The sequence below is a fragment of the Aeromonas hydrophila subsp. hydrophila ATCC 7966 genome (assembly GCF_000014805.1).
Classification (GTDB): domain Bacteria; phylum Pseudomonadota; class Gammaproteobacteria; order Enterobacterales; family Aeromonadaceae; genus Aeromonas; species Aeromonas hydrophila.
Genome location: NC_008570.1, coordinates 87501 through 144494, shown reverse-complemented (window position 1 = coordinate 144494; position 56994 = coordinate 87501). Strand labels below are relative to the sequence as shown.

Annotated in this window: 50 protein-coding genes, 1 tRNA gene and 2 rRNA genes (1 of these 53 cut by a window edge); 22 read left to right on the top strand and 31 right to left on the bottom strand. The window is 61.9% G+C overall.

Annotated elements, in window-relative coordinates:
* Positions 1-114: 114 nt before the first annotated feature.
* The 3 genes from glyQ to AHA_RS00635 all read left to right on the top strand — a co-directional run bounded on the left by glyQ (position 115) and on the right by AHA_RS00635 (position 3822).
* The gene (gene glyQ, locus AHA_RS00645) at positions 115-1038 is read left to right on the top strand and encodes a glycine--tRNA ligase subunit alpha (RefSeq protein WP_005339464.1); all 924 of its coding nucleotides are present in this window, start codon (positions 115-117) and stop codon (positions 1036-1038) included.
* Positions 1039-1047: 9 nt separating this feature from the next.
* Positions 1048-3117 carry a glycine--tRNA ligase subunit beta gene (gene glyS / locus AHA_RS00640; RefSeq protein WP_011704155.1) on the top strand — a complete coding sequence of 690 codons (2070 nt, stop codon included), beginning with the start codon at positions 1048-1050 and terminating at the stop codon, positions 3115-3117.
* 144 nt (positions 3118-3261) lie between these two features.
* The gene (locus AHA_RS00635) at positions 3262-3822 is read left to right on the top strand and encodes a hypothetical protein (RefSeq protein WP_139348869.1); all 561 of its coding nucleotides are present in this window, start codon (positions 3262-3264) and stop codon (positions 3820-3822) included.
* Between the two features lie 160 nt (positions 3823-3982).
* Here AHA_RS00635 and AHA_RS00630 read toward each other — a convergent pair whose 3' ends face one another.
* The gene (locus tag AHA_RS00630; protein ID WP_011704154.1) at positions 3983-4489 is read right to left on the bottom strand and encodes an AAA family ATPase; all 507 of its coding nucleotides are present in this window, start codon (positions 4487-4489) and stop codon (positions 3983-3985) included.
* A gap of 225 nt (positions 4490-4714) precedes the next feature.
* On the opposite strand from AHA_RS00630, the gene AHA_RS00625 reads away from it, so the two are divergent.
* Together AHA_RS00625 and AHA_RS00620 are read left to right on the top strand one after the other, a co-directional pair.
* Positions 4715-5119 (top strand): PPC domain-containing protein, encoded by a 405-nt coding sequence (locus AHA_RS00625; protein WP_011704153.1) that lies wholly within the window; start codon positions 4715-4717, stop codon positions 5117-5119.
* A gap of 113 nt (positions 5120-5232) precedes the next feature.
* On the top strand, positions 5233-5712 hold the full coding sequence (locus AHA_RS00620; protein ID WP_011704152.1) for a DM13 domain-containing protein: 480 nt from the start codon (positions 5233-5235) through the stop codon (positions 5710-5712).
* Positions 5713-5802: 90 nt separating this feature from the next.
* On the opposite strand, the gene AHA_RS00615 is transcribed toward AHA_RS00620, so the two are convergent.
* The 5 genes from AHA_RS00615 to norV form a co-directional block, all read right to left on the bottom strand.
* Positions 5803-7029, bottom strand: coding sequence for an aromatic amino acid transporter (locus AHA_RS00615; protein WP_011704151.1), 1227 nt, complete (start codon positions 7027-7029; stop codon positions 5803-5805).
* Positions 7030-7316: 287 nt separating this feature from the next.
* On the bottom strand, positions 7317-8534 hold the full coding sequence (locus tag AHA_RS00610; protein ID WP_011704150.1) for a 4Fe-4S binding protein: 1218 nt from the start codon (positions 8532-8534) through the stop codon (positions 7317-7319).
* 121 nt (positions 8535-8655) lie between these two features.
* Positions 8656-8997 (bottom strand): DUF1971 domain-containing protein, encoded by a 342-nt coding sequence (locus AHA_RS00605; protein WP_011704149.1) that lies wholly within the window; start codon positions 8995-8997, stop codon positions 8656-8658.
* Between the two features lie 51 nt (positions 8998-9048).
* Positions 9049-10215, bottom strand: a complete 1167-nt coding sequence (gene norW, locus AHA_RS00600; protein WP_011704148.1) for an NADH:flavorubredoxin reductase NorW — start codon at positions 10213-10215, stop codon at positions 9049-9051.
* On the bottom strand, positions 10212-11699 hold the full coding sequence (gene norV, locus AHA_RS00595; RefSeq protein WP_011704147.1) for an anaerobic nitric oxide reductase flavorubredoxin: 1488 nt from the start codon (positions 11697-11699) through the stop codon (positions 10212-10214). Before norV ends, norW begins: the two co-directional genes overlap by 4 nt.
* Positions 11700-11869: 170 nt before the next feature.
* On the opposite strand from norV, the gene norR reads away from it, so the two are divergent.
* Entirely contained in the window at positions 11870-13396 is a 1527-nt protein-coding gene (norR, locus tag AHA_RS00590; protein WP_011704146.1) for a nitric oxide reductase transcriptional regulator NorR, read from the top strand.
* 80 nt (positions 13397-13476) lie between these two features.
* Here norR and AHA_RS00585 read toward each other — a convergent pair whose 3' ends face one another.
* Complete coding sequence (locus tag AHA_RS00585; RefSeq protein ID WP_010635556.1) at positions 13477-14184, bottom strand: GntR family transcriptional regulator; 708 nt, start codon at positions 14182-14184, stop codon at positions 13477-13479.
* A 284-nt stretch (positions 14185-14468) separates the two neighbouring features.
* Here AHA_RS00585 and AHA_RS00580 point away from each other — a divergent pair, with 284 nt between their 5' ends.
* Positions 14469-16055, top strand: a complete 1587-nt coding sequence (locus tag AHA_RS00580) for an alpha-glucoside-specific PTS transporter subunit IIBC (protein WP_011704145.1) — start codon at positions 14469-14471, stop codon at positions 16053-16055.
* Between the two features lie 2 nt (positions 16056-16057).
* Complete coding sequence (locus tag AHA_RS00575; RefSeq protein ID WP_011704144.1) at positions 16058-17377, top strand: 6-phospho-alpha-glucosidase; 1320 nt, start codon at positions 16058-16060, stop codon at positions 17375-17377.
* A gap of 69 nt (positions 17378-17446) precedes the next feature.
* Here AHA_RS00575 and AHA_RS00570 read toward each other — a convergent pair whose 3' ends face one another.
* On the bottom strand, positions 17447-18451 hold the full coding sequence (locus tag AHA_RS00570; RefSeq protein WP_011704143.1) for a substrate-binding domain-containing protein: 1005 nt from the start codon (positions 18449-18451) through the stop codon (positions 17447-17449).
* A gap of 435 nt (positions 18452-18886) precedes the next feature.
* Between AHA_RS00570 and AHA_RS00565 the strand changes: the two genes are divergently transcribed.
* From AHA_RS00565 to AHA_RS00540, 6 genes are all read left to right on the top strand, one after another.
* Positions 18887-20008 (top strand): branched-chain amino acid ABC transporter substrate-binding protein, encoded by a 1122-nt coding sequence (locus AHA_RS00565; protein ID WP_016348967.1) that lies wholly within the window; start codon positions 18887-18889, stop codon positions 20006-20008.
* A 64-nt stretch (positions 20009-20072) separates the two neighbouring features.
* On the top strand, positions 20073-20999 hold the full coding sequence (livH, locus tag AHA_RS00560; protein ID WP_011704141.1) for a high-affinity branched-chain amino acid ABC transporter permease LivH: 927 nt from the start codon (positions 20073-20075) through the stop codon (positions 20997-20999).
* The gene (locus AHA_RS00555; RefSeq protein WP_044798805.1) at positions 20999-22267 is read left to right on the top strand and encodes a high-affinity branched-chain amino acid ABC transporter permease LivM; all 1269 of its coding nucleotides are present in this window, start codon (positions 20999-21001) and stop codon (positions 22265-22267) included. The genes livH and AHA_RS00555 overlap by 1 nt, the downstream gene beginning before the upstream one ends.
* The gene (livG, locus tag AHA_RS00550) at positions 22264-23037 is read left to right on the top strand and encodes a high-affinity branched-chain amino acid ABC transporter ATP-binding protein LivG (protein ID WP_011704139.1); all 774 of its coding nucleotides are present in this window, start codon (positions 22264-22266) and stop codon (positions 23035-23037) included. The genes AHA_RS00555 and livG overlap by 4 nt, the downstream gene beginning before the upstream one ends.
* A gap of 10 nt (positions 23038-23047) precedes the next feature.
* A complete protein-coding gene (locus tag AHA_RS00545; protein ID WP_011704138.1) occupies positions 23048-23749 on the top strand; it encodes an ABC transporter ATP-binding protein in 702 nt (233 codons plus the stop codon).
* 3 nt (positions 23750-23752) lie between these two features.
* Positions 23753-24586: an AraC family transcriptional regulator gene (locus AHA_RS00540; protein ID WP_011704137.1), complete on the top strand. Its 834-nt coding sequence runs from the start codon at positions 23753-23755 to the stop codon at positions 24584-24586.
* Here AHA_RS00540 and AHA_RS00535 read toward each other — a convergent pair.
* Positions 24583-25269 carry a LysE family translocator gene (locus tag AHA_RS00535; RefSeq protein ID WP_011704136.1) on the bottom strand — a complete coding sequence of 229 codons (687 nt, stop codon included), beginning with the start codon at positions 25267-25269 and terminating at the stop codon, positions 24583-24585. The genes AHA_RS00540 and AHA_RS00535 overlap by 4 nt on opposite strands.
* Before the next feature lie 70 nt (positions 25270-25339).
* Here AHA_RS00535 and glpE point away from each other — a divergent pair, with 70 nt between their 5' ends.
* On the top strand, positions 25340-25663 hold the full coding sequence (gene glpE, locus AHA_RS00530) for a thiosulfate sulfurtransferase GlpE (protein WP_011704135.1): 324 nt from the start codon (positions 25340-25342) through the stop codon (positions 25661-25663).
* Positions 25660-26493 (top strand): rhomboid family intramembrane serine protease GlpG, encoded by an 834-nt coding sequence (glpG, locus tag AHA_RS00525; protein WP_011704134.1) that lies wholly within the window; start codon positions 25660-25662, stop codon positions 26491-26493. Before glpE ends, glpG begins: the two co-directional genes overlap by 4 nt.
* 139 nt (positions 26494-26632) lie before the next feature.
* On the opposite strand, the gene AHA_RS00520 is transcribed toward glpG, so the two are convergent.
* Positions 26633-29050, bottom strand: a complete 2418-nt coding sequence (locus AHA_RS00520; protein ID WP_011704133.1) for a VolA/Pla-1 family phospholipase — start codon at positions 29048-29050, stop codon at positions 26633-26635.
* Positions 29051-29351: 301 nt separating this feature from the next.
* Between AHA_RS00520 and ubiK the strand changes: the two genes are divergently transcribed.
* On the top strand, positions 29352-29609 hold the full coding sequence (gene ubiK, locus AHA_RS00515; protein ID WP_005307315.1) for a ubiquinone biosynthesis accessory factor UbiK: 258 nt from the start codon (positions 29352-29354) through the stop codon (positions 29607-29609).
* A gap of 129 nt (positions 29610-29738) precedes the next feature.
* On the opposite strand, the gene fre is transcribed toward ubiK, so the two are convergent.
* From fre to trxA, 5 genes are all read right to left on the bottom strand, one after another.
* A complete protein-coding gene (gene fre / locus AHA_RS00510) occupies positions 29739-30437 on the bottom strand; it encodes an NAD(P)H-flavin reductase (RefSeq protein ID WP_011704132.1) in 699 nt (232 codons plus the stop codon).
* A gap of 168 nt (positions 30438-30605) precedes the next feature.
* Positions 30606-32075: a 4-hydroxy-3-polyprenylbenzoate decarboxylase gene (gene ubiD / locus AHA_RS00505; protein ID WP_011704131.1), complete on the bottom strand. Its 1470-nt coding sequence runs from the start codon at positions 32073-32075 to the stop codon at positions 30606-30608.
* Positions 32076-32105: 30 nt separating this feature from the next.
* Positions 32106-33113, bottom strand: a complete 1008-nt coding sequence (locus tag AHA_RS00500; protein WP_115586398.1) for a hypothetical protein — start codon at positions 33111-33113, stop codon at positions 32106-32108.
* Between the two features lie 106 nt (positions 33114-33219).
* A complete protein-coding gene (gene rho, locus AHA_RS00495) occupies positions 33220-34485 on the bottom strand; it encodes a transcription termination factor Rho (RefSeq protein WP_005307308.1) in 1266 nt (421 codons plus the stop codon).
* A gap of 207 nt (positions 34486-34692) precedes the next feature.
* Positions 34693-35019: a thioredoxin TrxA gene (gene trxA, locus AHA_RS00490; RefSeq protein WP_005307306.1), complete on the bottom strand. Its 327-nt coding sequence runs from the start codon at positions 35017-35019 to the stop codon at positions 34693-34695.
* Between the two features lie 113 nt (positions 35020-35132).
* Between trxA and rhlB the strand changes: the two genes are divergently transcribed.
* The 4 genes from rhlB to AHA_RS00470 all read left to right on the top strand — a co-directional run bounded on the left by rhlB (position 35133) and on the right by AHA_RS00470 (position 39408).
* Entirely contained in the window at positions 35133-36422 is a 1290-nt protein-coding gene (gene rhlB, locus AHA_RS00485) for an ATP-dependent RNA helicase RhlB (protein ID WP_011704129.1), read from the top strand.
* Between the two features lie 14 nt (positions 36423-36436).
* The gene (gppA, locus tag AHA_RS00480; RefSeq protein WP_011704128.1) at positions 36437-37927 is read left to right on the top strand and encodes a guanosine-5'-triphosphate,3'-diphosphate diphosphatase; all 1491 of its coding nucleotides are present in this window, start codon (positions 36437-36439) and stop codon (positions 37925-37927) included.
* Positions 37928-38132: 205 nt separating this feature from the next.
* Positions 38133-39113, top strand: coding sequence for a DUF4382 domain-containing protein (locus AHA_RS00475; RefSeq protein WP_164927504.1), 981 nt, complete (start codon positions 38133-38135; stop codon positions 39111-39113).
* A gap of 25 nt (positions 39114-39138) precedes the next feature.
* Complete coding sequence (locus AHA_RS00470) at positions 39139-39408, top strand: Rho-binding antiterminator (protein ID WP_077392356.1); 270 nt, start codon at positions 39139-39141, stop codon at positions 39406-39408.
* Between the two features lie 59 nt (positions 39409-39467).
* Here the strand turns inward: AHA_RS00470 and AHA_RS00465 are convergent, their stop codons facing one another.
* From AHA_RS00465 to AHA_RS00405, 13 genes are all read right to left on the bottom strand, one after another.
* Positions 39468-40214, bottom strand: a complete 747-nt coding sequence (locus AHA_RS00465) for a class I SAM-dependent methyltransferase (protein WP_011704126.1) — start codon at positions 40212-40214, stop codon at positions 39468-39470.
* A gap of 94 nt (positions 40215-40308) precedes the next feature.
* Complete coding sequence (locus AHA_RS00460) at positions 40309-42852, bottom strand: sensor domain-containing phosphodiesterase (protein WP_011704125.1); 2544 nt, start codon at positions 42850-42852, stop codon at positions 40309-40311.
* A gap of 204 nt (positions 42853-43056) precedes the next feature.
* Positions 43057-45099 (bottom strand): oligopeptidase A, encoded by a 2043-nt coding sequence (prlC, locus tag AHA_RS00455; RefSeq protein ID WP_011704124.1) that lies wholly within the window; start codon positions 45097-45099, stop codon positions 43057-43059.
* A 222-nt stretch (positions 45100-45321) separates the two neighbouring features.
* Positions 45322-46341 (bottom strand): porphobilinogen synthase, encoded by a 1020-nt coding sequence (gene hemB, locus AHA_RS00450; RefSeq protein WP_011704123.1) that lies wholly within the window; start codon positions 46339-46341, stop codon positions 45322-45324.
* Between the two features lie 3 nt (positions 46342-46344).
* Positions 46345-47130, bottom strand: a complete 786-nt coding sequence (locus AHA_RS00445) for a TatD family hydrolase (RefSeq protein WP_011704122.1) — start codon at positions 47128-47130, stop codon at positions 46345-46347.
* Positions 47131-47241: 111 nt separating this feature from the next.
* Positions 47242-47997 (bottom strand): twin-arginine translocase subunit TatC, encoded by a 756-nt coding sequence (gene tatC, locus AHA_RS00440; protein ID WP_011704121.1) that lies wholly within the window; start codon positions 47995-47997, stop codon positions 47242-47244.
* Entirely contained in the window at positions 47994-48437 is a 444-nt protein-coding gene (tatB, locus tag AHA_RS00435; RefSeq protein ID WP_011704120.1) for a Sec-independent protein translocase protein TatB, read from the bottom strand. The genes tatC and tatB overlap by 4 nt, the downstream gene beginning before the upstream one ends.
* A gap of 3 nt (positions 48438-48440) precedes the next feature.
* Positions 48441-48689: a Sec-independent protein translocase subunit TatA gene (gene tatA / locus AHA_RS00430; RefSeq protein WP_011704119.1), complete on the bottom strand. Its 249-nt coding sequence runs from the start codon at positions 48687-48689 to the stop codon at positions 48441-48443.
* 40 nt (positions 48690-48729) lie between these two features.
* Positions 48730-50370 carry a ubiquinone biosynthesis regulatory protein kinase UbiB gene (gene ubiB / locus AHA_RS00425; protein WP_011704118.1) on the bottom strand — a complete coding sequence of 547 codons (1641 nt, stop codon included), beginning with the start codon at positions 50368-50370 and terminating at the stop codon, positions 48730-48732.
* Positions 50370-50978, bottom strand: a complete 609-nt coding sequence (locus tag AHA_RS00420; RefSeq protein ID WP_011704117.1) for a ubiquinone biosynthesis accessory factor UbiJ — start codon at positions 50976-50978, stop codon at positions 50370-50372. Before AHA_RS00420 ends, ubiB begins: the two co-directional genes overlap by 1 nt.
* A gap of 8 nt (positions 50979-50986) precedes the next feature.
* Positions 50987-51739: a bifunctional demethylmenaquinone methyltransferase/2-methoxy-6-polyprenyl-1,4-benzoquinol methylase UbiE gene (ubiE, locus tag AHA_RS00415; RefSeq protein ID WP_011704116.1), complete on the bottom strand. Its 753-nt coding sequence runs from the start codon at positions 51737-51739 to the stop codon at positions 50987-50989.
* Positions 51740-51804: 65 nt separating this feature from the next.
* On the bottom strand, positions 51805-52182 hold the full coding sequence (gene crcB / locus AHA_RS00410; RefSeq protein WP_016348946.1) for a fluoride efflux transporter CrcB: 378 nt from the start codon (positions 52180-52182) through the stop codon (positions 51805-51807).
* Between the two features lie 87 nt (positions 52183-52269).
* The gene (locus AHA_RS00405; RefSeq protein WP_011704114.1) at positions 52270-53535 is read right to left on the bottom strand and encodes a cytosine deaminase; all 1266 of its coding nucleotides are present in this window, start codon (positions 53533-53535) and stop codon (positions 52270-52272) included.
* 93 nt (positions 53536-53628) lie between these two features.
* Between AHA_RS00405 and AHA_RS00400 the strand changes: the two genes are divergently transcribed.
* Positions 53629-53883 carry a hypothetical protein gene (locus AHA_RS00400; RefSeq protein ID WP_016348944.1) on the top strand — a complete coding sequence of 85 codons (255 nt, stop codon included), beginning with the start codon at positions 53629-53631 and terminating at the stop codon, positions 53881-53883.
* A 49-nt stretch (positions 53884-53932) separates the two neighbouring features.
* On the opposite strand, the gene AHA_RS00395 is transcribed toward AHA_RS00400, so the two are convergent.
* From AHA_RS00395 to AHA_RS00385, 3 genes are all read right to left on the bottom strand, one after another.
* Positions 53933-54008 (bottom strand) — tRNA-Thr (locus AHA_RS00395).
* A 106-nt stretch (positions 54009-54114) separates the two neighbouring features.
* Positions 54115-54229, bottom strand: a 5S ribosomal RNA gene (gene rrf / locus AHA_RS00390).
* A 119-nt stretch (positions 54230-54348) separates the two neighbouring features.
* Positions 54349-56994, bottom strand: a 23S ribosomal RNA gene (locus tag AHA_RS00385); it runs 243 nt beyond the window's last position.

The window sequence follows — 56994 nt, the reverse complement described above, 5'->3', positions numbered from 1 at the left end:
CCATCACATTAATCCGCTGTAATTTCGCCTATTATCCGACCATGCCAGACGGTATACTCCTTCGGTTCACATTCAGCAAATCTTGCTCTGATTTCATTTCGCGCGAAAAAAATTATGCAAAAATTCGATGTCAAAACCTTTCAGGGCCTGATCCTGCAGCTGCAGGACTATTGGTCCCGCCAGGGCTGTACCATCATTCAGCCGCTGGATATGGAAGTGGGTGCCGGTACTTCTCACCCCATGACCTGCCTGCGCGCCCTGGGCCCCGAGCCCATCGCCTGCGCCTACGTGCAACCGTCCCGCCGTCCGACTGACGGCCGCTACGGTGAAAACCCGAACCGCCTGCAGCACTACTACCAGTTCCAGGTGATCATCAAGCCTTCCCCCGACAACATTCAGGAACTCTATCTGGGCTCCCTGAAAGAGCTGGGCATGGATCCCGAGATCCACGACATCCGCTTCGTGGAAGACAACTGGGAAAACCCGACGCTGGGTGCCTGGGGTCTGGGCTGGGAAGTGTGGCTGAACGGCATGGAAGTGACCCAGTTCACCTACTTCCAGCAAGTTGGCGGCCTCGAGTGCAAGCCGGTCACCGGCGAGATCACCTACGGTCTCGAGCGTCTGGCCATGTACATCCAGGGCGTGGACAGCGTCTACGATCTGGTCTGGTCTGACGGCCCGCTGGGCAAGACCACCTACGGCGACGTGTTCCACCAAAACGAAGTGGAGCAATCCACCTACAACTTCGAACACGCCGACGTGGAGTTCCTGTTCCACTGCTTCGAGCAGTACGAGAAGGAAGCCCAGAATCTGCTGGCACTGGAAAAACCGCTGCCGCTGCCTGCCTACGAGCGCATCCTCAAAGCCGCTCACTCCTTCAACCTGCTGGATGCCCGCAAGGCCATCTCGGTCACCGAGCGTCAGCGCTACATCCTGCGCATTCGCACCCTGACCAAGGCCGTGGCAGAGGCATACTACGCCTCCCGCGAAGCGCTGGGCTTCCCGATGTGTCAGCGCAGTGAGAACAAGCAAGGTTAAGGAACGGACATGGCACAACATACATTTCTGGTAGAGATCGGTACTGCTGAGCTGCCGCCCAAAGCCCTGCGCTCCCTGGCCGAAGCCTTTGCCGACAACCTCAAGAGCGAACTGACCAAGGCCGATCTGGCCTTCGGCGACGTCGAGTGGTTTGCCTCCCCGCGCCGTCTGGCGCTGAAAGTGAGCGAACTGGCCGGCGAACAGCCGAGCAAGAGCGTCGAGAAGCGCGGCCCGGCCGTAGCTCAGGCGTTCGATGCTGAAGGCAAGCCGACCAAGGCTGCCGAAGGCTGGGCCCGTGGCAACGGCATCACCGTTGAGCAGGCCGAGCGTCTGGTCACCGACAAGGGTGAGTGGCTGGTTCACACCGCCAAGGTCGAAGGCCGTCCGGCCAAAGATCTGCTGGGCGAGCTGGTTAGCCAGGCACTGGCCAAACTGCCGATCCCGAAGATGATGCGCTGGGGCGACAAGACCATCCAGTTCGTGCGTCCGGTCTTCACCGTGACTCTGCTGCTGGATGGGGAGCTGGTGCCCGCCCACATTCTGGGTATCGACTCTGCCCGCACCCTTCGCGGCCACCGCTTCATGGGCGAGAGCGAGTTCACCATCGACAACGCCAGCCAGTACCCGCAGATCCTGCAGGAGCGCGGCATGGTGATTGCCGACTTCATGGCGCGCAAGGTCAAGATCAAGGCTGACGCCGAAGCGGCCGCCGCCGCCTTCGGTGGCGTGGCCGATCTGGACGACGCCCTGCTGGAAGAAGTGACCGCACTGGTCGAGTGGCCGGTGGTGCTGACCGCCAACTTCGAAGAGAAGTTCCTGGCCGTGCCGGCTGAAGCGCTGGTGCACACCATGAAGGGTGACCAGAAGTACTTCCCGGTCTACGACAAGAACGGCAAGCTGCTGCCGAAGTTCATCTTCGTCACCAACATAGAGTCCAAAGACCCGAGCCAGATCATCAGCGGCAACGAGAAGGTGGTTCGCCCCCGTCTCTCTGACGCCGAGTTCTTCTTCAAGACCGACCTCAAGCAGACTCTGGCCTCCCGCCTGCCGCGCCTGGAAACCGTGCTGTTCCAGCAACAGCTGGGCACCGTCAAGGCCAAGGTCGAGCGCATCGAGACCGTCGCCGGCTTTATCGCCGAGCGTATCGGTGCCGATGTGGCTCAGGCCAAGCGTGCCGGTCTGCTCTCCAAGTGTGACCTGATGACCAACATGGTCGGCGAGTTCACCGACACCCAGGGTGTCATGGGGATGCACTACGCCCGTCACGATGGCGAAGATGAAGCAGTGGCCGTGGCCCTCAACGAGCAGTACATGCCGCGCTTTGCCGGCGATGCCCTGCCGTCCGGTCTGGTTGCATGCGCCGTCGCGCTGGCCGACAAGTTCGACACCCTGGCCGGTATCTTCGGCATCGGCATGCTGCCGAAGGGTGACAAGGACCCGTTTGCCCTGCGTCGCGCCGCCATCGGTGCCCTGCGCATCATGACCGAGAAGCAACTGGATCTGGATCTGGTTGAACTGGTTGAAGAAGCGGTACGCGTCTACGGCGACAAGCTGACCAACAAGACCGTCGTTACCGACGTGGTCGACTTCATGCTGGGGCGCTTTCGCGCCGCCTATCAGGATGAAGGCATCGGTGCCGACGTGGTGCTGGCCGTACTGGCCCGCCGCCCGACCCGTCCGCTCGACTTCGATCGTCGCGTCAAGGCCGTCAGCCACTTCCGCTCTCTGGATGCCGCACTGGCTCTGGCTGCCGCCAACAAGCGCGTGAGCAATATTCTGGCCAAGGTCGAAGGCGAGTTGCCGACTGCCGTCAAACCGGAACTGCTGGTCGATGCCGCCGAGAAGGCGCTGGCCACCCAGGTTGCCGAACTGCAAGCCGAACTGGCCCCGCTGTTCGCCGCCGGTGACTATCAGGCAGCCCTCACCCGTCTGGCCGCCCTGCGCGAGCCGGTCGATACCTTCTTCAACGAAGTGATGGTGATGGCCGATGACGAAGCCCTCAAGGCCAACCGTCTGGCGCTGCTGAACAACCTGCGCAACCTGTTCCTGCAAGTGGCGGATATCTCCCTGCTGCAATGATTGAGGTTTGTTGGCTAGATCAAAAACGGCGCCGAAAGGCGCCGTTTTTTTAATTGAATTGTCATATTCCCTGATGGGGAATAGCCATTCTTGTGACAATGCACCACACAACAAACCATATATTTATTTGACAGGGTGGAGTAAATGGATTTCTTTCAATCAGACATAGGGAAGGTAGTTCTAGGTGGCATCGTTACCATTAGCGCTCAGATATTTTTATCTCTTTTTACATGGTTTAAAGAGTCACGCGCTGAAAAAAATAAAAAAACAAAAGAAGCGGAGTTTCTCGCTATCAACTTAGTGATTGTTTTAGATGACTTCGTTGGTGAGTGCTTCAACTCTATTAATGACTCCATGCAGCAAGATGAGCGAGGTCTATGGGGTACAACCGTAAAATATCCAAGCATAACGTTACCTATAGGCGAATATACATCACTACCCTCTGGGCTTATGTTTGAAATAATATCGATTCCAAAACGCCTTAGGGATATTCTTGAAAACCTAAAACTAGTTGGTGAGGAAAGCTATCCGCCGGATTATTTTGAATATCATAAATATAGAAGAGAACATTTTTCTCGCATTGGATTACAAGCATTAAATCAAATTAATGCGCTAAATAAATACTACCAAATCCCTGATATTAGAAATGATGACCAATACGATCCCAAGGCATGCTTCATGCATTTTATTAACAAGGCAACCTGAAAATTAAATTAGCCATCTGGCGTAATCTAACGTTCGCGCAAACGGATTCTCCCGCAACCACGGCCAGCAGAATTTTCCCCTCTGGCTGATTGCCCCTGACCCACGACAATAACCGAGATAAATGCACCTCGTTCGTCCGATTAGGCTGCGCTAATCGAACCTACAACGGCTTTCCCAACGCAGCGACAATCTTTTCCACACTCTGGGTGACCGACAGGGTGGCGCTATCCAGTACCAGACGCTCACTGTTCCAGGGTTGATAGTCGCGGTCGATCACCGCCTGCCAATCCGGCAATGCCAGCCCCTCGATATCCACCGTCCGGTTCTCTACCCGCTCGCGGTGCAACTTAGAGTTGGAGCAGACCACCTCGACATCGAGACAGGGCACCCCGACCGAGCGGGCGATGTCGTGGTAAGCATCCCGGGTGAGCTGGATGGGGTTAACGGAATCCGTGATGACGGTCGAGCCGAGTTTCAAGTTTTCTCTGGCCAGCCCATAGGCGACGAAATAACCGGCAGGCCCCATCTCTTCAGCCGTCCGTTCAGCATCACGAATGGCCTGCTCTATGGTATCGATGCGCAGATAGACGGCGCCCAACCGCTGGGCCAGGGCCCGTGCTATGGTGCTTTTTCCGCTCCCCGGCAAACCACTGAAGATGATCAGCATGTTCCATTCCCGTGATGAAAGAAGAGCCGAGCCATAGGGTATCGGATTGTCATCGCGCCCACAGCGCCTTGTTCAAGGCTGCGCTGGATATCCCCGCCATCTCACCTGTTCATGCCAACTCGGCCGGGACGATATCTCTGAGCCGGATAGGCAACCCGCCGATTTGGGCATATCTTGTCGAGGCGGCTCTGCCAGGGTGACAGGGCCCCTTCACGAGGTGCAATGATGAAACGAGCAATCCAGGCCGCCCTGCTGGCCATCACCATGGTCGCCGGTGCGCAGGCCGCCGACAAGATCACCACGGTTCCGGTGCAGTTTGCCAAGGGGGCCCACAGCGCCCAGCTCAAGGGCAGCTTCACCGGCTATGACACCATTCATTACACCCTGGTGGCCAAGGCGGGCCAGACCATGACGGTCAAGATCGGCGGCAGCAGCAACGCCAACTTCAATGTCTTCGCCCCCGGCGCCCAGCCCGGTCAGGCCGAGGCGATCGGTCGCAACGATGGCGATGGTCAGTGGCAAGGCGCCCTGCCCGCCTCCGGCAAGTACCTGATCCAGGTCTATCAGATGCGTGCCTCCGCCCGTCGCGGCGAGCAGGTGCCCCACACCCTGGCGGTCAGCATCCAGTAAACCCCACCCACACGATGCCCGTGCAACCACCGTCATGCCCCCATCCCGGGGTGGGCATGACGGCAACCTGCTGGTAGGGTGGTGCCATCAATTAATCAACGACCGAGACAGCCATGCAACTCAAAACCCTGGCCCTGCTGCTGGCCAGCCATCTGCTGGTGGGCGCAGCCGGCTTTGCGGCCGGCATCTATACCCTGCCGATCCTGATCGCCCCACCCGCCCCCGCCAACGAGCAGGTTGCCGCCCGGCAGGCTCAGGCCAGCTTTCACGGCACCTTTCGCCGGGATCTGCAAGACAGCGACCGGCTGCACTGGGGCGAAGGGCAGGTCAGCATTGGGCCCGATGCCATCAGCCTGATGGGCAAGCTGGCGCCGGGGCCCGACTACCAGCTCTACTTGTCGCCTGTCTTCGTCGAGACCGAGGCCGACTTTGCCCGCCTGAAGGAGAAGATGGTGAAAATCGGGCCGGTGAAGACCTTCGACAACTTCATCGTCCCCCTCCCTGCCGATGTGAACCCGGCCGACTACGACAGCGTGATCATCTGGTGCGAGACCTTCGGCCAGTTCATCACCGCCGCCCGCTACCGGCAGTAACGCCACAGGTGATCGCCAGTGCTGCATCATAAAAAACGGCGCCATCAGGCGCCGTTTTTTGTCGCAGTCTGCCGAGGCAGACCGGGGGTGTCAGCCGGTGTAGACGGGCAGCAGACCTGCCATGTTGAGCAGGTGGAATGCCGCAGTCAGCACCCCGAACAGGAAGACGCCGGCGATCATCGGCATGCCGCCCGGCGCCCGGAAGCCACCCTGTTTGTCCCCTTGCTTGCCCTTGCCGGCGCGCACCTTCCAGGCCAGCAGGGCCGGGATGATGCAGGTCCACAGGGTGGCCACGGCGCCCGCGTAGCCGATGGCCATCAGGAAGCCGAACGGGAACAGCAGGGAGAGCAGCAACGGCGGCAGGAAGGTGGCTGCCCACGACTTGGCACGGCCGCCACGGCCGTTGTCGAACTTGAACAGATCCGCCAGATAGTCGAACACCCCCAGCCCTACCCCGATGAAGGAGGAGAGGATGGCAGCCATGGAGAAGAGGTTGAGGGCGCTGGCGACCGCCTCGGATTCGATCACCGAGGCCAGCGCCTTGAGCAGCACGTCGACGTTGCCACCCTGCGCTACCACAGGGCCGAACTCACTGCGCGGCAGGTTGCCGAACACGCTCACCAGCCAGATGAGGTAGAACAGCAGCGCGATGGCGGTGCCGCCGAGGATGGCGTAACGGGCGCGGCGCTCCTCACCGTAGTAGGCGCGCATGGACGACACCGAGTGGTGATAACCGAACGAGGTGAGCGCCACCGGCAGCATGGCCAGCGCATAGGGGGCATAGCTGGCGTGCTCGCTCAGGGTGTCGAACAGCAGGGTCGGTTTGATGTTGAGCGACAACCCAGAGATGCCGAACACGAAGCTCAGCCCCATGGCGATGACCAGCACCACGGAGATGCGATCCACCGCCCGGGTGGAGTGCCACACCAGACCGGAGAAGCCCAGGGTAAACAGGACTGAGCCCCACTGGCTGCCGATGCCGGTCATGCCGTCGATGATGAGGCCGGCCGAGGTGATGTAGGCGTAGAGCAGGATGCCGCCGACGAAATAGACGGTGAGGTTGTTGAGGGCGTTGAGCTTCTCCCCCAGCAGTTCGCGGGTAACGGTATCGAACGACACGCGCAGCGGATAGCCCTGATAGGACTCCAGCAGCATCCAGCCAGAGAGCGTCATCACGATCATGGTCAGGGTGATGGCCAGCACCGACCAGATGGTCCAGGCGCCCGCCCCCGCACTCGGCAAGCCCAGCATGCCGGCCCCTACACAGACGCCGGCAATGATGCATGCCCCGCCCACCAACGATGGTTTCTGTCCCATTTACTTCTCCAAAGACGATTGTGGATCTGATCGCGACCGCGGACCGTTGCATGTGCTACGCCGGTTGTCATGGTAGATCGCGCTCATCTAGGTGCCGGCGCCCGGCACTGGCTGCTTCGCAAGGGAAGCAAGGTGCGCTCAAGGCGGGCTGCCGGCTCGACACGGCAGCAGGGCCGCCTGTCGGGGAAGGGACTTTACCCTGCTACCCCTCAGGTATCAAATGCGGGTGCATGTTCAGGCTGCCCAATGGGCCCTTCGCAGACAGCCTGCAACTGGCTCTTCACTACTCAATGGGTCAGTTGCGGCAGCAGTTGCAGCAGCTGGGCGCGATCCGCCAGTGGCGTCAGGCTGACCCAGATCCCCAGCAGGCCGTAAGCGAGCAGCGGCAGCACCAGCAGCAACAGGCAGAGCAACCCCAGCAGCTGGCGGGGAGCGAGCCGGCGCCCCTGCGTGCCCAAGTGCAGCGCATCGGCCCGCTTGGGGCAGGCGGCCACGCAGCTCAGGCAGCTGGTGCACTCGAGACTGCGCACCGCGATGAGCTGGTGCACCTGGATGCGCGACGGGCAGGCCCGGCTGCACTTGTCGCAGTCGTGGCCCGCACTTCGCAGGCAGCGGGCCGGGTCACGGCGAATGCGCAGCGGGGTCAGCAGGCCGAGCAGGGCCAGCCAGGCACCATAGGGACAGAGGTAGCGGCAGAACCCTTGCCGGAAGGTGGCGGTGAGCAGCAGCACCCAGCCAAGGCACAGAGCCGAGATCAGGGTCAGGTTGAAGAAGAAGGCCCCCATCTTCATGTCCGCCGCCTGATGGTAGGGGCTGGTGAAGTAGCCGGGCAGGGCGGCGCCTGGCACCGCGATCAGCACGATAAACAGCAGAAAGGCGAGCACCAGAAACTTCTGGCCACGCAACACGACATCGAGCCAGCGCGGCGGCGTCCACTCCCCCGTTATCCATCGGCTGCGCAGGCCATGCAGCCACTCACCCACCAGCCCGAGCGGGCAGAACCAGGCGCAGAACACCCGCCCCAGCAGCAGGGCCGACAGCGAGAGCACCAGCACAGTCACGGTGGCCGCCGGATGGTGCGGATCCACCAGCCCCTGTCCGAGCCAGGCCCGCAGCCCGAGTCCGCCGGCGATGGGCAGGAAGCCGTCCACCACGTCAGGGCGCACCAACCAGGGGCTCATCCCCTGCCCCAGCTGCCAGACATGCAGGCCGTACTGCAGCGTCACCAGCCCCCAGCAGAGCAACAGCAGCTGGCGCGTGCGCGTCCGCAACCACTGGCTGTCGAGCGCCTCGAGGGCGGGCAGCGGCCGCCGCTGGTGCCAGAAGACAAGCACGGCGGCCACCAGCCCGACGCCGAGCCAGAGCAGGCTGTCCGCCGCCAGCAGCCAGAGCATGAGCAGCAGGCCGAGGGCAAGACGCCACTGCCAGCCCGATCGCGCCTGCCACGCCAGCAGCACCAGATAGGCCAGGCCGGCGGCCATGGTCACGGCTTCGATCACGCTCATGTTTCCCTCACTGCCTCATCCACCACTGGCGGCAAGGATAACGGACATCTGAATTGATTATTTTGATCTGCATGGGCAGAGGGGGACATTTGCGCCCAATGCCCCTCCCCATGGTTGCACCTTATGCCTTGCGGCTGTTGAACAGCGGCTGGTCGGATTCGGCCTGCTCGGCCCAGAAGTGGATGTTGAAGCGGGCATCCTCCGACAGCTCGACCCTGTGCCAGTACTGGGGCGGGCTGGTGGCAAACTCCCCGGCCCGGATCACCAGGCTTATCTCGGGTTCCTCGGCCTGTTCGTCGGCAAAGCCGTGATAGGTGACGGTCCCCTCCATCACGCAGAGCTGGCCGAACACCCCGGCCGCGGTGTTGTGGTGGGTGAGCAGGGCCTGGGGCACGTTCTGGCGGGTGAAGAAGGGGGTGGAGCGGCGCACTACCCAGTGAGACGGAATCAGTTGCATGGCCATATCGGTTCTCCTCAGATGGCCGGGTCGACCCGGCCGGTGCAATGAAAGGGGTTAACGGGGCAGCTGACGCAGCAGCGGGAAGGCGGCGCTCATCTGATCGCCCCCCACCACGAAACCGCACAGCTCGCCGGCTTGGTCGCGCGCCTCGGCCACCATGCCGTGGCTGTTCCAGCGGCACTGCCAGGCGAGATCTTCACCCTGGGTGCGGCCCGCCAGTTGCAGCGGGTAGCGCGGCGTCTTCACCTTCACCAGCATGGGCGGCAGGGCCAGCGGGGTCGGCGTGCCGAGCAGGGTGCGTGCCAGCGCATTGGCCCCCAGCACGATTGGTTGCAGGAAGGGGAGCAGCTGACCCTGCCACTGCACGCAATCCCCCAGCGCGAAGATATGGGGGTCGCTGGTCTGCAGCCGATCGCCGACCAGGATACCGCGCTCCACGGCCAGCCCGGCCCCGCGGGCCAGGGCCAGATTCGGCCGCAGGCCGATCGCGGCGATCACCAGATCCTGCTCACTGGTGCGGCCATCGGTCAGAGTCACCCGCCAGCCATCGCCCGGCTGGCCGTCTATCCTGGCGAGACCTGTCCCGAACTGCAGGCTGACCCCCTGGCTGCGCAGCGCCTGTTGCAGCGGCTGGGTCAGGGTGGCGGGCAGCAGGGCACTGAGCGGGCTGTCGGCCAGATCCAGCAGGGTGACCTCGCGGCCATCGCTCGCCATGTCCATCGCCAGCTCGCAGCCGATGAGGCCGGCCCCCAGCACCAGAATGCGGCGGGCCTGCTGGATTGCCCCCTCGACGGCGGCATACTCCTGCTGGCTGTTGAGGGTGACCAGATGCTCGCTGCCCGGCAGCTCGGGGCGTACCGCACTGGCACCGGTGGCCAGCACCAGCTGGCCATAGGGGAATTCCCCCTGCTCGGTCAGCACCAACCGCCGGACGGGATCTATGCCAAGCACCGGGCAGTGGGGCAGCAGCGCGATGCGCTGCTGCTCGGCAAAGTCGCTGCCGCTCTGGCGGGTCATGGCTGCGGCGGCGCAGCCCCGGCTCACCACGTGGCTCAAGTCGGGCTTGTTGTACTCGTCACCGCTGTCGGCGGTGATGAGACGGATGGGCTGCTCGGCATCCAGCTTGCGCAGGCTCTTGACCAGCTGCTGGGCGGCGAAGCCGCTGCCGATCACCACTATCTCCCGGCTGATGCCGGCGTCACTCTGCGTTGTTGTGCTCATACACAGGCCTCCACGGCGCAGGGTTCGAATACCTCCTTGCCGATACCGCAGCCGGGGCAGAGGAAGCTGTCCGGTACCTGGGCCCAGGGGGTGCCCGGCGCCACCAGCTGATCCGGCTCGCCCTGGGCCGGGTCATAGACCCACTGGCAGACGGTGCAGAGCATGGCCTGGTCGTCGTCCCATTCGGCGGCAGCCGCTGTGGCTTTCGGCGCCGCAGTCACGGCCGCAGGCATCTCAGGGGCAGGCGTCGCCTGAGTGGTGGCGAGCGGGCGGGGCGCGTCCAGCGGATGCAGTGCCCACTGACGGGCGAGCTGACGGCCGTGCTCGCGGCACTCGGCCAGCGCCGAGCCATCCGGGCGCCACTTGGCCTTGAGGGAGATGCTGATGTCGAAGCCCGCATCCATCAGCCGGGTCTGGATGCGGTCCACCGCACCGCCGGTCCAGCCGTAGCTGCCGAAGGCCGAGGCGCGCTTGTTGCGAAAACGCAGGCCGGTGATCTCTTCGAGCATGCCCGCCACCTTAGGCATCATGACGTTGTTCATGGTGGAGGATCCCACCAGTATCCCCTTGGAGCGGAACACCTGAGTCAGGATCTCGTTCTTGTCGTGGCGGGCCACGTTGTAGATCTTCACCGCCACGCCGGGGTCCACCTCGTGGATGCCCTGGGCGATGGCGTCGGCCATCATGCGGGTGTTGTTGGACATGGAGTCGTAGAACAGGGTGATGCGGTCTTCCTGATAGTGGTCGGCCCACTCCAGGTATTTCAGGATGATCTGGGTGGGGTCCTCGCGCCAGACGATGCCGTGGGAGGTAGCCACCATGCTCACCGGCAGGTTGAAGCCCAGCACCTCCTTGATCTTGGCGGTCACCAGCGGGCTGAAGGGGGTGAGGATGTTGGCGTAGTAACGCTGGCACTGCTCCATCAGCTCGGTCTGATCCACCTCGTCGTTGAACAGGTGCTCGTCGCAGTAGTGCTGGCCGAAGGCGTCGTTGGAGAACAGCACCGCATCCTCGGTCATATAGGTCATCATGCTGTCGGGCCAGTGCAGCATGGGGGTCTCGATGAATACCAGCTGCTTGCCGTTGCCGATGTCCAGGCTGTCACCGGTCTTGACCGGGTGGAAGTTCCACTCCGGGTGGTGATGATGGCCGGTGATGGAGTCGATGGCGTTGTGGGTGCAGTAGATGGGGGTGCCTGGGATGCGGGCCATCAGCTCGGTCAGGGCGCCGGCGTGATCCTCTTCGGCGTGGTTGATCACCACATAGTCGATGGTGGCGAGATCGATCTCGGCCGCCAGGTTCTGCACGAACTCGCGGCTGAACTTGTGATCGACGGTGTCGATCAGCACGTTCTTCCCTTCGCGGATGAGATAGCTGTTGTAGCTGGTGCCCTTGTGGGTCTTGTACTCGGTACCGTGGAAGTCGCGTACCTCCCAGTCCCGTTGGCCGACCCAGTGGATGTTGTTCTTGACGTGAATGCTCATCAGGCAGTTCCTCGAATGCAATAGTGTATGTTCGACTGAACCAGCTATTGCAGAGGATGTGCCAACTCATAACATGTTGTTTTTATTGACAACTCAAATCTTTCATTGTCATTTAGACAACCACTAATTATAGTCAAAAACACAAACACACTGTCATTTGGACAATCATCGTGATCTCGACCGACAGCCTGGCGCGCATCGCCCTCGACCTGCAACTCGGCATCTCCCATCAGGACCGCTTCCACCGCCTGATCCAGAGCGTGCGCAGCCTGCTGAACTCGGATGCCTCGGCCCTGCTGCGCTACGAGGGGGGCCAGTTCATCCCGCTGGCCATCGACGGCCTGATGCAGGACGTGCTGGGGCGCCGCTTCGCCCTCAAGGATCACCCGCGCATGGAGGCCATCGCCCGCGCCGGCGACGTGGTGCGCTTCCCCGCCGACAGCAGCCTGCCCGACCCCTATGACGGCCTGCTGCCGGATCACGACGACTTCAAGGTGCACGCCTGCGTCGGTCTGCCGCTGTTCTCGGATCAGGCGCTGATCGGTGCGCTGACCATAGACGGCATGAACCCGACCCAGTTCGACGCCATCAGCGATGAGGAGCTGCGGCTGGTAGGCGCCCTGGCCGCCGCCGCCCTCAACAACGCCCTGCTGCTGGAGCGGCTCGCCCGCCAGAGCAGCGAGCCGCTGGTCCCCGGCACACGGCCCGGCCCTGAGCAGCCGGAGATGATCGGCCAGTCCCCCGCCATGGCCCGGCTGCGCCACGAGATCGAGGTGGTGGCGAACTCGGAGCTGAACGTGCTGATCCTGGGGGAGACCGGGGTCGGCAAGGAGCTGATCGCCAAGGCGGTGCATCGCGGCTCTCAGCGCGCCAAGGCCCCGCTGGTCTACCTCAACTGCGCCGCCCTGCCGGAGTCGGTGGCCGAAAGTGAGCTGTTCGGCCACGTGAAGGGAGCCTTCACCGGCGCCATCCACAACCGGGCGGGCAAGTTCGAGCTGGCGGATCAGGGCACCCTGTTCCTCGATGAGATCGGCGAGCTCTCCCTGCCGCTGCAGGCCAAGCTGCTGCGAGTGCTGCAATACGGCGATCTGCAGCGGATCGGTGACGACACCCCGCTCAAGGTGAACGTGCGCATCCTGGCGGCCACCAACCGGGATCTGAAGCAGGCGGTGGTCGAGGGGCAGTTCCGGGCCGACCTCTACCACCGGCTGAGCGTGTTTCCGATCCACGCCCCGGCACTGCGCGAGCGCCCCGGCGACATTCCCCTGCTGGCCGGTTATTTTTGCGAGCGCTGCCGGCTCAGCCTGGGGCTGGAGCAGCTGCGCATCCAGCCACAGGCGCTGCAACTGCTCGAGCGCCACGACTGGCCCGGCAACGTGCGGGAACTCGAGCACGCCATCCACCGCGCCGCCGTGCTGGCGCGGGCCGAACAGGGCAGCCAGACCCCGACTCTCGCCAGCCATCACTTCAACCTGGCGGCCGGCCCCCTGCCCCCCTCCACCAGCCCCGCCATGGCGCCAATGACCCCCTTGCCCGGCGGCCTCGGCCTGCGGGCCGCCACCGACGCCTTCCAGCTTGCGCTGATCGAGCAGACCCTGGCCGCCCACAACGGCAACTGGGCCGCTACCGCCCGCGCACTGGAGCTCGACAGCGGCAACCTGCACCGCCTCGCCAAGCGGCTCGGCCTCAAGGCCTGAGGCGTCCATTCAGGGCCCATCAAACAAAAACCCCCTCGCTGGCGAGGGGGTTGGCATACATAGCAAGATGAGGGGGTAGGTTAGCCGCGGGCGCGGCGCAGGTGGTAGTCGACGTGATAGTCGTTGGCATTGCGGAACATGATGGAGTAGTTGAGAAACTCGCCGTTCTCACCGTATGAGAGCGAGGTGAGCCGCAGGATGGGCGCCCCCTGCTCGATGTGCAGCAGCTCGGCCATGCGCCGGTCGGCCAGCACGGCGCTGAAGCTCTCGTAGTTGCCGGCGATGGGGAGCTGGCACTCGTTCTCGATGTAGGCGAACTTGGATCCCTCCAGATGGGCCACCGAGAGGGTGCGAAACAGCCGCACCGGCATGTAGCTCTCCTCCACCAGCAGGGCCCGGCCGTCCACCGAGCGCACCCGATTGGAAAAGTAGACCGGCTCGTTCACCTTGATCCTGAGCTGGCTGGCGATGGCGGGCGGGGCCGGCATGGTGCGAAACTCCAGCACCTCGCTGGTCAGGCTGCGGCCCTGTTCACGCATCAGCTCGGTGAAACCGCTCAGCCCCTTGGTCTCGTGCTGCACGTCCTTCTTGGTCACGTAGGTGCCGCTGCCATGGCGCCGCTCCACCAGCCCCCACTCGATCAGCATGTCCACCGCCTTGCGCACCGTCATCCGCGATACCCCGAACTGACTCGCCAGGGTTTTCTCGCTCGGCAGGACATCCCCCACCCGGCAATCCGCCCCGTTGACCCGGATACGCAACCGATCCGCCACCGATTTGTAGATCACAGCTAGACCTCTCTTTACCCAGCCCGGGTGGCGACCAATTCGATCGCCTTTATTTCAACCAGCTGAAAATAAACAATTTTAAATTCAAATAACCCGATAAAAACGTCACAAAAACAAGACGTACAACAATATCGCAAAATTTAGATCTCTTTGTCTAAATAAGTGCATGCGCCGGATCACATAACCACCACATATTTCATGAGGGCCTGATCGCTTGTTGTTAGGTTCAATTCAGCAATACGACAACAGCAGTCAGACAATTCTCTAATAAAAAGGGACGCTATATGCTCAGTCAAATTCAACGTTTTGGCGGGGCAATGTTTACGCCTGTATTACTGTTTCCATTCGCAGGTATGGTGGTAGGCATTGCAATCATGCTGAAAAATCCCATGTTCGTGGGAGAGACGCTGGCCAATCCTCAGGGACTGTTTTTTCAAATAGTTCATATTATTGAAGAGGGTGGCTGGACGGTATTTCGAAATATGCCGCTGATATTTGCCATCGGCCTGCCGATCGGTCTGGCAAACAAGGCTCAGGCCCGCGCCTGCCTCTCCGTGCTGGTCAGCTTCATGACCTGGAACTACTTCATCAATGCCATGGGGATGACCTGGGGCGACTATTTCGGGGTCGACTTCAACCAGGCGGTGGGTGGCGAGAGCGGGCTGGCCATGGTGGCCGGCATCAAGACCCTGGACACCAGCATCATAGGCGCCATCGCCATCTCCGGCATCGTCACCGCCCTGCACAACCGGTTGTTCGATCGGCAGCTGCCGGTCTTTCTCGGCATCTTCCAGGGCAGTTCGTTCGTCACCATCGTCGCCTTCTTCGTGATGATCCCCTGCGCCTGGCTGACCCTGCAGGGCTGGCCCAAGGTACAGATGGGCATCGCCTCCCTGCAGGAGTTCATGCTGGTCTCCGGCCCGCTCGGCGTCTGGGTTTACACCTTCCTCGAGCGGATTCTGATCCCGACCGGCCTGCACCACTTCATCTACGGCCCCTTCATCTTCGGCCCGGCCGCGGTGGAAGGCGGTATCCAGCTCTACTGGGCCCAGCACATGCTGGAGTTCAGCCAGAGCACCCGGCCGCTGATCGAGCTGTTCCCCCAGGGCGGCTTCGCCCTGCACGGCAACTCCAAGATCTTCGGGGCCATGGGAATTGCGCTCGCCATCTACGCCACCGCCGCCAAAGAGAACAAGGCCAAGGTGGCCGGCCTGCTGATCCCGGCCACCCTGACCGCCATGCTGGTGGGGATCACCGAGCCGCTCGAGTTCACCTTCCTCTTCATCTCGCCTCTGCTGTTCGCCATCCATGCCCTGCTGGCGGCCACCATGGCGACCGTTATGTACCTGTTCGGGGTCGTCGGCAACATGGGCGGTGGTCTGCTCGACCAGTTCCTGCCGCAGAACTGGATCCCCATGTTCCACAATCACGCCGGCATGATGTTTACCCAGATTGCCATCGGGCTGACCTTTACCGGGATCTGGTTCCTGATATTCCGCACGCTCATTCTGAAATTCAATTTGAAAACCCCTGGGCGGGATGAAAGCGAAATAAAACTGTATTCCAAGGCCGATTATCAGGCCGCCAAAAAACAGCGCGGCTATGATATTGCCGGCCATATTCTGGCGGCGCTCGGTGGCGCGGAAAATATCAACAGCCTGAACAACTGCGCTACCCGGCTGCGCATATCGCTGCGTGATGCGAGCCTGGTGGCACCAGATGATGCTTTCAAACAACTGGGTGCCCACGGCGTGGTCCGCCACGGTGACAGCATCCAGATCATTATCGGTCTGCATGTGCCCCAGCTAAGGGAAAACATGGAGAGCCTGATGAACAACCCCTCCTCCTCTTCTTTCGTAACGGAGTCATGATCATGAAAAAATTCTCTGTCGTCATTGCCGGCGGTGGCAGCACCTTTACCCCGGGCATCGTTCTCATGCTGCTGGAGAACCAGCACCGCTTCCCGCTGCGGGAGATCAAGTTCTACGACAACGATGGCGCCCGCCAGGAGGTGATCGCCGAAGCCTGCCGCGTCCTGCTGCGGGAGCAGGCCCCTGACATCGCCTTCAGCTATGGCACCGACCCCAAGGCAGCCTTCAGCGGGGTGGACTTCGTGATGGCCCACATCCGGGTCGGCAAGTACCCCATGCGCGAGCTGGACGAGAAGATCCCGCTGCGCCATGGCGTGGTCGGCCAGGAGACCTGCGGCCCGGGCGGCATCGCCTACGGCATGCGCTCCATCGGCGGCGTGCTGGCGCTGGTCGACTACATGGAGCAGTACTCGCCGGATGCCTGGATGCTGAACTACTCCAACCCGGCCGCCATCGTGGCCGAGGCGACCCGTCGCCTGCGCCCCCACGCCAGGATCCTCAACATCTGCGACATGCCCATCGGCATCGAGGGACAGATGGCCCAGATCGCCGGCCTGCCGTCACGCAAGGAGATGCGGGTTCGCTACTACGGTCTCAATCACTTCGGCTGGTGGACCCGCATCGAGGATCTGGCGGGCAACGACCTGATGCCGGCCATCAAGGCCCACGTGGCCAAGCACGGCTATGTACCCAAGCAGGCCGGCCACGCCGAGGCCAGCTGGAACGATACCTTCGCCAAGGCCAAGGATGTGTGGGCTCTTGATCCGGACACCCTGCCCAACACCTATCTGAAGTACTACCTCTACCCCGACTATGTGGTGGCCCACTCCAATCCGGAGCACACCCGCGCCAACGAGGTGATGGAACACCGCGAGAAGCACGTGTTCAGCGCCTGCCGCGCCATCGTGGCGGCCGGCAACGCCGCGGCCGGCGAGCTGGAGATCGACGAGCACGCCTCCTACATAGTGGATCTGGCCACCGCCATCGCCTTCAACACCCAGGAGCGGATGCTGCTGATCGTGCCGAACCGGGGCGCCATCCCCAACTTCGACCCGGAGGCCATGGTCGAGATCCCCTGTCTGGTGGGCAGCAGCGGCCCCGAGCCACTGCAGGTGGGCAACATTCCGCTGTTCCAGCAGGGCATGATGGGCCAGCAGGTGGCCGTCGAGAAGCTGGTGGTGGAGGCGTGGATCGAGCGCTCCTATCAGAAGCTGTGGCAGGCGATCACCCTCTCCAAGACGGTGCCGAGCGCCTCGGTAGCCAAAGCCATCCTGGACGACCTGATCGCCGCCAACAAGGAGTACTGGCCGCCCTTGCAATAAACGCGGGCCAAACAAAAACCCCCTCGCTGGCGAGGGGGTTTTCTTGTTGATGGCTATGCCGTGGCGCGATCAGCGCAGGGACTTGACCGAGCGGCGGACGATCAGCTCCGGCTGGACCGTCATCGATTCGACTTCCAGCTCCTTGTTGCGGATCCGGCTCACCAGCTGCTGCACCGCCAGCAGACCGAGCTCGGCCTTGGGGTGGCGAATGGTGGTCAGCGGCGGGCTGGAGAAGCGCGCCATCTCCACGTCGTCATAACCGATCATGGAGATATCGTCCGGCACCTTGACCCCGGCTTCCCAGGCGGCGCAGATGGCGCCGATCGCCATGGGATCGTCGAAGGCAAACACCGCGGTCGGCCGCGGCTTGAGGGCCAGGATCCGCTGCATGGCATCGAATCCGCTCTGGCTCTCGTAATCCCCTTCGAAGATCTGCTCGTCTTTCAGGGTCAGCCCCTGCTCGCCCAGGGCATCGCGCACCCCGTCCAGCCGCTGCTGGGTGGTCGGCTTGGCCAATTGACCCGTGATGCAGACGATGTCGCGGTGACCCTGCTCCAGCAGGTGGCGCACGGCCAGGCGCGCACCGATGCGGGCGTTGTCGTTGATGACGTTGGCAAAGTCACACTCGGTACCCCAGTCCAGCACCACTTGCGGCACGTTCTTATGGATGCGCAGCATGTCGCGCAGCGGGGTATCGATGTCGGTTCCCAACACCAGCAGACCGTCGACCCGCTTCTCCATCAGCATGCGCAGGTAGTGCTGCTGACGGGGCGGCTGGTTCTCGGTATTGCAGAGGATCAGGCTGTAGCCCTGCTCGAAGCAGTACGCCTCCACCCCTTGCACCACTTCCGCAAAGAAGGGGTTGGCACTGGTGGTCACCAGCATGCCGATGGTCTTGGTCGAGTTTATCTTGAGGCTGCGCGCTACCGAGTTGGGCGCGTAGTTGAGTTCTGCCACCGCCTCAAGCACTTTTTGGGTTGCGTCTTCGCTGACCCGACGGGTGTGATTGAGTACATGTGAGACGGTGGAGATGGATACGCCTGCGCGGGAGGCGACATCCTTGATAGTGGCCATCTCTGTCTCCTGAAGATCAAAGGCGGAACATTAGCAGATTTCCCGAATAAAGGCTTGATTTTAACGAGCACTGCCAATGAATTGTCAATGCTGGCTAATCTAGGCGCTCATTTCTATTTGCGCAAACGGATTTTGGTCAAAATGGGAGCAGTGTCAGGGTAAAATATCGTCAGTTTTTTCATCTATCATTTATCGAAAGCACACCTTGTTGAGAAGATGTTAATCAACACCTTTAGCATCAATATCTAAATCAGATTTCAATATTGGTTATTTGTTTCAAAAAAGCACTATTCCACCCTCTCTGGTTAGTATCTTTAACAGCTTGTTATTGCCCAGCGAGGAATGATAGAACCATACCTATTGCCGGACTGGCGGGATCACGGTTCGGAATGGCACACGGAAAATGAAACAATCCACTGATTAAGGGACGAATCGATGAATAAGTTGAGCAAAATGGCAGTCAGGACAGCGGTTTCTATGGCCCTGTTCGGATCGGTATCACTGGTCCACGCGGCGGACACAATCAAGATCGGCATCGCCGGTCCGGTCACCGGCCCGGTCGCCCAGTACGGCGACATGCAGTTCACCGGCGGCAAGATGGCAGTCGAGCAGATCAACAAGGCCGGTGGCATCAAGGGCAAGCAGATCGAAGCCGTCATCTATGACGACGCCTGCGATCCCAAGCAGGCCGTGGCGGTCGCCAACAAGGTGATCAACGACGGCGTCAAGTTCGTGGTCGGCCACCTTTGCTCCGACAACACCCTGCCCGCTTCCGACATCTATGAAGATGAAGGCGTGCTGATGGTCACTCCGGCCTCCACCAACCCCAAGATCACCGAGCGCGGCTATCAGTTGGTGCTGCGTACCATCGGCCTGGACAGCGACCAGGGTCCGACTGCCGCCAAGTACATCATCGAGCAGGTCAAGCCCAAGCGCGTGGCCGTCATTCACGACAAGAAACAGTACGGCGAAGGCATCGCCTCCAGCGTGAAAGCGGCGCTGGACAAGGCCGGCGTCAAGGTGGTGGCGTTTGAAGGCATCACCGCCGGCGACAAGGACTTCTCTGCCCTGATCGCCAAGCTGCAAAAAGAGAACGTCGACTTCGTCTACTACGGTGGTTATCACCCCGAGCTGGGTCTGATCCTGCGTCAGGCTGGCGAGAAGGGCCTCAAGGCCAAGTTCATGGGTCCGGAAGGGGTCGGCAACAAGGACATCTCCGCCATCGGCGGCCCAGCCTCCGAAGGCCTGCTGGTGACCCTGCCGAACAAATATGATCTGGTGCCGGCCAACGCCCCGCTGGTGGCTGCGTTCAAGGCCAAGGGCCAGGACTCCTCCGGTCCGTTCGTGTGGACCACCTATGCCGCGGTGCAAACCCTGGCTGCCGGTATCGCCAAGGCGGGTGAGGATGACCCGGCTGCCGTTGCTGCCGCCATCAAGGCCGCACCGATCGATACCGTCATGGGCACCCTGAGCTGGGCTCCGAGTGGCGACCTGAAAGGCTTTGAATTCGGTGTGTTCCAGTGGCACGCCGACGGTACCTCCACTCAAGTCAAATAATCTGCCGGTCGGGGTGACATGAGTCACCCCTCCTTTCTTTGCGGGCAAGTACAGGGAACGCAGTATGTCCGAACACTTCCTTTACCTGGTTCAGCAGTTGCTGAACGGGTTAACCATAGGCAGCACCTATGCGTTGATCGCCATCGGCTACACCATGGTCTATGGCATCATCGGCATGATCAACTTCGCCCACGGCGAGGTCTACATGATCGGCTCCTATGTCGCTTTCATGGTGATGGCGGGGCTCATGATGATGGGCATCGACAGCACCTTCTTGCTGCTGGGGGGCGCCTTCCTGGTCAGCATCGTCATCACCGGCACCTATGGCTGGACCATAGAGCGGGTCGCCTACCGCCCACTGCGGGGCGGCAACCGGCTGATCCCCCTCATCTCCGCCATCGGCATGTCGATCTTCCTGCAGAACATGATGCGGATGGCCCAGGGCTCGCGCGACATCGCCATGCCCACCCTGATCTCCGGCGGCTGGACCCTGGGTGAAGCCGACGGCTTCCAGGCCAGCCTCTCCTGGATGCAGCTCATCATCTTCGTGGTCACCTTCATCACCATGCTGGCACTGACCCAGTTCATCGGTCGCTCCCGCATGGGCCGCGCCTGCCGCGCCTGTTCGGAAGACATCAAGATGGCCAACCTGCTGGGGATAGACACCCACGTGGTCATCTCCATCACCTTCGTGCTGGGGGCCACCCTGGCCGCCGTCGCCGGCGTGCTGCTCGGCATGTATTACGGCGTCATCAACCCCTACCTCGGCTTCATGGCCGGGCTGAAAGCCTTCACTGCGGCGGTGCTGGGCGGTATCGGCAGCATTCCCGGCGCCGTGCTGGGCGGCCTGCTGCTCGGCGTGGTCGAGGCGCTCACCGCCGGCTACCTCAGCACCGAGTACAAGGATGTGATGGCCTTTGCCCTGCTGATCGGCGTGCTGCTGTTCATGCCCACCGGCATTCTGGGTCGCCCGGAGGTCGAGAAGGTATGATGAAACGTCAATTGGTTCATGCCTGCATCGCCAGCCTGGTGCTGCTGGTGCTCTCCTTCTGGCTGCTCGGCTTCAAGCTCGAAACCGACGGCACCCGCCTGCTGGTGACCAGCCGGCTCGACGTGTCGCTGGCCTGGCTGCTGGGCGGCGCCACCCTGGTGTTCTGGTTCCAGCTGCTGCGCGGCCAGATAAGCCGGCTGTTCCAGGCCTCCATCAGCGGCTTCTCGGTCGGCTTCACCAAGCTGGTGCTGCCGAGTCAGGAGGAGGCGCCACGCCTCTACAACATCACTGCCGTGCTGGTGCTGCTGTTCGCAGTGAGCTGGCCCTTCATGGCCTCGCGCGGTGCCATCGATCTGGCCACCCTGGCCCTCATCTACATCATGCTGGGTCTCGGCCTGAACGTGGTGGTCGGCCTCGCCGGCCTGCTGGATCTCGGCTATGTCGGCTTCTACGCGGTCGGCGCCTACAGCTATGCCCTGCTCAACACCTACTTCGGGCTCAGCTTCTGGGAGTGCCTGCCCATCGCCGGGCTGACGGCCGCCACCTTCGGCTTTTTGCTCGGCTTCCCGGTGTTGCGGCTGCGGGGGGATTATCTGGCCATCGTCACCCTGGGCTTTGGCGAGATCATCCGCATCCTGCTCAACAACATGACCAGCCTGACTGGCGGCCCCAACGGCATCTCCGGCATTCCCAAGCCGACCCTGGGCGGTCTGGAGTTCAACCGCACCGTCAAGGATGGCGGCTTCGAGACCTTCCACGAGTTCTTCGGCATCGCCTACAACGCCAACCACAAGGTGATCTTCCTCTACCTGATGGCGCTGGTGCTGGTGATCGCCACCCTGTTCGTCATCAACCGCCTGCTGCGCATGCCGCTCGGCCGCGCCTGGGAGGCATTGCGGGAAGACGAGATCGCCTGCAAGTCGCTGGGGCTCAACCCCACCATTATCAAGCTGACCGCCTTCACCATTGGTGCCTGTTTTGCAGGCTTCGCCGGCAGCTTCTTCGCCTCGCGCCAGGGCTTCATCAGTCCGGAGTCCTTCGTCTTTATCGAGTCGGCCATCGTGCTCGCCATCGTGGTGCTGGGCGGCATGGGCTCCCAGATCGGGGTGGTGCTGGCCGCCATCGTGATGACGGTGCTGCCTGAGCTGGCGCGCGAGTTCAACGAGTACCGCATGCTGATGTTCGGCCTCTTGATGGTGTTCATGATGATCTGGCGGCCACAGGGATTGCTGCCGATGACCCGTCCGCATCTGGAGTTGAAAAAATGAGTGCAAATCAGAAGTTAATGGAAGTCTCTGATCTGTCGATGCGCTTCGGAGGGTTGCTGGCCGTCAACGGCGTCAAGCTGGACGTGGACAAGGGGGAGGTGATCTCCATCATAGGCCCCAACGGGGCGGGCAAGACCACCGTCTTCAACTGCCTGACCGGCTTCTACCGCCCGAGCGGCGGCATCATCCGCTACAAGGGTGAGGAGATCCAGGGGCTGCCCGGCCACCTCATCGCCCGCAAGGGGATAGTGCGCACCTTTCAGCACGTGCGACTGTTCAAGGACATGACAGCGGTGGAAAACCTGCTGGTGGCCCAGCACAGGCACCTCAACACCGGCTTTCTGGCCGGGCTGTTCAAGACCCCGGCCTTTCGCCGCGCCGAGCGGGAGGGGCTGGAGCAGTCCGCCTTCTGGCTGGAGAAGGTGGGGCTCAAGGATCTCGCCAACCGCGCCGCCGGCAACCTGGCCTATGGCCAGCAGCGCCGGCTCGAGATTGCCCGCTGCATGGCGACCCGGCCCGAGCTGCTGATGCTGGACGAGCCGGCCGCCGGCCTCAACCCCCACGAGACCGATGAGCTGAACGAGCTCATCTCCAACCTGCGGGACGAGTTCGGGGTCTCGGTGCTGCTGATCGAACACGACATGAAGCTGGTGATGGAGATCTCCAACCGCATCTTCGTGGTCAACCAGGGCACCCCGCTGGCCCACGGCAAGCCGGACGAGATCCGCAGCAATCCGGCAGTGATCAAGGCCTATCTGGGCGAGTCGTAAGGACAAAAAGATGTTAGAACTTCGCAACGTATCGACCCACTACGGCAAAATTCAGGCGCTGCACGACGTCAGCGTCCAGGTAAAAGAGGGGGAAATCGTCACCCTGATCGGTGCCAACGGCGCCGGCAAGACCACCTTGCTGATGACCCTGTGCGGCGAACCCAAGCCCAGCAGTGGCTCCATCTGGTTCGAGGGAGAGCAGATAGACTCGCTCTCCACCGCCCGCATCATGCGCAAGGACATCGCCGTGGTGCCGGAGGGGCGCCGCATCTTCGCTCGCCTGACGGTGGAGGAGAACCTGCTGATGGGGGCCTTCTTCGTCGACAAGGCCGAGCAGCGCGGCCTGCTGGATCAGATTTTCACCCTGTTCCCCCGCCTGCACGAGCGCCTGGAGCAGCGCGCCGGCACCATGTCCGGCGGCGAGCAGCAGATGCTGGCCATCGGCCGCGCCCTGATGAGCAAGCCGCGCCTGCTGCTGCTGGATGAACCCTCGCTGGGGCTGGCCCCCATCGTCATCCAGCAGATCTTCGACACCATAGAGCAGCTGCGCCGCGACGGCATGACCATCTTCCTGGTGGAGCAGAACGCCAACCAGGCGCTCAAGCTGGCCGATCGCGGCTATGTGCTGGAGAACGGCCACGTGGTACTGCAGGACACGGGGGCTGCCCTGTTGGCCAACCCGGCCGTCCGCCAGGCTTATCTCGGCGGCTGACCCATGAGCAGGGCCGACACGGCGCCGGATCACCACAGTTTCTGGCACGATCCGGCCCTGCCTTTCATCGAGGCGCGGGCGGTGCAGGATGGCCGCCGCGTCTGCTACGACAAACATAGCCACCCCCACTTCTCCATCGGCGCCATCACCGGCGGCCACAGCCACTACCTCAACCAGCGCAGCCGGCAGGAGGTCGGCCGCGGCCACCTGGTGCTGATGAACCCGGAGGAGGTGCACGCCTGCAACCCCGTTGCGGATGAGCCCTGGTCCTATCTGATGTTCTACCTCAACACCGGCTGGCTGCAGCGCCAGCAGGAAGAGGCGGGGCTGGGCGACACGTTTCGTCCCTTCGACATGACCGCAAGCCAGGATCCCCTGCTCTACCAGGGGCTGTGCCGGCTCCACCGGCAGCTGTGGCAGGAGCAGGATCCGCTCGCGCGCGAGGTGGCCTGCCACCAGTTCAGTCGCCAGCTACTGGCCAGGCTCACCCCGGCCAGCTGGGACGATCGGCCGCCGCAGCACCTGCAGCGGGCCGCCGAACTGATGCAGGACGACTGCAGCAGCCCTCTCACCCTCGCTCAATTGAGTGCGGTGGCCGGGCTCACCCCCTCCCACTTCGTGCGCAGCTTCAGCCGCCATTACGGCATGACGCCCCACGCCTACCTGCTCGATCAGCGCATCCGCCATGCCCGCACCCTGCTCAAGCGGGGAGAGCCGCTGGCGGAGGTGGCGCTGGCCAGCGGTTTTGCCGATCAGGCCCACTTCCAGCGCCAGTTCAAGCGGCGGGTGGCCGCCACCCCGGGGCACTACCGCAATCAGCTGACCCGGCTGGGCTAACGCACCAGATAGGCGGCGCAAAGCAGCAGCAACAGCGCCATCGCCCGGTTGAACCAGCGCAGCCGCTGCGGCGCGAGCAGCACCCCCTGCAATCGGCTGCCGGCATAGGCCCAGCAAGCGATAGAGCCGAGACAGATGACCAGGTAGAGGCCGCTGAACAGGGCCACCTGCCCCACCCCGCCCGCACTGCCATAGGCGCCCATCCCCATGCTGGCGGCGAGCCAGGCCTTGGGATTGAGCCACTGCATCAGTGCCCCGTACCAGAAGGAGGGCGCCACCCCGTCAACCCCTTCTACCCGGCCGCTGTCCACCAGCAGCTGCCAGGCCATCCAGCCGAGAAAGATCACCCCGGCCCAGCGCAGCAGCTCCGCCGCCAGCGGCCACTGCAGCAGGGTGGCGCCCAACCCCAGTCCCATCAACAGCAGCAACAGAATGAACCCCAGGGTGGCCCCGACCACGTGCCGCAGGCTGGCCGCAAAGCCGTGCCTGGCGCCGCTGCCGAGGGCAACCAGATTGACCGGCCCCGGGGTGATGGACATGGCCAGGGCAAACCCGGCCATGGATAACAGCAGACTCGTCTCCATGAATAACGCTCGTAGCAGCAAAAGGAGCCCCCAGCCTAGCCGGCACCCCGCCCCCGGTATTGAAGGAAATTGCGATCGGTCACGACAATAACCGGACACATTGCGGGCTTAGCGCCGGCCCCCGCTTGCGGTAAACTGACCCTCAATCACCTATTCGCAGGACATGTTAATGGACCAGTTTGCCCATATCAGTGCCCATGATGCCCACCAGAAGCTTGCCGCCGGTGCAGCCCGCCTCGTGGATATTCGCGACCCCCAGTCATTCGAGACGGCCCACGCGGTCGGCGCCTTCCACCTCACCAATGGCACCCTGGTGCGTTTCATGAACGAGGTGGACTTCGATACCCCGGTGATCGTGATGTGCTATCACGGCAACAGCAGCCAGGGCGCCGCCCAGTACCTGCTGCAACAGGGGTACGATGAGGTCTATAGCCTGGATGGCGGCTTCGAGGCGTGGCGCAGGGAGTTCCCGATCCAGGCGGGCGACGCATGATCCAGCTGCTGGTGCTCGACAATGCCCGCATGGCCCAGGCGCTGGTGGACTATCTCTCCACCCTCGGCATCTCGTGCGAGCTGACCCAGTCCGAGCTTGGCGTCTCGGTCTGGCTGGCGGACGAACAGCGCCTCGCCCAGGCCCAGCTGGAGGTGAAACGCTTCCTGGCCGAGCCGACCCACCCCCGCTACATGGAAGCCTCCTGGCAATCCGGCCGGGCCGATGCCCGCATCGACTACAGCAAGGGGATGACCGACCCGGTCACCGACTTCCTGCATCAGGCCGGGCCGTTGACCCTGGTGGTGATCATCGCCTGTCTGGCCATCTACGGGCTCGATGCCATCGGCCTGCCGATCTTCGATGAGCTGGCGTTCCACCCGACCCTGGCCCAGTTCACCGACTGGCAGGCGTGGCGCTACTTCACCCCGGCCTTCATCCACTTCTCGGTGCTGCACCTGGTGTTCAACCTGCTGTGGTGGTGGTATCTGGGGGGCCAGATCGAACAACGGCTCGGCAGCGGCAAGCTGCTGATCCTGCTGCTGGTAGGCGCCGCCCTGCCCAACCTGGCCGAGTTCTTCGCCAGCGGCCCGCTGTTTGGCGGCCTCTCCGGGGTGGTCTATGCCCTGCTCGGCTACTGCTGGCTGCGCAGCAAGTTGCAGCCGGCCTGTGGCCTCACCCTGCCACCGGCGCTGATGGGCTTCATGCTGTTCTGGCTGGCACTCGGCTTCTTCGATCTGCTCGGCACCCGCACCGCCAACATGGCCCACCTGGCCGGTCTGCTGGTCGGGCTGCTGCAGGGCTGGCTGGACAGACACCACCAGCCCGCCTGAGTGCTAGTGATCATCGAGGTGCAGCAAGCTGCTCGGCAGCCTGAGCGGCCACCAACCAGACCAGCCTGAACCGGCGACAAGTGCGATGCTGGAAAACAAAACGCCACCCCGAGGGCGGCGTTTTTATTGGCCGACTGGCTTACTGCTTGAGCAGGCTGCCGTTGGTCACCTTGACCGCAGTACCGCCGCTCATGAAGAAGCTGGCGAACTGGGACTGCATCTCGGTGGTCACATCGCCGCTCGGGTCGAAGTTCTCGTCCGGCGCCAGCAGCGAGCTGTGGCCACCGGCCAAGAAGCGGGCCGCGTTGTGGCTGGCCGCACCGGTGGCGGTCAGCGGCTGCAGTGCCAGCACCTTGAACAGCGGCTCGGTACCACCCAGCGGGGCGGAGGCGATGCTGTTCGGGATCACTTGGTCAGACAGGCTCAGGGCGCCATCGCCGACGATCTCGGTGGCGAACAGCGGGAAGCTGCTCTGGATGCCGCGGCCGAGGTTGATCGGGTCAGCCGAATCCAGCACCGACTGGGCCGCGAAGCTGTAGCTCTGCAACGTGCTGGCCGCCGCCGCCTGCTGGGTGGTGCTCAGGCTTGGCAGGAACTCGTTGACGAAACAGGTCGGCACCGCGGTCTTGCAGTTGGGCGCGTAAGCGGTGAAGCCCGCTTTCAGCTCGGCACTGCCGCTGGTCAGCACGCCCATCTTGATGGTCGGGCCGAAGGTCGGCGAGTTCAGCAGCAGCGGCGCGATGCCGCCACCCGGCATGGCCAGGCCGCCGGTGTCGAACTTGAACAGGGCATCCGCCTGCGCATTACCGATGGGCTGGTTGGCAACCGCCAGCAAGTTGGTACCGGAGATGGCACCCAGGGAGTGGCCCAGGAAGTGTACCTTGAGGCTGCCGGCAGTGCCGATGGCACCCTTGGCATTGGCCAGACCGACCGCCAGACGCAGGCCCAGCAGATCCGCCACGCTCTGTTTCAGGTTGTCGCGGGCCACGGTCAGGTAGCTCAGGTTCAGATACGGGGTCGGGTTGTCGGAGGTGGTCACGGTCGCCATGCTGCCGCTCAAGGCGAAGCCGCGCTCACCGTGCAGCGGGTGATCGATCACCACCAGCGCCACCTTCTTGCCTGCCTGCATACCGGCATAGATCTGGCCCAGCGCCAGTGCATAGGCGTTCTCTTTCACCGAAGTCACGCCGTGCTGGTAGATGATCACGTCGGTGATGGTGTTGAGGGCATCCTTGGCGAAGACGCGCATCGGCACCGACTGCACCTCTTCCAGCATGGGCAGCGGGTTGAAGCGACCGATGTTCTGCTCGGCATCCAGCGGCTTGCCGCCGGAGGTGAGAGTCACCCCGATCAGCTTGCTCGCCTCGGCCAGCAACTCAGCCTGACGGGTCGGATCGGCAATCAGCGTCGCCAGCAGGGCCGGATCCACACCCGCGCCCACCAGCCCGGCGATCACTTCGCTGTCGGACGCTTTCAGGGCATTGGCGATGGCATACAGGCTGGGGATGGCGCCGTGCCAGGACTGGGTCTTGGCCTTGTCCCAGGAACCGGCGGTGGCCGGTGAGGCAAGGAAGTATGGCAGCTTGACGGTGCCGGTATAGACCTTGGTCGCTTGAGCAATCGGGTTGAGCGGAGCACCGGGGCCAAAGGCAGTGGCGATCGCATCTTTCTGCTCTTGCGGCAGGAACTGCTCGGCGTCCAGCTGGGTCAGGAAGGCATTGCTGCCGGTCACGCTCAGGGTATAGGTACCCGGCAGACTGGTGTTGCCCTTGGCATCCTGCTTCCACAGGGCGGCCGCATCCAGGGTCGGGCTCTTCAGCACGGACGCCGCCGCCCCTTTCACCGCCACCAGCACATCGGCACCGGACTGGGTACCGAACCAGTCGGAGAAGATGACGTGATCGGTGGAGACGCCGGTGGCAGCCTTGAACAGCCCTTCCTGCAGGGCGATCAGACCGTTGATGGTCTGCTCCTGGGCATTGCTGCCGACGTTGTTCTTGTAGTTGCCGTAGTCGTTGCCGGCCTTGACCGCGTTGCCGCTGCTGTCCTTGAGGGAGTCGGTGGCCACGATCATGTAGTAGGAGGAGGGATTCAGCGGCTTGAGCGGCACCAGGTTCAGCTTGCCGGCCGCAGCGGCCACCACGAAGTCCACCCCGTAGGTCAGCACCTTCTTCACGCCGTTCGGGCGCAGGGCTGCGCTGTCAAAGCTCAGCTCCAGCAGGTAGAGCGGCGCGACCGAGGCGGCAAACTCCGCCGCGGCCGGGGCCTGCACCTGGATGCCGGATGACGTCACGGGCACGATCTGGATAGCCTGGGTCGTGGACCAGCCATCCAGGGTCGACATGGCCGAGACCGGGTTGGAGAGATCTGCCGTTTCGGTGGAGAATTTCAGGGTGCCATCGCTGGCCCGGGCTGCCAGAGCACTGGGGCGCACGGCGTTGGAACCGGTCAACAGATAGTCGAGATAGCTGGAGGTGTCGCCTTTGTTATCGTCACTGCCACCACAGCCAGCCAGCATAGCACTGACAACTGCGGCGTAAATTAGCTTCTTTTTCATATCCTTATCTCTTTTTAGTTGTTATCCATGAAATGCTGACTGAGTTGGGTGAGAACCCGACCGGTACATCTTAACAGCAACGCAACAATTATTAAGCCTCTGGTCGGTCATCTGATCTGCTTTTTTTGTGTACAGCATCAAGGAATTGGAATAGAAACGGGACTCGATAGGTTAACAGCTTCATCCCGAATACCAGACCCGACCAGCGACTACCCCTATGGCAGCTGGCAAAAAGCGACCCTCGATCTCGGCAAAGCGGATCAATTGCCGGTAGAATGGCGCATTGCTTAAGGAGAACCACATGATCGACCCGAAGAAACTGGAAGAGATCGCCAAACAGGTGCACAACTCCCTGCCGCCCGGCATTCGCAGCATGGGTGAAGAGGTGGAGAAGAAGATCCGTCAGGTGCTGCAGTCCCAGCTGGGCAAGCTGGATCTGGTCAGTCGCGAAGAGTTTGACGTGCAGACCAAGGTGCTGCTGCGCACCCGCGAGAAGCTGACCGCGCTCGAGGCCAAGCTGGCCCAGCTCGAGCAGCAGCTCGGCGCCAAGGGCGAATAACGCAGGTCGCCCATAAAGCAAACCCCAGCCAGGCTGGGGTTTGTTGTTTCTGGCCTGCCGCAAGGCAAGCAGCAGGCTGATTCAGCGAGTCCTCCTCGGTCACGCTATGTGGCCGGCCTCATGCCGAACTCAGATGAATTCGTAGGCGTCGCCGAAGATGCGCTCTGGTTCGGCGCCCAGGATCTTGAACTCCTCCCGCGCCGCACCCGCCATCTCGAAGCGGCCGGCGACATAGATGTCGTAGTCGTGCAGGCTGACGAAGTCATCCATGATGGCCTTGTGCACCAGCCCGGTCTTGCCGGTCCAGTCCACTTCCGGCTCCTGCACCACCGGGATGAAGGTGAGCGGGGCGTAGTCGCGCTCCCACTGCTGCATCTGCTCCTGCTCGTAGAGCCAGTGCGCCTGGCGCACGCCCCAGTAGAAGAACACCGGGCGCTTGCTGCCGGTATCGATCAGGTATTCCAGAATGGAACGGGCATAGGAAAAACCGGTGCCACCCGCCATCAGGATCAGCGGCCGGGGCGACTCTTCCCGCAGGAAGGCCTTGCCCGCCGCCAGTTCAATCTCGATCTCCCCCTGCTCGCGCATGCGGGCCAGCACCTGGCCGGCATAGGCGTTTTCCGGGGTGGCGCCGATCTGCAGCTCCAGCATGCCCGGACGGGTCGGCGAGTTGGCGATGGAGAAGGGACGCTTGTCCGAATCGCTCATCACCACCAGCAGATACTGGCCCGGCTTGAAGCTGACCTCTTGCAGCGGCGTCAGGGCCACGTGCCAGATGGTGTCGACATATTCGCGCAGTTCCTCTACGCGGCACTTGATACGTTGCATTCTTATCCTTGTGACGGGCTCGCTCGGCCCGCTTTCGCTCTTGATTCACTGTGGACTGGCGACCAGCAAAGTGGTCAGGTCAGTCGAGCATACCCAATTCAGCTCAAATGGCATCAATCTTTTGCATCCCGGCCAGGCGGCACGGCCCATCGGGCCTGCCGCCGCTCATCAGCCGAGAATGTTCAGCTCGTCCCAGAGGGCATCGATCTTCTGCTTCACCGCCTCGTCCTGGACGATGGGCTGGCCCCACTCGCGATTGGTCTCCCCCGGCCACTTGTTGGTGGCATCCAGCCCCATCTTGGAGCCGAGCCCGGAGACCGGCGAGGCGAAGTCCAGGTAGTCGATCGGGGTGTGCTCGATCAGGGTGGTGTCGCGAGCCGGGTCCATCCGGGTGGTGATGGCCCAGATCACGTCCTTCCAGTCGCGGGCATTGATGTCGTCGTCACAGACGATCACGAACTTGGTGTACATGAACTGGCGCAGGAAAGACCAGACCCCCAGCATCACCCGCTTGGCGTGGCCCGGGTAACGCTTCTTGATGGTCACCACCGCCATCCGATAGGAACACCCCTCCGGCGGCAGGTAGAAGTCCACGATCTCGGGGAACTGCTTCTGCAACAGCGGCACGAACACCTCGTTGAGCGCCACCCCCAGCACCGCCGGCTCATCGGGCGGACGGCCGGTGTAGGTGCTGTGGTAGATGGCATCCTTGCGCATCGTCATGTGGGTGATGGTGAACACCGGGAACTCGTCCACCTCGTTGTAGTAGCCGGTGTGATCGCCATAAGGCCCTTCGGGGGCCATCTCGCCCGGCTCCAGATAGCCTTCCAGCACGATCTCGGCGCTGGCGGGCACCTCCAGATCGCAGCTGACGGCCTTCACCACCTCGGTGCGGCTGCCGCGCAGCAGACCGGCAAAGGCGTATTCGGAGAGGGTATCCGGCACCGGCGTCACCGCGCCTAGGATGGTCGCCGGATCGGCACCGAGCGCCACCACCACCGGGAAGCGTTCACCCGGGTGGGCCTCCTGCCACTCGCGAAAATCGATGGCACCGCCGCGGTGATCCAGCCAGCGCATGATCAGCTTGTTCTTGCCGATCTTCTGCTGGCGATAGATGCCTAGGTTCTGCCGCTTCTTGTAGGGGCCGCGGGTGATGGTCAGACCCCAGGTCACCAGCGGGGCGACGTCGCCGGGCCAGCAATGCTGGATCGGGATCTGGTCCAGATCGACCGCCTCTCCCTCCAGCACCCGCTGCTGACAGGGGGCAGAGGAGAGCCGCTTGGTCGGCATGTTGAGCACCTGCTTGAAGATCGGCAGCTTCTCCATCAGCTCCTTGAAGCCACGGGGCGGCTCCGGCTCCTTCAGGTAGGAGAGCCAGATCCCGACCTGGCGCAGGGCGGCCACGTTGGGCTGGCCCATGCCCATGGCGACCCGGTCCGGGGTGCCGAACAGGTTGGTCAGCACCGGCATGGTGTAACCCTTGGGATTTTCAAACAGCAGGGCTGGCCCGCCCGCCCGCAGGGTGCGGTCGCTGATCTCGGTCATCTCCAGATAGGGGTCTATCTCGCGGCTGATGCGCTTGAGTTGTCCGCTTTGTTCCAGCTGCGCGATGAAATCACGCAAATCCTTGTATTTCATGCAGGTACCCTGTGTTCAGGCGATGCCGCATTATAACCCTGGGCGGGCGGCGGGTGTACCCGAATCGGGCAGCATCACCGGACTTGCATGGCGCTTTTCCTGCCGGGTCAGCCGATCGGCAAGCTGGGCCAGCAGCCTGGGTTCGTCCATCTGCAGCAGCAGGCTGGCCACCTGACCGCTGTATTGGCGATTGCCCAGCTCCGCCAGCAGGAACTGCTGGGCCGTGTCTGGCAGCGGCGAAAGTTGACTGAGTTGCTGCAGAGCGGGCAGCTTGAGACGGGCATTGCGACTGGCGGCAATCAGCAGATCACTGGCCGCCTGGCCCTGGTGAAAGCGGCCCACGCTGGCGAGCGCGGCCACGCTGTCATGATCCACCGGTTGATGCCACAGCTTCTGATAGAGGGCGCTGTCGCCGGTACGCTCGGCCAGCAGCCGCAGCAGCCGGTTGTCGGGCAGGAAGATGCTCATGGCGGCCAGCGTATGCGCCTCCCGCTGCAGGAGCGGAAGCGGCTGCCGATCGAGTACGGTCAGCAGCGCCTGCTGCTGCTGGGCCAGATCGGGATTGCGGCTGTTGTAGATCTGCTTGAACTCGAACGTGCCCTCTTCCAGCTGCTGGCGATAGTTGTCCTGCCAGGCCTGCTGCTGCCAGCGGCTCAACACCTGCCGCGCGGCGGCGGCAAAGTCGTAGGCGGGTTGCTGCACCAGAAAGCCGTCCACCTCTTTGTCCACCAGCCAGCTGGGGGCCTTGAACGACTGGGCGCGCACCCAGGCCAGCAGTTGTGGACTGGTGGCCCTGGGCTGGCTATTGAGGGTAGCCAGCAGCTGGCACAACAGATACTCCCGCTGCCCCACAGCCAGGGAGTCCAGCAGGGTGTCGATGGCGGCAAACTGCCCCAGCTGCAGCCGGTCGGTCAGATAGTCAAGGTGACCCTGCAGCCCCTCGTCGGCCACCAGTGCCGTCCGGGGAGGCTGCGTCTCGGCAGCCCCGACCGGCAGCACCAGCAGCCAGCTCAGCAATATCAGGAGTACATGCTTCATGACGTCCCTATCCTTGTGACATCGAGGTTTCATACTACTCAGGCGACCGTAAAATAGATAAACAAAAACCGCGACCTGGGCCGCGGTTTGATGATTTTCGAGTCGGTTACTTCTGCTGGCGCCGCATGGCGTCGAAGAACTCGTCGTTGGTCTTGGTCATGGCCAACTTGTCGATCAGGAACTCGATGCCGTCGATCTCGCCCATCGGGTGCACAATCTTGCGCAGGATCCACATCTTCTGCAGCTCGTCGCCGGTGGTCAGCAGCTCTTCCTTGCGGGTGCCGGAGCGAGTGATGTCGATGGCCGGGTAGACGCGCTTCTCGGCAATCTTGCGCGAGAGGTGCAGTTCCATGTTGCCGGTACCCTTGAACTCTTCGTAGATGACTTCATCCATCTTGGAGCCGGTATCGATCAGCGCGGTGGCGATGATGGTCAGGCTGCCGCCCTCTTCAACATTGCGCGCGGCACCGAAGAAGCGCTTCGGACGGTGCAGGGCATTGGCGTCCACACCACCGGTCAGTACCTTGCCGGATGACGGGATGACGGTATTGTAGGCACGGGCCAGACGGGTGATGGAGTCCAGCAGGATCACCACGTCCTTCTTGTGCTCGACCAGGCGCTTGGCCTTCTCGATCACCATCTCGGCGACCTGGACGTGACGGGAAGCCGGCTCGTCGAAGGTGGAGGCGATCACTTCACCCTTCACCATGCGTTGCATCTCGGTCACTTCTTCCGGACGCTCGTCGATCAGCAGGACGATCAGTTCGCAGTCAGGGTGGTTGTAGGCGATGCTCTGGGCGATGTTCTGCAGCAGCATGGTCTTACCGGCCTTGGGCGGTGCGACGATGAGACCGCGCTGGCCTTTACCGATCGGGGAAGCCAGGTCCAGTACGCGAGCGGTGATGTCTTCGGTGGAACCGTTGCCACGCTCCATGCGCAGACGCTCGTTGGCGTGCAGCGGAGTGAGGTTTTCAAACAGGATCTTGTTGCGGGAGTTTTCCGGACGGTCGTAGTTGACCTCGTTGACCTTGAGCAGCGCGAAGTAACGTTCGCCCTCTTTCGGCGGCCGGATCTTGCCTGAGATGGTATCGCCGGTACGCAGGTTGAAACGGCGGATCTGGCTCGGGGACACATAGATGTCGTCCGGGCCGGCCAGGTAGGAGCCGTCTGCACTACGCAGGAAGCCGAAACCATCGGTCAGGATTTCCAGCACACCGTCGCCAAAGATATCCTCGCCACCCTTGGCGTGCGCCTTGAGGATCGCGAAAATAATGTCTTTCTTGTGCGCCCGAGCCAGATTTTCCAACCCCATGGATTCGCCAAGCTGTACCAGCTCGGACACAGGAGTGTTCTTTAATTCAGTCAGATTCATAGTGGTGAAAGTCTGTAAGCAAGGATTGAAATGAGGAGACAGTCTGCTGGATTGATGCTGATCGGATTTGATTTGCCAGGCTGATGTGTGAGCAAAGAGTCAGGCAAAAAGGTTAGCAAACGAGCGATAAATTAGCACCAATCGGGGTGAGCGTCTAGGTGATAAAACAGAAGGAGCGCATTATTGCAATGCGCTCCTCTTTGATTATTACAGGTTACCGTCCAGAAACTCTTTCAGCTGAGTCTTGGACAGTGCACCGACCTTGGTCGCTGCCACTTCGCCATTCTTGAACAGCAAGAGGGTCGGAATACCACGAATGCCATACTTGGGCGGAGTGTCGGCGTTATGGTCGATGTTCAATTTCGCCACGGTCACGCGACCGGCATACTCTTGGGCGACTTCGTTCAGGATCGGGGCAATCATCTTGCACGGACCACACCATTCGGCCCAGAAGTCGACCAGAACGGCGCCATCGGCTTTGATTACATCTGCCTCGAAGCTGGCATCGCTCAGCTGAACAATCTTGTCACTCATCTCCAACTCCAGTCAGTAATTAAGGCTTTATTGACGTATCAACAAAGGCAATAGTTGCCCTATTTGAAATGATCCTGTTTATTATTGCAAGCCTAACCTGATAACCTACCGCCATGAGCAAAACACATTTAACGACCGACAAATTCGCCCAAATGGGCCTCGAACCCGAAGTTCTGGCTGGTCTGGAATCAAAGGGATTTCACTATTGCACCCCCATCCAGGCACTGTCTCTGCCACTGCTGGTAGAAGGTCATGACCTCGCCGGTCAGGCCCAGACAGGGACCGGCAAAACCCTTGCCTTCCTGGCCGCCACCTTCAACTATTTGTTGACCCATCCGCTGACCAAGCCGCGCCTCATCAACCAGCCGCGCGCCATCATCATGGCCCCGACCCGGGAGCTGGCGGTCCAGATCTACAACGACGCGGAGAGCATGTCCGCCTCGACCGGCCTCAAGCTCGGCCTCGCCTACGGTGGCGAAGGGTACGACAAGCAGCTGGCCGTGCTGGAGCAGGGTGTCGACATACTGATCGGCACCACCGGTCGCATCATCGACTACTTCAAGTCCAAGGTCATCGATCTGAGCAATATTCAGGTCGTGGTGCTGGACGAAGCGGATCGCATGTTCGATCTCGGCTTCATCAAGGACATCCGTTTCCTGTTCCGCCGCATGCCGCCCGCCACCGAGCGTCTGAGCATGCTGTTCTCCGCCACCCTCTCTCTGCGCGTGCAGGAGCTGGCCTACGAACACATGAACCACCCGGAACACGTACAGATCGAGCCGGAGCAGATGACCGGCGTGCGGATCAAGGAGGAGCTGTTCTACCCCTCCAACGAAGACAAGATGTTGCTGCTGCTCTCCCTGATGGAAGAGGAGTGGCCGGAAAAAGCCATCGTCTTCGCCAACACCAAGCACGTCTGTGAAGACGTTCATGCCTGGCTGGAGAATGACGGCCACCGCGTCGGCCTGCTGACCGGTGACGTGCCGCAGAAGAAGCGGATGAAGATCCTGGAAGACTTCACCAAGGGCACGGTCGACATCCTGGTTGCCACCGACGTGGCCGCCCGCGGTCTGCACATCCCGGACGTGACCCACGTCTTCAACTATGACCTGCCCGACGACGCCGAAGACTACGTACACCGCATCGGTCGTACCGGTCGTGCCGGCAAGAGCGGTCACTCCATCAGCCTGGCCTGTGAAGACTATGCCTTCAACCTGCCGGCCATCGAGGAGTACATCCACCACCCGATCCCGGTCAGCAAGTATGACCGCGAAGCGCTGCTGGATGACGTGACCGCACCGAAGCGGGTGTTCCGCAACCGTCAACCGGTGAACCGCAACATGCGCGATCGCCAGGGCGGTGGCAACAGCAACAACCGCCGTCGTCCGCCCCGCAAGAGCTGAAAGGACTGGCCCAGTTGCACAACTCGCCGCTCTATGCCGCCATCGACCTCGGCTCCAACAGCTTTCACATGCTGGTGGTGCGCGAGGTCGCCGGAGCCCTGCGCACCGTCACCAAGGTCAAGCGCAAGGTTCGCCTCGCCGCCGGGCTCGATCCGGAGTTTCGTCTCAGCCGTGCCGCCATGGAGCGGGGCTGGGACTGCCTGCGCCTGTTTTCCGAACAGTTGCAGGACATTCCGGCCGACAACATCCGGGTAGTGGGCACCGCCACCCTGCGCCTTGCCACCAACGTCGACGAGTTCCTCAGTGAAGCGGAACGGGTGCTCAACCACAGCATCGAGATCATCTCGGGCGAGGAAGAGGCCAAGACCATCTATGAGGGGGTCTCCTGGACCTCGGCCGGCGAAGGCAACCGGCTGGTGATCGACATCGGCGGCGCCAGCACCGAGCTGGTGATCGGCGAACACAGCGAAGCGAAACTGCTCAACAGCCTGCACATGGGCTGCGTCACCTGGCTCAACAACCACTTCGGCGACGGCGAGCTCTCCGAGGCCCGCTTCAAGCAGGCCATCGCCGCCGCCAAGGCGGTGCTGGAGAAGGTGGCGGAAGATTACCGCGCGCTCGGCTGGCGCACCTGCGTCGGCGCCTCAGGCACGGTGCAAGCGCTGCAGGAGATCATGCTGGCGCAAGGGAAGAGCGAGCGGGTCACCCTGCCGAAGTTGCAGGAGCTGATGGGTCAGGCCATCGCCTGTGGCAAGCTGGATCAACTTCAGCTGGAAGGGCTGGCGGCCGAGCGACTGACCGTGTTCCCCTCCGGCCTCGCCATCCTGATCGCCATCTTCGAGACCTTGGGGATAGAGAGCATGACCCTGGCGGGTGGCGCCCTGCGTGAAGGGCTGATCTACGGCCTGCTCGGCAACAATCACGACTGTGATGCCCGTGATCGCACCGCCGACAGCCTGATCAACCGCTACCAGCTGGACAAGGAGCACGCCGAACGGGTGCGCGACACCGCCGTCGAGGCGTTCAACCAGCTGCAGCCGGCCTGGCGACTCTCGAAACGCTACGGTCGCCCGATCCTGCGCTACGCGGCCCTGCTGCACGAGATCGGTCTGTGCATCGAGTACAAGAAGGCGCCGCAACACGCCGCCTATATCATCGACAACATCGACATGCCTGGCTTTACACCGGCCCAGAAGAAGCTGTTGTCGGCCCTGCTGTTCAACCAGCGGGACGAATTCAAGCTGGAACCGCTGGAGAAGCAGGGTGCCGTCACCGGTCGCCAGGCGATCCGGCTGGCCCGCATCCTGCGCATCGCGCTGATCCTCTGCATGCGCCGCACCCAGGGCACAGTGCCCCGCTTCACCCTCGAAGCCGATGAAGATGCGCTGACCCTGACCCTGCCGAGCGGCTGGCTGGACGAGCACTACCTGCGCGCCAGCGAACTGCGCTTCGAGGTGGAACGCCAGCAGAAGATGGGCTGGCCCACCCGGCTGCTGGAAGCCTGATTGGGCCTCGCCCAATCAGTGCACCAAACCACCAGCCCCACCGTTCCGACAATCTCTTTCGCAGCCATGACTGGCGCCGTTCAAGGCTGACCCTTGATTTCATTGGGCTGGCGCACCGAGCTCGTCCTTTTCACGCAAGCTGCCACCCCCGCCATTGCCGTCGCTCGACTAGAGTAGGGTTGTCTTCACAACCGGAATGGACGCCATGAAACCCTTGACCCTGATCGGCCTGACCGCCTTGCTTACCGCCTGCGGGGGCGGAGGCGGCGGCGACAACAACAGCCCGCAACAGGCCCAGCTCTCGCTGGCCTTCTCCGACGCCCCGGTGGATGCAGTCAGCAAGGTCTGCATCGCCGTCGCCAACATCAGCATCCACCCCGTCGCCGGCACCGAGCAGAGCTGGACCACTGCCAGTTTTCTCACCTCGACCCAGGACGATGGCTGCACCCCGAGCGGCGAGACCATCCCGCTCGACAGTGCGGGCCGGCCGCTGTTCACCTACATAGACCTGCTGCACTATCAGGGTTCGGTCAGCCGCCCGCTGCTGGCCAGCCAGAGCGTGGAGCCCGGCGACTACAGCCAGATGCGGCTGCGGGTGCTGGACGGACGAGAGGTTGCCAACCAGTTTCTGGATGGCACCCCCTACTCCTACGTCAAACGGGATGATGGGGTGATCAAGCCGCTGGAGGTGCCCAGCAGCGAACTCAAGCTGGATGCCTTCACCATCGCCGCCAACGGCCTCAGCGCCTTCACCACCGAGTTCGATCTGCGCCAGGCCATGGTGCTGCCGGGCCACGAGCAGTACTACAAGCTCAAGCCCAGAGGGGTGCGGCTGGTGAACAACACCCAGGTCACCACAGTCAAGGGCACGGTCGCGGCCGGGCTGTGCGGTGGCCAGCTGACCGACAAGGCCTTCGTCTACTTCTACCAGCCCAGAAGCGATGACAACTACCCCGACATGGCGGACAGCGACAACGGCTTCTATGCCAGCGCACCCGTGTTGCCGCAAAGCGGTGGCGGCTTTGGTTACGAACTGGGATTTGTTAATCTCGGCAGCTACGATCTGGCGCTGGTCTGCAATGGCAACGAGGACGATCCGGCGCTGGCCGGCGACCCGCTGCAACTGGAACAGGTGCAGCAAGCCCAAGCGGTGGTGGCGCCCGCCACCAGCATCAACTTCCAGTAACCGGCGACCAGAGGGCAACCCGCACATGAGCACCTACCAACCCATCAGTTGCGATCTCTACGACTGGCTGGAGATCGCCGCCAGCTGGCAGCTGCCGGTCACCCTCACCGGCCGGGATGGCCGCCAGTGGGAGGACAAGATCCGCACCATAGAGGCCAGAGCAGGGGTCGAGTACCTGCTGCTGCAAGGTGGCGAGCGACTGAGCCTGGCGGAGCTGGCCACCATGGCGCTCAGCTGGCAGGGGGAGGAGAAACTGATCCGCTTTGCCCCGCCAGCCCCAGCCGACAGCCAATAGATGGCAAGAGGGCCAACCCCATCGGGTTGGCCCTCTTCTTTTATCCCTCGCGTGCGGCGTTATCCCGCCAGCGCCGCCATCACGTAGACATCGAAGCGGTTGCTCTTGGTCTCGATAGCCATGCTCGGCTTGTGCTCGTTGAGCCAGCCGGCGTAGTCCGGCCGTTTCACCACCACCCGCTTGTCCGCCATGGCGAGCGCCGCCGGCAGCAGGGCATCGGCGTCGAGATCCGGTCCCACCAGCGACTGGAACACCCGCATCTCTTTTTTCACCAGCGCCGACTTCTGCTTGTGGGGGAACATGGGGTCGAGGTAGATGACGTCGGGCCGCTCGGTCAACCCCAGCAAGGTCTCCACCGCCGGGCCGTGCCGCAGCTGCATCCGCTCGCGTACCCAGGGGCCGATCTCCGGGTCCAGCGCCGCCCGCGCCAGCCCGTCCTGCAACAGGGCGGCCACCACGGGGCTGCGCTCGATCATGGTCACCTTGCAGCCGAGGGAGGCGAGCACGAAGGCATCGCGTCCCAGCCCGGCGGTGGCATCCACCACCCGCGGCATGGCACCCGCCTTGAGCCCCACCGCCTTGGCGATGGATTGGCCACGGCCACCGCCGAACTTGCGGCGATGGGCGACCGCCCCTTCGACGAAGTCCACGTAGACCGCACCCAGCTTGGGCTCGTCCAGCTTGCGCAGCTCCAGCCGCGCCGCGGTGAACACCAGGGCAAACTGGGGAAGGTCGGTCTGGCCGAGCTGGCTGGCCAGGGCTTCGGCCTGGGGCGCCTTGGCGGGGTCTTCGAGGAGGATCTGCATGGTATCGGCTGTGTGGCGGTATCAGTGGGCGGAGTGTATCACAGCCCCCGAAGGTCGCTGTAGGGGCACCGGCCGAAGGAGAGGGGCGGAGGGGCTAGCTGGTCTGCAGGAACATGCTCTTGTCGTTGAGCTGCAGGTACTCAGTGAGGTCGTCGTAGGCCAGCGGCCGGCTCAGCAGATAACCCTGCGTGAAGGCGCACCCCTTCTGGCAGAGGAAGTTGAGCTGCTCGCGAGTCTCCACCCCCTCGATCACCACCTGCATGCCGAGGTTGTGCACTATGTTGATGATGCCGTCCAGCAGCAGCCGGTCCTGTTCATTGAACGGGATGTGGCGCACGAAGGCCCGGTCGATCTTGACCAGGTCCACCGGGAAGTTGCGCAGATAGTTGAGCGCCGAGTAGCCGGTACCGAAGTCGTCGATGGCCAGCTTGCAGCCCGCCTCGCGCAGCGCATCGATCCGCACCCTGTGCTGATCGCTGGTCTCCATCAGCAGGGACTCGGTGATCTCGATGACGATGTCCGCCGGGTCCAGCCCGAAGTGGTGGATCACCTTGAGCCACTCGCTCGCCTCCGGATCTATGGTCTGGAACTCCAGGGTGGAGCGGTTGATCGACATCTGCAGATCCGGGAAACCAGATTGCTGCAGCCGCGCCAGATCCCGGCACGACTGCCACAGCACCAGCGCCCCCAGCCCCTGGATGAGCCCGGCCTCCTCCGCCAGCGGAATGAAGTCCGCTGGCGACACCTGGCCCCAGTGCGGGTGGTACCAGCGCACCAGCGCCTCCAGCTTGGCGACCCGGCCACTGCGGTTGTCCCAGATCGGCTGGTAGGCCATGGTCAGCTGCTCGAGCTTGATCGCCTCCGCCAGATCCTGCTGCATCTGGTGGCGCTGGCGCACCTCTTCGCGCATGGAGGCGCAGTAGCTGCCGAGCAGCCGTCCCTGCCGCTTGGCGGCAAACAGCGCCTGCTCGGCGTTGCGCAGCAGCTCGTCACTCTCCAGGCCATCGCCCGGGCAGAGGGTGATGCCGATGGTGGCGGTCACGTAGAGGTGCTGGTTGGCCAGCATGAAGGGACGGGCGAAGCCGCCGATCACCTGCTTGGCGAACACCTCGGCCTGACGACGGTTGACGATGCCGGGCACCAGGAAGGCGAACTCGTCGCCGCCGATGCGGGCCACCAGGTCCTCGGTGCGCACCCGGCTCACCAGCCGGTCCGACACCTCCCGCAGCAGGGCGTCACCGGCGTGGTGATCCATGCTGTTGTTGACCGCCTTGAAGTTGTTGAGGTCGAGCACCATCAGCGCGAAACGCTCGCCCCGCTCGCAGAAGCGGCTCAGACAGCGGCCGAACAGCCAGCGGTTGGGCAGCCCGGTGAGGTTGTCGTAGTTGGCCTGGGCGGCGATCTTCTGCTCCGCCAGCTTGGTCTGGGAGAGGTCGCTGAAGATGGCGATGTACTGGCTGATCCGCCCCCCTTCCCGCAGGGTGCTGATCATCAGCTGCTGGGGATAGAGCTTGCCGTTCTTGCGCTTGTTCCACACCTCGCCGCGCCACACCCCCACCCGCTCCAGCGCGTGGTACATGTCGGCGTAGAAGGCCTGATCGTGCAGCCCGGACTTGAGCATGCTGGGCCGCTGGCCGCACACCTCCTCCTCGCTGTAACCGGTGATCTGCTCGAACGCCGGGTTGACCGAGATGATGCGGCTGTCGGCATCGCACACCAGGATCGCTTCGGAGAGATTGTCGTAGACCCGGTGGGAGAGCTTGAGCTGTTCGGCGTGGCGCTTGAGGGGATCGATGTTCTCCAGCACCACCATCAGGTAGTCGGGCTGCAGCTGATCGTCCCGCACCAGGGTGACGGTGACCCGCCCCCACAGCACCTGACCGTCCCGGTGCAGGTAGCGCTTCTCCTGGGTGAAGGCGGTGCGCTCGCCGCGCTTTAGCTCTTCATAGCAGGCGGCGCTGCGCAGCCAGTCCTCCGGGTGATTGAGCTCGGCGGCAGTGCGGTGCAGCAGCTCGCTCTGGCTGTAACCCAGCATCTTTTCGATGGCCGGGTTGGTCCAGAGAATCTTGCCGTTCAGATCGAGCTTGCCGATCCCCACCGGCGCGTGGGACATCATGGTGTGCAGAAAGTCGTGATACTCGGGCTGGGGCGGTGCCGGCTGTTGCAGCATCAGCGCCAGTTCACGCCCGGCCAGCGGAGCCAGCAGGCGCAACAGGCCCATCACCTTGTCCATATTGGTGAGCGGCCGCTTGAACAGCACGCTGCAGATGCCGACCGTCTCCCCCTGGGCACTCTTGAGGGCGATGCCGGCATAGGCCTGAATGTGCCAGGCCTGCAACACGGCGGCATGGGGAAACAGCTGCTGTACCCGATCGCTGAACCAGGTCTCTCCCTCCTGCAGGGTGATCTCCCTCAGGGTGGCGCTGACCGGAAAGCTGAAGTTGGTGATGTCGAGAGACGCGGGGTGGGCGGCGTGTACCTTGAAAGAGAGCCCCGCTTGATCCCTGCCTGAAATCAGGACGAAGTCGGCCCCGACCGCTGCTGCGATTTCACTCACAAAGGTATCGAAATATCCCTGACCACTCGAATGAGACAGACTTGAGATGATTTGATAGACAGACTCGAGTGCTCGCCTCATGGCAAGGTTCTTTCTCTCCTTGGAAGGTAGGACCCGACTCTACTGAAGAGCCGGGGACAGTGCAAACATGCTATCCGCAAGATATTAAAAAGCCTTGAGAAAAGGGACCAAAAGGTCCCTTTTTATCTCAAAAATCACGCTGTGATCCCACTATGTGGCAAAACTGTACCTGCTTGAAGCTCACGCCAGCCGGGGCCCGCAAACTCACGCGGCAATCCCGCTGTGACGGAGCAGCGCATCCACCTGAGGCTCACGGCCACGGAAGGCTCGGAACAGCTCCATCGGCTCCTTGGAGCCACCCTTTTCCAGGATGTTCTTCAGGAAGGACTGACCGGTGGCCGGGTTGAAGATCCCCTCCTCCTCGAAGCGGGAGAAGGCATCCGCAGAGAGCACCTCGGCCCACTTGTAGCTGTAGTAGCCCGCCGCATAACCGCCGGCGAAGATGTGGGAGAAGCTGTGCTGGAAGCGGTTGAACGCAGGCGGCGTCATCACCGCCACCTGGCTGCGCACCTCATCCAGCAGCGCCGGGATCTGATCCGTGCTGGCCGGGTCGAACTCCTGGTGCAGACGGAAGTCGAACAGGGCGAACTCCAGCTGGCGCAGCATCTGCATCGCCGCCTGGAAGTTGCGGGCGGTCAGCATCTTCTCCAGCAGATCGGCAGGCAGCGGCTCGCCGGTCTCGTGATGGCCGGAGATGAAGGCCAGCGCCTCGGACTCCCAGCACCAGTTCTCGAGGAACTGGCTCGGCAGCTCCACCGCATCCCAGGCCACGCCGTTGATACCGGCCACGCCAGCCACGTCGATACGGGTCAGCATGTGGTGAATGCCGTGGCCGAACTCGTGGAACAGGGTGACCACTTCGTTGTGGGTGAACAGGGCGGGTTTGCCGTCCACCGGACCGTTGAAGTTGCAGGTCAGGTAGGCCACCGGCTTTTGCAGCGAGCCATCCTGACGGTAGCGACGCCCCAGACAGACATCCATCCAGGCGCCGCCCTGCTTGTGCTCGCGGGCATAGAGGTCGAGGTAGAAGCTGCCGCGCAGTTCGTCCTCGGCATCGAAGATGTCGTAGAAGCGCACGTCCGGGTGCCAGGTGTCGATGCCGAGGCGCTCGCGCACCTTCATGCCGAACACCCGCTTGACCACCTCGAACAGCCCCTTCACCACCTTGCTGGCGGGGAAGTAGGGACGCAGTTGCTCGTCGGAGATGGAGAACTTGTGCTGCTTGAGCTTCTCGGCGTAGTAGGCGAGATCCCAGGCGGCCAGCTCGCCCTGACCGTGTTGCTCGGCGGCGAAGGCGCGGATCTCTTCCAGCTCGGCCTTGCCTTGCGGCAGGGACTTGGCCGCCAGATCGGTGAGGAAGTTCACCACCTGCTCAGGCTTGTCCGCCATCTTGGTGGCTAGTGACAGCTCGGCATAGTTGGCGAAGCCGAGCAGTTGGGCCAACTCGCGGCGCAGGGCAAGCAGCTCGGTCATGATGGCGGAGTTGTCCCACTTGCCGGCGTTGGGGCCCTGATCCGAGGCGCGGGTGGTGAAGGCCTCATACAGCTCGGCACGCAGCGCACGGTTGTCGGCATACATCATCACCGGCAGGTAGGAGGGGATGTCCAAGGTGAACAGCCAGCCTTCCTTGCCCTTCAGCTCGGCCAGCTGGCGGGCGGCGGCCTGCGCGCTCTGCGGCAAACCGGCCAGCTCGGCCTCGTCGGTCACCAGCTTGTTCCAGCCCTGGGTCGCGTCCAGCACGTTGTTGCTGAACCGGGAAGCCAGCTCGGAGAGGCGGGCCTGGATCTCGCCGTAGCGCTGCTGCGCCTCGGCGGGCAGGCCGATACCGGACAGACGAAAATCGCGCAGGGTATTCTGGATCTCCTTGCGCTGGGCGCCGCTCAGCAGCGGGAAGTCGTCGCTCTCGGCCAGTTCGCGATAAGCCTGATAGAGCCCCTCGTGCTGGCCGACATAGGTCTGGAATTCAGACAGCAGCGGCAGGCAGGCGTCGTGGGCCGCGCGCAGCGCTTCGCTGTTGAGTACGGAGTTGAGGTGACTGACCGGTGACCAGATCCGCGCCAGGCGGTCGTTGACCTCTTCCAGCGGGGCGATCAGGCTGTCCCAGGTGTGGGGGTCGCGCTGGGCCAGCACATCGCTGATCTTCTGTTTGCAATCGGCGATGGCCTGCGTCACGGCAGGCTGTACCTGATCGGGCTGGATCTGGCTGAAAGGGGGCAGCGAGTCCATTGTCAGCAAAGGGTTGTTCATCCTGCGATACCTCTAAATTCTCTACAGCCCCTGCCGTCCAGAAGCTTGCTTGGACTACCTAAGATGTAGGCAGAAACCTCATTAATCAAGCCTTTGCCTGCCAGAGCGCGGCCTGTTGTCCACTTTTCGCCGAGATCTGCTCATTAAAGCAGCGATCCGGATACCAAAGACGACAATGCCGGCCCAGGGGCCGGCATTGTGGGTGACATCAGGCAAGCTGCATCAGCGTCTGGCGTCTTCCTGCAGCCACTGGGCAGCCCGCTTGGCGAAGTAGGTGAGGATGCCATCGGCACCGGCCCGCTTGAAGCAGAGCAGGGACTCCATGATGCTCTCTTTCTCCTTCAGCCAGCCGTTCTGGATCGCCGCCATGTGCATGGCGTACTCGCCGCTCACCTGATAGGCGAAGGTCGGCACGCCGAACTGATCCTTCACCTGACGGATCACGTCCAGATAGGGCATGCCCGGCTTGACCATCACGCTGTCGGCCCCTTCCTTGATATCCAGCGCCACCTCGTGCAGGGCTTCGTTGCTGTTGGCCGGATCCATCTGGTAGGTGGCCTTGTTGCTCTTGCCGAGGTTACCGGCAGAGCCTACCGCGTCGCGGAACGGGCCGTAGTAGCAGGAGGCGTACTTGGCGGAGTAGGCCATGATCTGGGTGTTGATGAAGCCGTTCTCTTCCAGTGCCGCGCGGATGGCGCCGATGCGGCCGTCCATCATGTCGGACGGCGCCACGATATCGACCCCGGCAGCGGCGTGGGAGAGCGCCTGTTTCACCAGGATCTCGGTGGTGATGTCGTTCAGCACATAGCCTTCGTCATCGATGATGCCATCCTGACCGTGGGTGGTGAATGGATCGAGCGCCACGTCGGTGATGACCCCCAGCTCCGGGAAGCTCACCTTGAGGGCGCGCGTCGCCCGCTGGGCCAGCCCGTCCGGGTTGTAGGCCTCTTCCGCCAGCAGACTCTTCTGCTCCAGCGGGGTGACCGGGAACAGGGCGATGGCCGGTACGCCCAGCGCAACCAGCTCGGCAGCCTCTTTCAGCAGCAGATCGATGGAGAGCCTGTCCACCCCCGGCATGGAGGTGACGGCCTCACGACGGTTCTCCCCCTCCAGCACGAACACGGGATAGATGAGATCGTTGGCGGTCAGTACGTTCTCACGCACCAGACGACGGCTGAAATCATGTTTGCGCACCCGGCGCAGGCGGCGACCCGGAAAGGCGCCTGGAAGAGTTGTAGCCATGAATCACTCCTGAAGAGGAAGTTGGAAGAACGCGGCGGAGGTGGCCCGGGTGTGGGCCAGCAAGGCCTCGGGCGCTTCACCACGGCAGGCCGCCACCACCTGGGCGATGTGCGGCAAAAAAGCGGGTTCGTTGCGTTTTGGTCTGGGCTTCAGATCCCGTGGCACCAGATAGGGGGCATCGGTCTCGATCATCAGCCGGCCTGCCGGAATGCGGGCCACCTGCTCGCGCAGCAACTGGCCGCGACGCTCGTCGCACAGCCAGCCGGTCACCCCGATATGCAGCCCCAGCGCCAGACACTGGTCCAGCTCCTCGTCGGAGCCGGTGAAGCAGTGCAGCACGGCCCCCGGCAGCTTGGGTAACCAGGGGCGCAGGATCTCGATGAAACGGGCGTGAGCATCGCGGCAGTGGAGAAACACCGGCATCCCGAGCTCGGCGGCCAGCGCCAGCTGGGCGTCGAATACCGCGTCCTGCACCGGACGGGGCGAGAAGTCACGATTGTAGTCGAGCCCGCACTCGCCGATGGCCACCACCTGCGGCAAGGCTGCCAGCTCGCGCAGGGCGGGCAGGGTCGCCTCATCGACGCTTTTGGCATCGTGGGGGTGGACCCCGGCGGTGGAGAAACAGTAACCCGGCCAGCGGGCGGCAAGGGTAGCGCTCTCGCGGCTGCCGACCAGATCGGTGCCGGTCAAGATCAGCGCCTCCACCCCGACGGCGCGGGCGCGGGCCACCAGATCGGCCTGTTCATCGGCAAACTGGCTGCTGGTCAGGTTTACACCTATGTCGATCATGGGGTCAGCGGGTCCGAACAAAAGGAAGACATATCAGGTATTTGAAAACCATCTACTCAATGGGGCCTTACCATACGCCTCGAACGGGGGCATGAAAAGAGGAAGGGAGCCTTAGCTCCCCTCTTCAGTCTGTTCCTGCTTCTCTTCGCTCTCTTCTTTCACGTAGAAGCGGGCGAAGAACAGACCTATCTCCCACAAACCCCACATGGGGATCGCGAGCAGGGTCTGGGAAAAGACATCGGGCGGCGTCAACAGCATGCCGACCACGAACACCCCGACGATGACGTAGGGACGCTTCTCCCGCAGGCTCTTGGGACTGGTCACCCCGGTCCAGCACAGCAGTATGGTGGCCACCGGAATTTCGAACGCCACCCCGAACGCGAAGAACAGGGTCAGTACGAAGTCCAGATAGCTGGCGATGTCGGTCGCCACCGTCACCCCGGCGGGCGCGGTGCTGGTGAAGAAACCGAACACCAGCGGGAACACCACGTAGTAGGCGAACGCCATGCCGGCATAGAACAGCACGGCACTGGAGGCGACCAACGGCATGATCAGGCGCCGTTCATGCTGGTACAGACCGGGGGCGATGAAGGCCCAGGCCTGATAGAGCAGATAAGGGATCGCCACGAAGAAGGAGACCACCAGGGTCAGCTTGATCGGCGTCAGGAAGGGGGTCGCCACATCCGTCGCTATCATGCTGGTCCCTTCCGGCAACTGACTCAGCAGCGGCTGGGCCACGAAGTCGTAGATGTTGTTGGAGAAGTAGATCAGCGCGATGAACACCAGCAGGATGGCTGAGATGGAGCGCAGCAGGCGCGTTCTCAGCTCGACCAGATGGCTGATCAGGGGTTGCTCGGCCTGACTCATGGCTTCACCTCCCCTTGTTCGGCGCTCGGCTGGGCACGTGCGGCGGGGATCACGGTAGGCTCCTCATCAGGTGTCGCCACACTGATAGGGGCAACCGGCTCCTCCTTCACCTCGGCGACCGCCGACGCTGGCTGGATGGTATTTTGTTGTTCGTATGGACGGGTCACCGATTGTGCGGCCGTTTTCAGCTGCTCGATAGACTCCTGCAGCTCGGGGCTCAGGTTGTTCATCTGCAACTGTTCGGCCTTCTTCAGGTCGTTGTGCAGATCCTGCAACTTGAGCTCCTGCTCCAGCTCGGCCTTGACCGAGTTGGCGGTGCTGCGGATCAGTCTGATCCAGTGGCTGGCGGTACGGATCGCCACGGGCAGCCGCTCGGGGCCGAGCACCACCAGGGCGACGACACCAATGACAACCAGCTCCCAGAAACCGATATCGAACATGGCTTAGGCCTGATCTTTATCTTTCTGCTTGGCAGCATCGCTAGGCTGACCGGCTGCTTCGTTCAGCTGTTTCGGCGGAAACTCGGCATCCTTCTGCTCGGACTTGGTCTCCGGCTCGTCGGACAGCGCCTTCTTGAAGCCCTTGACCGCGGCACCCAGATCACCGCCGATGCCGCGCAGTTTCTTGGTACCGAACAGCAGCACGACGATGACTGCGATGATCAACAATTGCCAAATACTGATACCACCCATGACTTTCTCTCCAGAACAGGCGCCCGCTGGCGCAGTTTATTTAATGAGAACGGGTTCGCAACCAACCCAGCAGCCAGCATAACCCGGCGCCGGCGAGGCTGATTTGTCCCCACTCAATGTGTTGTTTTTGGGTCAGCAAGAATACACCGGCCAATAGCAGGCTGGCTCCAACCCCTAAGAGGTAGCGAGCCTGACCCTGGCGGCGACTGTGCCGGCGAAAATCGGCAAACATCTGGTCGAAGTGGCGCTGCTGATGACGGGTCTGGCGCAGGGTCTCGTAGACCAGCTCCGGCAGTTCCGGCAGCTTTTCGGCCCAGAATGGCGCCTTCTCCTTGATGGCATTCCACACCGCCTTGGGCCCCACCTGCTGGTACATCCAGTTTTCCAGATAGGGCTTGGCGGTCTGCCACAAATCGAGCTGCGGGTAGAGCTGGCGACCCAGCCCCTCCACATAGAGCAGGGTCTTCTGCAACAGCACCAGTTGCGGCTGCACCTGCATGTTGAAGCGGCGCGCGGTGTTGAACAGGTTGAGCAGCACGTGGCCGAACGAGATCTCGGACAGCGGCTTCTCGAAGATGGGCTCCAGCACGGTACGGATGGCGAACTCGAACTCGTCCACCTTGGTATCGGGCGGCACCCAGCCGGACTCCACGTGCAGCTCGGCCACCCGGCGGTAGTCACGGTTGAAGAAGGCAAGGAAGTTCTCGGCCAGGTAGCGCTTGTCTTCCCGGTTGAGGGTGCCGACGATACCGCAGTCGATGCCGATCCAGAGCGGATTCTCCGGATGTTCGTAGGAGACGAAGATGTTGCCCGGGTGCATGTCGGCGTGGAAGAAGCTGTCGCGAAACACCTGGGTGAAGAACACCTCCACCCCGCGCTCGGCCAGCAGCTTCATATTGGTGCCGTTGGCCTCCAGCGCCGCAATGTCGGAGACCGGAATGCCGTAGATCCGCTCCATCACCAGCACCTGCTCACGGCAGTGCTCGGTGAACACCTCGGGCACGTAGAGCGCCTCGGAGCCGGTGAAGTTGCGGCGCAGCTGGATGGCGTTGGCCGCTTCGCGCATCAGGTTGAGCTCGTCGAGAATGGTCTTGCGATACTCTTCCACCACCTCGATGGGGCGCAGTCGTCCGCTCTGGGGCACGAAACGGGCCACCAGACGGGCCAGCGCCTGCATCAGCCGCAGGTCGGCCTCGATGACCGGTTCGATGTCGGGACGGATCACCTTGATGACGATCTCGCGGCCGTTCTCCTTCAGCCGGGCGGTGTGCACCTGGGCGATGGAGGCCGACGCCAGCGGCGTCTCGTCGAAGTCGTCAAACAGGGTCTCGATGGTGCAACCCAGGCTCGCCTCTATCTGGCGGCGGGCCGCCTGACCACAGAAGGGGGGCACCCTGTCCTGCAGCAGTGCCAGCTCCTCGGCTATGTCCGGCGGCAGCAGATCGCGCCGGGTGGAGAGCATCTGGCCGAACTTGATGAAGATGGGGCCCAGCGCCTCGAAGGCGAGCCGGATGCGGGCACCGCGGTTCAGCCCCTGGCGTTTGTTCTTGAGCCAGAACAGGCTGCGACGGGCCAGCCGGCCGGGCCAGGGCTGGTAACGGGCGGGCACCAGCTCGTCGATGCCCTGCTCCAGCAGGATGCTGATGATGCGATAGAGGCGCTTGAACTCCTTCGGGGTCATCAGGCTACCTGCTGCTCGAAGCGGGCCAGCCGCAGCTCGACCGCTTTCATCTGCTGGGCCAGCAACTCGACATCGTCGTTGAAGCTGGCCACTTCCAGCGGACCCGGCGCAAGCCGGATCTCTTCGGTCAGGTATTCGGCCAGCTGGCGCTGGCTGCGGCACAATTCACGCCCCAGCAGCCGACGTGCCTGACTGGCGCCGCGCAGCAGGGTGTGGGCCAGCACATCGCCGGTATAACGGGACAGCTCCTCTTCCCAGTCGATATTCAGCTCGCCCAGCAACACGCTGAACGCCTGCACCAGCTGAGGGTCGCCGCTCAGATCCAGTTTCTCCTCGCGGATGTAGCGGGTCAGGGCGGAGGGGTCCTTGAGCAGGCCGAGCGCGGTCAGGGAGAGGCTCAGCACCGCATCCGCCTCTCCTTCGAATTTGGCCAGCACATCCAGCCGGCGCTCGGAGAAGACAAACCAGAGTGGCTTGAGCTCGCGCAGCTCCAGCTTGAGTACCTTGCCCGTCAATTTGCGCAGCCGCTCCGGACTCTGCTTGTCGAGTCGCAGCAGCTGGTTGAGGCTGGTTTCGATCACCGCGGTGACCATGGCATCCATCGGCATAGGCGACCTTAAAACTTGTAACCGCGGTGCAGGGCGACCACGCCCTGGGTCAGGTTGTAAAACTCGACCTGCTCGAAACCGACATTCTCCATCATGCCTGCCAGGGTCTGCTGATCCGGGTGCATGCGGATCGATTCCGCCAGGTATTTGTAGCTTTCGCTGTCGTTCGCGACGATTTCGCCCATTTTCGGCAGCAGTTTGAAGGAGTAGAGATCGTACAGCTTGGCGATCACTTCGCTGACCGGCTTGGAGAACTCCAGCACCAGCAGGCGGCCACCCGGCTTGAGCACCCGGAACATGGAGGCGAGCGCCTTGTCCTTGTCGGTGACGTTGCGCAGGCCGAAGCCGATGGTGATTACGTCGAAATGGTTGTCAGGGAACGGGAGCGCCTCGGCATTGGCCTGTACGTAGGAGACGTTGTTGGCCACCCCCAGATTGCGCAGCTTGTCACGGCCCACCTTGAGCATGGAGTCGTTGATATCCGCCAGCACCACCTGGCCGGTCTCGCCGACGATGCGGGAGAACTTGGCGGTCAGATCGCCGGTACCACCGGCCAGATCCAGCACCTTCTGACCCTTGCGTACGCCGGAGCAGTCGATGGTGAAGCGCTTCCACAGGCGGTGGATGCCGAACGACATCAGATCGTTCATCAGATCATACTTGGCTGCCACCGAATGGAAGACGCCGGCGACCAGGGTTTCCTTCTCGGTCGAGGCCACGGTTTTAAAGCCAAAATGCGTTGTCGTAGTCTGTTCTGACATCCCTTAAACACCCATAGAGCAAAGAATGGCCGCCAGTTTACCAGAGCCAATGGCGTGCGGACACCTTAAACCCGGCTGGCGACCAACTGCATCCCCAGCACCACCATGGCCAGACAGAGAAACAGGTTAAGGCCGATATTGAGGGCGGCTTTCAGATAGGCCCCCTGCTGGGCCAGTACCACTGTATCCAGCGCGAAGGAGGAGAAGGTAGTCAGGGCGCCGAGGATACCCACCATCAGCAGCGGTTTCAGCGGGTGCTCCACCACATGACCATGGCTGATCAGCGCAAAGGCAATGCCCATGATGAAGGAGCCGACCACGTTGACCATCAGGGTGCCATAGGGGAAATGACGTCCCAACAGCAGCGCCATCAGTTCGGCGATACCAAAGCGCAGGCAGGCGCCGATGGCCCCGCCGGCGGCAACATATAACCAGGTTTGCATGGGAGCATGTCTCCATAGTATCGGGCCGACATTATGCAAAATGTCAGGCCCGGGGGACAGCAGGGCAATTAATCGACATCACCCGCATCAGCGGCGAAAGTCGACCGGCTCGACCTGAGCAAGATGAATCGAGGTGCGGGATGGAGTGGTTTGTGCAATCACCCGGCCGTGGCGAATGGAGTAACGCACCGCCACCTGGCGGCGCACCGCATCAAAGCCGTTCTCGGCGGGCAGGATCAGCAGGTTGGCTGGTTTGCCCACCTCGATGCCGTAGCGATCCTGCACGTTCAGGGTGCGTGCACTGTGGCTGCTGATCAGCTTGAGACTGTCGTTGATCTGCTCGTAGCCCATGATCTGGCAGACATGCAGCCCCATATGCAGCACCTGCAGCAGGTTGGCGGTGCCCATGGGATACCAGGGATCGAACACGTCGTCATGACCGAAACAGACATTGATGTTCGCTTCCAGCATCTCCTTCACCCGGGTGATGCCGCGACGCTTGGGATAGCTGTCGAAGCGCCCCTGCAGGTGGATGTTCACCAGCGGGTTAGCGACGAAGTTGATGTCCGCCATCTTCAGCAGCCGGAACAGGCGGGACGCATAGGCACCGTTGTAGGAGTGCATCGCGGTGGTGTGGCTGGCGGTGACTCTATGGCCCATGCCACGCTCGTAGGCCAGGGTCGCCAGCGTCTCGATGAAGCGGGACTGCTCGTCATCGATCTCGTCGCAGTGCACATCCACCAGAACCTGATACTTCTCGGCAAGATCGAACACGTAGTGCAGACTTTCGACCCCATATTCCCGGGTAAACTCGAAGTGGGGAATCGCACCAATCACATCAGCCCCCAGCTTGAGCGCCTCCTCCAACAGCGCCTTGCCGTTGGGGTAGGAGAGGATCCCCTCCTGCGGGAAGGCCACTATCTGCAGCTCCACCCACTCCTTCATCTCCTCCCGCACCTCCAGCATCGCCTTCAGGGCGACCAGATTGGGGTCGGAGACATCCACGTGGGTGCGGACGAACTGGATGCCGTTGGCGATCTGCCACTTTAGCGTCTGGATGACACGCTGTTTCACATCCTCATGGGTCAGCAGTGCCTTGCGCTCGGCCCAGCGTTCGATCCCCTCGAACAGGGTGCCGGAGAGGTTCCAACTCGGCTCACCGGCTGTCTGGGTGGTATCGAGATGGATGTGAGGCTCGATAAAGGGGGCGATGGCGAGCCCCTCCTCACCATCAAGCTCGTGGGCTGCGAGCAGATGGGTGCTCATGGGTTCGATGGCTCGGATCAGGCCATCCTGGCAGAGGATCTGCCACATCCCCTCCCTGCCGACCAGACGCAGGTTCTTTATCAGCATGTTTTTGCTTCCTTTCTTCAAACACCAACGGCTTTTTCAATCCACAACTTAGCTTGGATCAATTTGATAGAAAAGCGTTCATATTGAATACATATGAGACTGTTACTATTGATAAACAGCAACAATAAAAGGGAGTTGATTGGGATGAAAGCAGGATTGACCGAGATCGGCAGCGCAGGCTTGTTTCACGAGTATCTGCAGACACTGGGTATCAACAAGCCACCCTTGACGTCGATCGACAAACAGTGGGAATACACTCGCAATGAACGACTGGTGGCAGCCATTCAGATAGAAGCCTCCGGACAGGCTCGGTTCTATCTAGATGCCAGGCAGATTTCGGTAAACTGAGAAAAGCGGATACAAAAAAGCCTCCCGATTGGGAGGCTTTGATATTTAATGGTGCTGATACCCAGAGTCGAACTGGGGACCTCATCCTTACCAAGGATGCGCTCTACCAACTGAGCCATATCAGCACACTAACCGGTAAAGACCGCACTGTGTGCGCTATCTAAATCTTCTGTCCAACACAACCTGACGTTGTATCGCGACCAACCACATCGCTGTGATTGCTTAATTGATGCCTGGCAGTGTCCTACTCTCGCATGGCGAATGCCACACTACCATCGGCGCTACCGCGTTTCACTTCTGAGTTCGGCATGGGATCAGGTGGTTCCACGGCGCTATGGCCGCCAGGCAAATTCTTAATCTAGAAAGCTGACGTGAATAACGAACTGCCTGTTGGCTTCGCTATCACTGAATTTTGAGTAGTTCTTGGGGTTTGTTACAAGTCTCAGAACACTTCTTGGGTGTTGTATGGTTAAGCCTCACGGGTAATTAGTATGGGTTAGCTCAACACGTCGCCGCGCTTACACACCCCACCTATCAACGTTGTGGTCTCCAACGGCCCTTTAGGACCCTCAAGGGGTCAGGGATGACTCATCTCAGGGCTCGCTTCCCGCTTAGATGCTTTCAGCGGTTATCGATTCCGAACTTAGCTACCGGGCAGTGCCACTGGCGTGACAACCCGAACACCAGAGGTTCGTTCACTCCGGTCCTCTCGTACTAGGAGCAACTCCCTTCAATCATCCAACGCCCACGGCAGATAGGGACCGAACTGTCTCACGACGTTCTGAACCCAGCTCGCGTACCACTTTAAATGGCGAACAGCCATACCCTTGGGACCGACTTCAGCCCCAGGATGTGATGAGCCGACATCGAGGTGCCAAACACCGCCGTCGATATGAACTCTTGGGCGGTATCAGCCTGTTATCCCCGGAGTACCTTTTATCCGTTGAGCGATGGCCCTTCCATTCAGAACCACCGGATCACTATGACCTACTTTCGTACCTGCTCGACCTGTCCGTCTCGCAGTTAAGCTGGCTTATGCCATTGCACTAACCTCCTGATGTCCGACCAGGATTAGCCAACCTTCGTGCTCCTCCGTTACTCTTTGGGAGGAGACCGCCCCAGTCAAACTACCCACCAGGCACTGTCCGCGACCCGGATTCACGGGCCTGCGTTAGAACATCAAACATACAAGGGTGGTATTTCAAGGACGGCTCCAGCGCAACTGGCGTCACGCCTTCAAAGCCTCCCACCTATCCTACACATGTAGGTTCAATGTTCAGTGCCAAGCTGTAGTAAAGGTTCACGGGGTCTTTCCGTCTAGCCGCGGGTACACCGCATCTTCACGGCGAATTCGATTTCACTGAGTCTCGGGTGGAGACAGCATGGCCATGGTTACACCATTCGTGCAGGTCGGAACTTACCCGACAAGGAATTTCGCTACCTTAGGACCGTTATAGTTACGGCCGCCGTTTACCGGGGCTTCGATCAAGAGCTTCGCTTGCGCTAACCCCATCAATTAACCTTCCGGCACCGGGCAGGTGTCACACCCTATACGTCCACTTTCGTGTTTGCAGAGTGCTGTGTTTTTGATAAACAGTCCCAGCCATCTGGTCACTGCGACTCCCAACTGCTCCATCCGCAAGGGACTTCACTGTCAAGAGCGAACCTTCTCCCGAAGTTACGGTTCTATTTTGCCTAGTTCCTTCACCCGAGTTCTCTCAAGCGCCTTGGTATTCTCTACCCGACCACCTGTGTCGGTTTGGGGTACGATGACTTGTAATCTGAAGCTTAGAGGCTTTTCCTGGAAGCAGGGCATCAATGGCTTCCGCACCGTAGTGCGTTCGTCTCGTGTCTCAGTGTTGTGTCTCCGGATTTGCCTAGAAACACCACCTACGCACTTTCACCAGGACAACCGTCGCCTGGCCCACCTAGCCTTCTCCGTCCCCCCATCGCAATTACAAGTCGTGCAGGAATATTAACCTGCTTCCCATCGACTACGCCTTTCGGCCTCGCCTTAGGGGTCGACTCACCCTGCCCCGATTAACGTTGGACAGGAACCCTTGGTCTTCCGGCGAGGAGGCTTTTCACCCCCTTTATCGTTACTTACGTCAGCATTCGCACTTCTGATATCTCCAGCATGCCTCTCGACACACCTTCGCAGACTTACAGAACGCTCCCCTACCACTCACGCTTAGCGTGAATCCGCGGCTTCGGTGCCTGGTTTGAGCCCCGTTACATCTTCCGCGCAGGCCGACTCGACTAGTGAGCTATTACGCTTTCTTTAAATGATGGCTGCTTCTAAGCCAACATCCTAGCTGTCTGAGCCTTCCCACATCGTTTCCCACTTAACCAGAACTTTGGGACCTTAGCCGGCGGTCTGGGTTGTTTCCCTCTTCACGACGGACGTTAGCACCCGCCGTGTGTCTCCCGGATAGTACTTACTGGTATTCGGAGTTTGCATGGGGTTGGTAAGTCGGGATGACCCCCTAGCCCAAACAGTGCTCTACCCCCAGTAGTATTCGTCCGAGGCGCTACCTAAATAGCTTTCGGGGAGAACCAGCTATCTCCGAGTTTGATTGGCCTTTCACCCCCAGCCACAGGTCATCCCCTAACTTTGCAACGTTAGTGGGTTCGGTCCTCCAGTTGATGTTACTCAACCTTCAACCTGCCCATGGCTAGATCACCCGGTTTCGGGTCTACACCTTGCAACTAGACGCCCAGTTAAGACTCGGTTTCCCTACGGCTCCCCTATACGGTTAACCTCGCTACAAAATGTAAGTCGCTGACCCATTATACAAAAGGTACGCAGTCACCCCGAAGGGCTCCCACTGCTTGTACGTACACGGTTTCAGGTTCTATTTCACTCCCCTCACAGGGGTTCTTTTCGCCTTTCCCTCACGGTACTGGTTCACTATCGGTCAGTCAGGAGTATTTAGCCTTGGAGGATGGTCCCCCCATATTCAGACAGGATGTCACGTGTCCCGCCCTACTCGATTTCACATCAAGGTTGTTTTCGTGTACGGGGCTATCACCCTGTATCGCCGGCCTTTCCAGGACCGTTCCACTAACTTCCAAGATGCTTAAGGGCTAATCCCCGTTCGCTCGCCGCTA

What these genes read in the sequence shown, in the direction of transcription:
- AHA_RS00475 (WP_164927504.1), top strand. Translation starts at nt 38,133, where the DNA reads ATGAAACCCTTGACCCTGATCGGCCTGACCGCCTTGCTTACCGCCTGC.
- AHA_RS00500 (WP_115586398.1), bottom strand. Translation starts at nt 33,113, where the DNA reads ATGAAGCATGTACTCCTGATATTGCTGAGCTGGCTGCTGGTGCTGCCG.
- AHA_RS00445 (WP_011704122.1), bottom strand. Translation starts at nt 47,130, where the DNA reads ATGATCGACATAGGTGTAAACCTGACCAGCAGCCAGTTTGCCGATGAA.
- glpE (WP_011704135.1), top strand. Translation starts at nt 25,340, where the DNA reads ATGGACCAGTTTGCCCATATCAGTGCCCATGATGCCCACCAGAAGCTT.
- AHA_RS00545 (WP_011704138.1), top strand. Translation starts at nt 23,048, where the DNA reads ATGTTAGAACTTCGCAACGTATCGACCCACTACGGCAAAATTCAGGCG.
- tatB (WP_011704120.1), bottom strand. Translation starts at nt 48,437, where the DNA reads ATGTTCGATATCGGTTTCTGGGAGCTGGTTGTCATTGGTGTCGTCGCC.
- AHA_RS00570 (WP_011704143.1), bottom strand. Translation starts at nt 18,451, where the DNA reads ATGGCCACTATCAAGGATGTCGCCTCCCGCGCAGGCGTATCCATCTCC.
- AHA_RS00575 (WP_011704144.1), top strand. Translation starts at nt 16,058, where the DNA reads ATGAAAAAATTCTCTGTCGTCATTGCCGGCGGTGGCAGCACCTTTACC.
- ubiE (WP_011704116.1), bottom strand. Translation starts at nt 51,739, where the DNA reads ATGTCAGAACAGACTACGACAACGCATTTTGGCTTTAAAACCGTGGCC.
- AHA_RS00610 (WP_011704150.1), bottom strand. Translation starts at nt 8,534, where the DNA reads ATGAGCGTGATCGAAGCCGTGACCATGGCCGCCGGCCTGGCCTATCTG.
- AHA_RS00565 (WP_016348967.1), top strand. Translation starts at nt 18,887, where the DNA reads ATGAATAAGTTGAGCAAAATGGCAGTCAGGACAGCGGTTTCTATGGCC.
- ubiK (WP_005307315.1), top strand. Translation starts at nt 29,352, where the DNA reads ATGATCGACCCGAAGAAACTGGAAGAGATCGCCAAACAGGTGCACAAC.
- ubiB (WP_011704118.1), bottom strand. Translation starts at nt 50,370, where the DNA reads ATGACCCCGAAGGAGTTCAAGCGCCTCTATCGCATCATCAGCATCCTG.
- AHA_RS00605 (WP_011704149.1), bottom strand. Translation starts at nt 8,997, where the DNA reads ATGGCCATGCAACTGATTCCGTCTCACTGGGTAGTGCGCCGCTCCACC.
- AHA_RS00400 (WP_016348944.1), top strand. Translation starts at nt 53,629, where the DNA reads ATGAGACTGTTACTATTGATAAACAGCAACAATAAAAGGGAGTTGATT.
- AHA_RS00555 (WP_044798805.1), top strand. Translation starts at nt 20,999, where the DNA reads ATGAAACGTCAATTGGTTCATGCCTGCATCGCCAGCCTGGTGCTGCTG.
- glyS (WP_011704155.1), top strand. Translation starts at nt 1,048, where the DNA reads ATGGCACAACATACATTTCTGGTAGAGATCGGTACTGCTGAGCTGCCG.
- tatA (WP_011704119.1), bottom strand. Translation starts at nt 48,689, where the DNA reads ATGGGTGGTATCAGTATTTGGCAATTGTTGATCATCGCAGTCATCGTC.
- tatC (WP_011704121.1), bottom strand. Translation starts at nt 47,997, where the DNA reads ATGAGTCAGGCCGAGCAACCCCTGATCAGCCATCTGGTCGAGCTGAGA.
- hemB (WP_011704123.1), bottom strand. Translation starts at nt 46,341, where the DNA reads ATGGCTACAACTCTTCCAGGCGCCTTTCCGGGTCGCCGCCTGCGCCGG.
- AHA_RS00520 (WP_011704133.1), bottom strand. Translation starts at nt 29,050, where the DNA reads ATGAAAAAGAAGCTAATTTACGCCGCAGTTGTCAGTGCTATGCTGGCT.
- AHA_RS00540 (WP_011704137.1), top strand. Translation starts at nt 23,753, where the DNA reads ATGAGCAGGGCCGACACGGCGCCGGATCACCACAGTTTCTGGCACGAT.
- AHA_RS00420 (WP_011704117.1), bottom strand. Translation starts at nt 50,978, where the DNA reads ATGCCGATGGATGCCATGGTCACCGCGGTGATCGAAACCAGCCTCAAC.
- crcB (WP_016348946.1), bottom strand. Translation starts at nt 52,182, where the DNA reads ATGCAAACCTGGTTATATGTTGCCGCCGGCGGGGCCATCGGCGCCTGC.
- AHA_RS00470 (WP_077392356.1), top strand. Translation starts at nt 39,139, where the DNA reads ATGAGCACCTACCAACCCATCAGTTGCGATCTCTACGACTGGCTGGAG.
- fre (WP_011704132.1), bottom strand. Translation starts at nt 30,437, where the DNA reads ATGCAACGTATCAAGTGCCGCGTAGAGGAACTGCGCGAATATGTCGAC.
- AHA_RS00635 (WP_139348869.1), top strand. Translation starts at nt 3,262, where the DNA reads ATGGATTTCTTTCAATCAGACATAGGGAAGGTAGTTCTAGGTGGCATC.
- AHA_RS00630 (WP_011704154.1), bottom strand. Translation starts at nt 4,489, where the DNA reads ATGCTGATCATCTTCAGTGGTTTGCCGGGGAGCGGAAAAAGCACCATA.
- rhlB (WP_011704129.1), top strand. Translation starts at nt 35,133, where the DNA reads ATGAGCAAAACACATTTAACGACCGACAAATTCGCCCAAATGGGCCTC.
- glpG (WP_011704134.1), top strand. Translation starts at nt 25,660, where the DNA reads ATGATCCAGCTGCTGGTGCTCGACAATGCCCGCATGGCCCAGGCGCTG.
- AHA_RS00620 (WP_011704152.1), top strand. Translation starts at nt 5,233, where the DNA reads ATGCAACTCAAAACCCTGGCCCTGCTGCTGGCCAGCCATCTGCTGGTG.
- norV (WP_011704147.1), bottom strand. Translation starts at nt 11,699, where the DNA reads ATGAGCATTCACGTCAAGAACAACATCCACTGGGTCGGCCAACGGGAC.
- glyQ (WP_005339464.1), top strand. Translation starts at nt 115, where the DNA reads ATGCAAAAATTCGATGTCAAAACCTTTCAGGGCCTGATCCTGCAGCTG.
- AHA_RS00625 (WP_011704153.1), top strand. Translation starts at nt 4,715, where the DNA reads ATGAAACGAGCAATCCAGGCCGCCCTGCTGGCCATCACCATGGTCGCC.
- AHA_RS00405 (WP_011704114.1), bottom strand. Translation starts at nt 53,535, where the DNA reads ATGCTGATAAAGAACCTGCGTCTGGTCGGCAGGGAGGGGATGTGGCAG.
- AHA_RS00615 (WP_011704151.1), bottom strand. Translation starts at nt 7,029, where the DNA reads ATGGGACAGAAACCATCGTTGGTGGGCGGGGCATGCATCATTGCCGGC.
- trxA (WP_005307306.1), bottom strand. Translation starts at nt 35,019, where the DNA reads ATGAGTGACAAGATTGTTCAGCTGAGCGATGCCAGCTTCGAGGCAGAT.
- livH (WP_011704141.1), top strand. Translation starts at nt 20,073, where the DNA reads ATGTCCGAACACTTCCTTTACCTGGTTCAGCAGTTGCTGAACGGGTTA.
- livG (WP_011704139.1), top strand. Translation starts at nt 22,264, where the DNA reads ATGAGTGCAAATCAGAAGTTAATGGAAGTCTCTGATCTGTCGATGCGC.
- norW (WP_011704148.1), bottom strand. Translation starts at nt 10,215, where the DNA reads ATGAGCACAACAACGCAGAGTGACGCCGGCATCAGCCGGGAGATAGTG.
- AHA_RS00580 (WP_011704145.1), top strand. Translation starts at nt 14,469, where the DNA reads ATGCTCAGTCAAATTCAACGTTTTGGCGGGGCAATGTTTACGCCTGTA.
- ubiD (WP_011704131.1), bottom strand. Translation starts at nt 32,075, where the DNA reads ATGAAATACAAGGATTTGCGTGATTTCATCGCGCAGCTGGAACAAAGC.
- rho (WP_005307308.1), bottom strand. Translation starts at nt 34,485, where the DNA reads ATGAATCTGACTGAATTAAAGAACACTCCTGTGTCCGAGCTGGTACAG.
- prlC (WP_011704124.1), bottom strand. Translation starts at nt 45,099, where the DNA reads ATGAACAACCCTTTGCTGACAATGGACTCGCTGCCCCCTTTCAGCCAG.
- AHA_RS00460 (WP_011704125.1), bottom strand. Translation starts at nt 42,852, where the DNA reads ATGAGGCGAGCACTCGAGTCTGTCTATCAAATCATCTCAAGTCTGTCT.
- AHA_RS00465 (WP_011704126.1), bottom strand. Translation starts at nt 40,214, where the DNA reads ATGCAGATCCTCCTCGAAGACCCCGCCAAGGCGCCCCAGGCCGAAGCC.